This window comes from Micromonospora sp. CNZ297, assembly GCF_007827625.1.
In genome coordinates this window covers 1-57261 of the sequence record NZ_VISU01000009.1, presented here as the reverse complement: position 1 = coordinate 57261, position 57261 = coordinate 1, and the positions used below count along the sequence as shown (strand labels likewise).

The 57261-nt window shown below is 73.1% G+C and carries 50 protein-coding genes and 1 rRNA gene (1 of these 51 only partly in view); 12 read left to right on the top strand and 39 right to left on the bottom strand.

From position 1 onward, the window contains the following. Positions 1-306: the 3' end of a hypothetical protein gene (locus FB454_RS17615; RefSeq protein ID WP_030274634.1), read on the top strand. The gene continues 555 nt to the left of window position 1, outside the view; only the last 306 of its 861 coding nucleotides appear in the window; its start codon lies off the left edge, out of view; its stop codon occupies positions 304-306. Between the two features lie 13 nt (positions 307-319). Here FB454_RS17615 and FB454_RS17610 read toward each other — a convergent pair whose 3' ends face one another. The 7 genes from FB454_RS17610 to FB454_RS17580 all read right to left on the bottom strand — a co-directional run bounded on the left by FB454_RS17610 (position 320) and on the right by FB454_RS17580 (position 7236). Next, complete coding sequence (locus FB454_RS17610; protein ID WP_013287980.1) at positions 320-1153, bottom strand: carbohydrate ABC transporter permease; 834 nt, start codon at positions 1151-1153, stop codon at positions 320-322. Further along, positions 1150-2136 carry a carbohydrate ABC transporter permease gene (locus FB454_RS17605; RefSeq protein WP_013287981.1) on the bottom strand — a complete coding sequence of 329 codons (987 nt, stop codon included), beginning with the start codon at positions 2134-2136 and terminating at the stop codon, positions 1150-1152. Before FB454_RS17605 ends, FB454_RS17610 begins: the two co-directional genes overlap by 4 nt. Beyond that, positions 2133-3425 (bottom strand): sugar ABC transporter substrate-binding protein, encoded by a 1293-nt coding sequence (locus tag FB454_RS17600; protein WP_013287982.1) that lies wholly within the window; start codon positions 3423-3425, stop codon positions 2133-2135. The genes FB454_RS17605 and FB454_RS17600 overlap by 4 nt, the downstream gene beginning before the upstream one ends. 223 nt (positions 3426-3648) lie before the next feature. Continuing rightward, positions 3649-3933, bottom strand: coding sequence for a GlsB/YeaQ/YmgE family stress response membrane protein (locus tag FB454_RS17595; protein ID WP_013287983.1), 285 nt, complete (start codon positions 3931-3933; stop codon positions 3649-3651). A gap of 253 nt (positions 3934-4186) precedes the next feature. Next, a complete protein-coding gene (locus FB454_RS17590; protein ID WP_013287984.1) occupies positions 4187-4474 on the bottom strand; it encodes a GlsB/YeaQ/YmgE family stress response membrane protein in 288 nt (95 codons plus the stop codon). A 221-nt stretch (positions 4475-4695) separates the two neighbouring features. Continuing rightward, positions 4696-6573, bottom strand: coding sequence for a translation elongation factor 4 (gene lepA, locus FB454_RS17585; RefSeq protein ID WP_013287985.1), 1878 nt, complete (start codon positions 6571-6573; stop codon positions 4696-4698). Positions 6574-6699: 126 nt separating this feature from the next. Then, positions 6700-7236: a DUF4240 domain-containing protein gene (locus FB454_RS17580; protein WP_013287986.1), complete on the bottom strand. Its 537-nt coding sequence runs from the start codon at positions 7234-7236 to the stop codon at positions 6700-6702. Positions 7237-7319: 83 nt separating this feature from the next. On the opposite strand from FB454_RS17580, the gene FB454_RS17575 reads away from it, so the two are divergent. Beyond that, complete coding sequence (locus FB454_RS17575) at positions 7320-8324, top strand: phosphotransferase family protein (protein WP_083791346.1); 1005 nt, start codon at positions 7320-7322, stop codon at positions 8322-8324. A gap of 205 nt (positions 8325-8529) precedes the next feature. Then, positions 8530-8796 carry a 30S ribosomal protein S20 gene (gene rpsT, locus FB454_RS17570; protein WP_013287988.1) on the top strand — a complete coding sequence of 89 codons (267 nt, stop codon included), beginning with the start codon at positions 8530-8532 and terminating at the stop codon, positions 8794-8796. 401 nt (positions 8797-9197) lie between these two features. Here the strand turns inward: rpsT and FB454_RS17565 are convergent, their stop codons facing one another. From FB454_RS17565 to pepN, 10 genes are all read right to left on the bottom strand, one after another. Continuing rightward, the gene (locus FB454_RS17565) at positions 9198-9695 is read right to left on the bottom strand and encodes a hypothetical protein (RefSeq protein WP_013287989.1); all 498 of its coding nucleotides are present in this window, start codon (positions 9693-9695) and stop codon (positions 9198-9200) included. Then, positions 9692-10672 carry a DNA polymerase III subunit delta gene (holA, locus tag FB454_RS17560; protein ID WP_013287990.1) on the bottom strand — a complete coding sequence of 327 codons (981 nt, stop codon included), beginning with the start codon at positions 10670-10672 and terminating at the stop codon, positions 9692-9694. The genes FB454_RS17565 and holA overlap by 4 nt, the downstream gene beginning before the upstream one ends. Positions 10673-10795: 123 nt before the next feature. Further along, positions 10796-13147: a ComEC/Rec2 family competence protein gene (locus FB454_RS17555; RefSeq protein ID WP_013287991.1), complete on the bottom strand. Its 2352-nt coding sequence runs from the start codon at positions 13145-13147 to the stop codon at positions 10796-10798. Positions 13148-13335: 188 nt separating this feature from the next. Beyond that, the gene (locus tag FB454_RS17550; RefSeq protein WP_369830090.1) at positions 13336-14121 is read right to left on the bottom strand and encodes a ComEA family DNA-binding protein; all 786 of its coding nucleotides are present in this window, start codon (positions 14119-14121) and stop codon (positions 13336-13338) included. A 502-nt stretch (positions 14122-14623) separates the two neighbouring features. Then, the gene (locus FB454_RS17540; RefSeq protein ID WP_013287993.1) at positions 14624-15400 is read right to left on the bottom strand and encodes an SDR family NAD(P)-dependent oxidoreductase; all 777 of its coding nucleotides are present in this window, start codon (positions 15398-15400) and stop codon (positions 14624-14626) included. 9 nt (positions 15401-15409) lie between these two features. Beyond that, the gene (locus FB454_RS17535; RefSeq protein ID WP_091330979.1) at positions 15410-16264 is read right to left on the bottom strand and encodes a DegV family protein; all 855 of its coding nucleotides are present in this window, start codon (positions 16262-16264) and stop codon (positions 15410-15412) included. A gap of 48 nt (positions 16265-16312) precedes the next feature. Then, the gene (locus tag FB454_RS17530; protein ID WP_013287995.1) at positions 16313-16960 is read right to left on the bottom strand and encodes a histidine phosphatase family protein; all 648 of its coding nucleotides are present in this window, start codon (positions 16958-16960) and stop codon (positions 16313-16315) included. After that, positions 16957-17361: a ribosome silencing factor gene (gene rsfS, locus FB454_RS17525; protein ID WP_013287996.1), complete on the bottom strand. Its 405-nt coding sequence runs from the start codon at positions 17359-17361 to the stop codon at positions 16957-16959. The genes FB454_RS17530 and rsfS overlap by 4 nt, the downstream gene beginning before the upstream one ends. 110 nt (positions 17362-17471) lie before the next feature. Beyond that, the gene (nadD, locus tag FB454_RS17520) at positions 17472-18068 is read right to left on the bottom strand and encodes a nicotinate-nucleotide adenylyltransferase (protein WP_013475510.1); all 597 of its coding nucleotides are present in this window, start codon (positions 18066-18068) and stop codon (positions 17472-17474) included. 82 nt (positions 18069-18150) lie between these two features. After that, entirely contained in the window at positions 18151-20667 is a 2517-nt protein-coding gene (pepN, locus tag FB454_RS17515; protein ID WP_145823197.1) for an aminopeptidase N, read from the bottom strand. 66 nt (positions 20668-20733) lie between these two features. On the opposite strand from pepN, the gene FB454_RS17510 reads away from it, so the two are divergent. Next, a complete protein-coding gene (locus FB454_RS17510) occupies positions 20734-20952 on the top strand; it encodes a DUF397 domain-containing protein (protein ID WP_013287999.1) in 219 nt (72 codons plus the stop codon). Positions 20953-20959: 7 nt separating this feature from the next. Here the strand turns inward: FB454_RS17510 and FB454_RS17505 are convergent, their stop codons facing one another. After that, entirely contained in the window at positions 20960-21346 is a 387-nt protein-coding gene (locus FB454_RS17505; protein ID WP_145823196.1) for a hypothetical protein, read from the bottom strand. A 238-nt stretch (positions 21347-21584) separates the two neighbouring features. Between FB454_RS17505 and FB454_RS17500 the strand changes: the two genes are divergently transcribed. Both FB454_RS17500 and FB454_RS17495 read left to right on the top strand, forming a co-directional pair. Then, the gene (locus tag FB454_RS17500; RefSeq protein ID WP_145823195.1) at positions 21585-22862 is read left to right on the top strand and encodes a cytochrome P450; all 1278 of its coding nucleotides are present in this window, start codon (positions 21585-21587) and stop codon (positions 22860-22862) included. A gap of 129 nt (positions 22863-22991) precedes the next feature. After that, positions 22992-24077 carry a glycosyltransferase family protein gene (locus tag FB454_RS17495; RefSeq protein WP_145823194.1) on the top strand — a complete coding sequence of 362 codons (1086 nt, stop codon included), beginning with the start codon at positions 22992-22994 and terminating at the stop codon, positions 24075-24077. A 64-nt stretch (positions 24078-24141) separates the two neighbouring features. Here the strand turns inward: FB454_RS17495 and FB454_RS17490 are convergent, their stop codons facing one another. The 3 genes from FB454_RS17490 to FB454_RS17480 are packed head-to-tail and all read right to left on the bottom strand — an operon-like array spanning position 24142 to position 26046. Then, positions 24142-24780, bottom strand: a complete 639-nt coding sequence (locus tag FB454_RS17490; RefSeq protein ID WP_013288003.1) for a DUF3618 domain-containing protein — start codon at positions 24778-24780, stop codon at positions 24142-24144. Beyond that, positions 24777-25229, bottom strand: a complete 453-nt coding sequence (locus FB454_RS17485) for a phage holin family protein (protein WP_013288004.1) — start codon at positions 25227-25229, stop codon at positions 24777-24779. Before FB454_RS17485 ends, FB454_RS17490 begins: the two co-directional genes overlap by 4 nt. 31 nt (positions 25230-25260) lie before the next feature. Continuing rightward, positions 25261-26046, bottom strand: a complete 786-nt coding sequence (locus FB454_RS17480) for a hypothetical protein (RefSeq protein ID WP_013288005.1) — start codon at positions 26044-26046, stop codon at positions 25261-25263. 196 nt (positions 26047-26242) lie between these two features. Between FB454_RS17480 and FB454_RS17475 the strand changes: the two genes are divergently transcribed. Continuing rightward, entirely contained in the window at positions 26243-26719 is a 477-nt protein-coding gene (locus FB454_RS17475; protein ID WP_145754908.1) for a DUF4383 domain-containing protein, read from the top strand. Positions 26720-26804: 85 nt separating this feature from the next. Continuing rightward, positions 26805-27464 carry a DUF6766 family protein gene (locus tag FB454_RS17470; protein ID WP_145754909.1) on the top strand — a complete coding sequence of 220 codons (660 nt, stop codon included), beginning with the start codon at positions 26805-26807 and terminating at the stop codon, positions 27462-27464. A gap of 3 nt (positions 27465-27467) precedes the next feature. On the opposite strand, the gene FB454_RS17465 is transcribed toward FB454_RS17470, so the two are convergent. The 10 genes from FB454_RS17465 to FB454_RS17420 form a co-directional block, all read right to left on the bottom strand. Further along, a complete protein-coding gene (locus tag FB454_RS17465; protein WP_013288008.1) occupies positions 27468-27917 on the bottom strand; it encodes a GNAT family N-acetyltransferase in 450 nt (149 codons plus the stop codon). 59 nt (positions 27918-27976) lie between these two features. Then, positions 27977-29428 (bottom strand): GTPase ObgE, encoded by a 1452-nt coding sequence (obgE, locus tag FB454_RS17460; protein ID WP_013288009.1) that lies wholly within the window; start codon positions 29426-29428, stop codon positions 27977-27979. A 90-nt stretch (positions 29429-29518) separates the two neighbouring features. Beyond that, a complete protein-coding gene (gene rpmA, locus FB454_RS17455; protein ID WP_013288010.1) occupies positions 29519-29773 on the bottom strand; it encodes a 50S ribosomal protein L27 in 255 nt (84 codons plus the stop codon). An 11-nt stretch (positions 29774-29784) separates the two neighbouring features. Next, positions 29785-30099, bottom strand: coding sequence for a 50S ribosomal protein L21 (rplU, locus tag FB454_RS17450; RefSeq protein WP_013288011.1), 315 nt, complete (start codon positions 30097-30099; stop codon positions 29785-29787). A gap of 302 nt (positions 30100-30401) precedes the next feature. Next, positions 30402-33671: an Rne/Rng family ribonuclease gene (locus FB454_RS17445; protein WP_145823193.1), complete on the bottom strand. Its 3270-nt coding sequence runs from the start codon at positions 33669-33671 to the stop codon at positions 30402-30404. 130 nt (positions 33672-33801) lie between these two features. After that, positions 33802-34521 carry a TIGR03936 family radical SAM-associated protein gene (locus FB454_RS17440; RefSeq protein ID WP_145754912.1) on the bottom strand — a complete coding sequence of 240 codons (720 nt, stop codon included), beginning with the start codon at positions 34519-34521 and terminating at the stop codon, positions 33802-33804. Between the two features lie 332 nt (positions 34522-34853). Then, positions 34854-36296 (bottom strand): type VII secretion-associated serine protease mycosin, encoded by a 1443-nt coding sequence (mycP, locus tag FB454_RS17435; RefSeq protein WP_145823192.1) that lies wholly within the window; start codon positions 36294-36296, stop codon positions 34854-34856. A 10-nt stretch (positions 36297-36306) separates the two neighbouring features. Beyond that, positions 36307-37782 carry a hypothetical protein gene (locus tag FB454_RS17430; RefSeq protein ID WP_145823191.1) on the bottom strand — a complete coding sequence of 492 codons (1476 nt, stop codon included), beginning with the start codon at positions 37780-37782 and terminating at the stop codon, positions 36307-36309. 13 nt (positions 37783-37795) lie between these two features. Further along, on the bottom strand, positions 37796-38233 hold the full coding sequence (locus FB454_RS17425; protein WP_013288016.1) for a hypothetical protein: 438 nt from the start codon (positions 38231-38233) through the stop codon (positions 37796-37798). A 169-nt stretch (positions 38234-38402) separates the two neighbouring features. Further along, positions 38403-40388 (bottom strand): TIGR03960 family B12-binding radical SAM protein, encoded by a 1986-nt coding sequence (locus FB454_RS17420; protein ID WP_030275350.1) that lies wholly within the window; start codon positions 40386-40388, stop codon positions 38403-38405. Positions 40389-40594: 206 nt separating this feature from the next. On the opposite strand from FB454_RS17420, the gene FB454_RS17415 reads away from it, so the two are divergent. Next, entirely contained in the window at positions 40595-42463 is a 1869-nt protein-coding gene (locus FB454_RS17415) for a hypothetical protein (RefSeq protein WP_145823190.1), read from the top strand. A 4-nt stretch (positions 42464-42467) separates the two neighbouring features. On the opposite strand, the gene FB454_RS17410 is transcribed toward FB454_RS17415, so the two are convergent. From FB454_RS17410 to FB454_RS17400, 3 genes are all read right to left on the bottom strand, one after another. Then, positions 42468-43175 carry a lysophospholipid acyltransferase family protein gene (locus tag FB454_RS17410; RefSeq protein WP_013288019.1) on the bottom strand — a complete coding sequence of 236 codons (708 nt, stop codon included), beginning with the start codon at positions 43173-43175 and terminating at the stop codon, positions 42468-42470. Between the two features lie 157 nt (positions 43176-43332). Further along, on the bottom strand, positions 43333-46479 hold the full coding sequence (gene ileS, locus FB454_RS17405) for an isoleucine--tRNA ligase (RefSeq protein WP_145823189.1): 3147 nt from the start codon (positions 46477-46479) through the stop codon (positions 43333-43335). 397 nt (positions 46480-46876) lie between these two features. After that, on the bottom strand, positions 46877-48436 hold the full coding sequence (locus FB454_RS17400; RefSeq protein ID WP_145823188.1) for an alkaline phosphatase D family protein: 1560 nt from the start codon (positions 48434-48436) through the stop codon (positions 46877-46879). 195 nt (positions 48437-48631) lie between these two features. Between FB454_RS17400 and FB454_RS17395 the strand changes: the two genes are divergently transcribed. Beyond that, a complete protein-coding gene (locus FB454_RS17395; RefSeq protein ID WP_013288022.1) occupies positions 48632-49072 on the top strand; it encodes a carboxymuconolactone decarboxylase family protein in 441 nt (146 codons plus the stop codon). Positions 49073-49132: 60 nt separating this feature from the next. Here the strand turns inward: FB454_RS17395 and ndk are convergent, their stop codons facing one another. After that, the gene (ndk, locus tag FB454_RS17390; RefSeq protein WP_013288023.1) at positions 49133-49558 is read right to left on the bottom strand and encodes a nucleoside-diphosphate kinase; all 426 of its coding nucleotides are present in this window, start codon (positions 49556-49558) and stop codon (positions 49133-49135) included. A gap of 145 nt (positions 49559-49703) precedes the next feature. On the opposite strand from ndk, the gene FB454_RS17385 reads away from it, so the two are divergent. After that, a complete protein-coding gene (locus tag FB454_RS17385) occupies positions 49704-51083 on the top strand; it encodes a VOC family protein (RefSeq protein ID WP_145823187.1) in 1380 nt (459 codons plus the stop codon). A gap of 72 nt (positions 51084-51155) precedes the next feature. Here FB454_RS17385 and FB454_RS17380 read toward each other — a convergent pair whose 3' ends face one another. The 3 genes from FB454_RS17380 to FB454_RS17370 all read right to left on the bottom strand — a co-directional run bounded on the left by FB454_RS17380 (position 51156) and on the right by FB454_RS17370 (position 55760). Continuing rightward, positions 51156-51560: a DUF4233 domain-containing protein gene (locus FB454_RS17380; protein ID WP_083791366.1), complete on the bottom strand. Its 405-nt coding sequence runs from the start codon at positions 51558-51560 to the stop codon at positions 51156-51158. Positions 51561-51739: 179 nt separating this feature from the next. Then, complete coding sequence (locus FB454_RS17375) at positions 51740-53083, bottom strand: bifunctional folylpolyglutamate synthase/dihydrofolate synthase (RefSeq protein ID WP_145754917.1); 1344 nt, start codon at positions 53081-53083, stop codon at positions 51740-51742. A 58-nt stretch (positions 53084-53141) separates the two neighbouring features. Next, positions 53142-55760, bottom strand: coding sequence for a valine--tRNA ligase (locus tag FB454_RS17370; protein WP_091330964.1), 2619 nt, complete (start codon positions 55758-55760; stop codon positions 53142-53144). Between the two features lie 69 nt (positions 55761-55829). Here FB454_RS17370 and FB454_RS17365 point away from each other — a divergent pair, with 69 nt between their 5' ends. Continuing rightward, on the top strand, positions 55830-56507 hold the full coding sequence (locus FB454_RS17365; protein WP_013288028.1) for a hypothetical protein: 678 nt from the start codon (positions 55830-55832) through the stop codon (positions 56505-56507). 668 nt (positions 56508-57175) lie between these two features. Here FB454_RS17365 and rrf read toward each other — a convergent pair. Continuing rightward, positions 57176-57261, bottom strand: a 5S ribosomal RNA gene (rrf, locus tag FB454_RS17360); the annotation flags it as partial.

Genomic DNA, 57261 nt, shown 5'->3' with positions numbered 1-57261 from the left:
ACGGTCAGCTCGCCGCCGACGATGCGCGGGCCGGCTGCCGCCAGCGCCGTGCTGGAGAGCCTGTCGCTGGACTGGGGGCTGCCCCGGCTGGCCACTGCGACGGACCTGACCGCGCTCACCGTGCCGGCGGGCGACGACCGCAACGGCTGGCGGTACGCGCACTGGCTGGTCTCGCACGCCGACGATCACGGCGTGAAGAAGGTCCGCTTCGGCAACCTGGAGTGGACCGCCGCGCAGGGCTCCTGGGCCCGGGTGAAGGGCGACCCGGCCACCGAGGTGCGGGCCGAGGTGTTCGCCGCGGCCTGACCGGCCCGCCGGGTCAGCCCTTCACGGCTCCCGCGACGAGGCCGGAGACCATCCGGCGCTGCACCAGCAGGAAGAAGACGATCACCGGCAGGGTGAACAGCGTGGACGCCGCCATCACCGAGCCCCAGGCGGTGTCGTCCCGGCCGAAGAAGAACGTCATGGCCACCGGCAGCGTGTACTTCTGCTGGTCGTTGATGAAGGTCAGCGCGAAGATCAGCTCGTTCCACGCGGTGATGAACGAGAAGATGCTGGTGGCGACCAGGCCGGGCGCGACGAGCGGGAACAGCACCTTGCGGAACGTCTGGGCCCGGCTGGCGCCGTCGATGGCGGCGGCCTCCTCCAGTTCCTTCGGCACCGCGGCGACGAAGCCGCGCAGCATCCAGACCGCGAACGGCAGCGAGAAGCCGAGGTACGTGAGGATCAGGCTGGGCAGCGTGTTGTAGAGGCCGAGCCGCTGGATCATCAGGAACAGCGGGATGACCAGCGCCTCCAGCGGGATCATCTGCACCACCAGCAGCATGATCAGGAACGTGGTGCGCAGCTTGAACCGGAACCGGGCCACAGCGGTCGCGGCGAGCAGCGCGACCAGCCCGCTCAGCAGCACCGTCGCCAGCGCGACGAGGGCGCTGTTGAGGAAGAAGTCGGCGAACGTGACGCCCGGGATCAGGTTGCCGGTGAGGATCTCCCGGTAGTGCTCCAGCGTCGGCTCCGCCGGCACCGGCCGGGGGGTGGACGAGAAGATCTCCCGGTTGGGCTTCAGCGAGGTCGCCACCATCCAGTAGACCGGGAACGCGGCGAAGAGCGCGACCAGCAGGCCCGCGCCGTTGAGGGCGATCTTCTTCATCATTCGTCCTCCTGCCGCAGCACCATGCGGACGTACAGGGCGGTCACCACGAGCAGGATCACGGTGAGGATGACCGCGATGGCCGAGCCGAGGCCGTACTTGGGCGGTGGTGAGAACGCCTCCGCGTACGAGTAGATCGACAGCATGAACGTGGACCGGTCCTGGGTGCCGCCGGCCAGCACGAACTGCTGGGTGAAGACCTTGAAGTCCCAGATCGTGGAGAGCACCACGAGGATGCCGAAGACCGGCCGCAGGACCGGGAACGTCACCGACCAGAAGACCTTCCACGGCCCGGCGCCGTCGACCCGGGCCGCCTCCTGCAACTCCGTCGGCACGCTCTTGAGCCCGGCCAGGACGCTCACCGCGATGAACGGGAACGAGTGCCAGACCACCACGAGCGTCAGGATGGCGAAGAACAGCAGCGGGTCGTTGAACCAGCCGTACCCGGTCCAGTCGCTGCGCCCGAACAGCGCCGTCGAGAGCCCGTCCGGGAGCTTGTTGAACAGCCAGGTGACCAGGCCGCTCGTGTCGTCGAAGATCCACTTCCAGACGATGGTGCCGGTCAGCGCCGGGGTGGCCCAGGCGAGCATCACGCAGCTCGCCACGAACGTGGCCATCTTCTTGCCCAGGCGGTTGAGCAGCAGCCCGACCAGCGTGCCGAGGATCATCGTGAGCGCCACGTTGGCGAGCGCGAACAGCACCGTGTTGCGCAGCACCGTACGGAAGAACGGGTCGCCGAGGATCTGCGCGTAGTTGGCCAGGCCGACCCACGGCCACTCGCGGTCGCCGCGCAACTGCCGGACGCTGTCCAGCTTGTGGAAGGACATCCACACGACCTGGCCGAGCGGCCAGAGCAGCAACACGGCGATGATCGCCAGGCAGGGCAGGAGGAGCAGGTACGGAAGGTGGTCCACCCGGCGACGGCGCCGCCGCGCGGGGGTCTCCCGCGCGGCGGCCTCGCCGGTGGCCTCGGTCAGCGTGGTCACTTGGCGTTGAGGATGCTTTCCATCTCGGTGGCCGCGTCGGCGGTGGCCTTCTCGACCGTCTTCTGGCCCTTGATGACCGAGCTGTTCATCGCCTGGGTCACCGTCTTGGTCCGGCTGACCTCGACCCACTTCGGGGTGAGCGGGGTCAGCTTGGTGTTCTGGATGGCGGTGGCGAACGCGGCCATCACCTTGTCACTGGCGTAGTCGCCGCTGCTCACCAGATCCTGGTAGACCGGGAAGAAGCCGAGGCTGCTGGCGAACTCCTTGTCCTTCTGCTTGCTCAGCAGCACGGTCATGTAGTCCCAGGCCAGCGCCTGCCGCTCGCTGTCCTTCCAGATGGCGATGTCGGAGCCGCCGGCGAACGCCGGGGCGGGCTTGCCGTCCGGGCCGGGGATCGGGAACGTACCCCACACCTTCTCGATGTCGGGGTTGTCCTTCTTCATCGCGCCGCCCTGCCAGCTACCGGCGAACGCCATGGCGGCCTTGCCGGTGGCGAACTGGGTACGGGCGTCGACCTCGTTCCACCCGGCGGCGGCCGGCGGGGCGACCTTGTGCACTGTCACCAGGTCGGTCCAGAACTTGACCGCCTTCTGCGCCTCGGGGGTGTTGTAGCCGGACTTCCAGCTGTCACCCTCCTTGGTCGCGATCTCCCCGCCGGCACCCCAGAGGAAGGAGTAGAACGGCAGCTCGGAGTTGCCGGGCAGGGCGATGCCGTAGGTGCCCGGCTTCTTGGCCTGCACGGCCTTCGCGGCGGCGACCATCTCGTCCCAGTTCGTCGGCGTCTTCACGCCCGCCTCGGCGAACCAGTCGGTGCGGTAGTAGACGGCGCGCACGCCGGCGTACCACGGCACGCCGTACTGCTTGCCGTCGAGCTGGGCGTTCTTGACCAGGTCGGGCAGGATGTCCTTGCCCTCGGACCAGCCGTTGAACTTGTCCGAGACGTCGGCCAGGGCCTCCTGCGCGGCCCAGCCCTGGGTCTCGGTGTTGCCCAGCTCGGTGACGTCCGGGCCCTCCCCGCCGGCGAGCGCGGCCTGGAACTTCTTCGGCGCCTCGAGCCAGGGGATGTACTGCACCACGACGTCGGTCTCGGGGTGCTTCTTCTTGAACTCCGCCTCGACGCTGTCGAGGAACTTGGTCTGGGCGTCGCCGCCCTCACCCATCATCCACACAGTGAGCTTGCTGTTGTCGGCGGCCTTGTCGTCGTCGCCGGAGCCACCGCATGCGGTCAGCACCAACGCGGCCGACGCCACGATGGCGGTGACCGGAGCCAGCCGCTTCCACCTGTTCACGCCATATCTCCCTCAGGGCCGTTTGGCACTAACCTTCTCCGCCGCACCTTAGTAGGAAAATTTCCTTTACAACAGGGGGTGTTCGTGACGGAGGGCACAGGCGACCGTATCGCAGCCGGAGGCCCGGCCGACATCGATGCCGTCCGGGCAGTTCAGGGCTCACATACGCCGACGGGCGCCCGGCCGGTGAGGCCGGGCGCCCGTCGAGGCGCGTGGTGCGGGGTCAGTAGCGCGAGACGCCGCGGCGACGGCCGACGCCGGCCACCAGGGCCACGCCGATCGCGGCGAAGAGCACCTGCAGCATCAGCTCGCGCCAGTCGATACCGGCGGTCTCGGCGAAGCCGGAGGCCCGGGCCACGATCGTGCCCAGAAGCGCGGCGCCGACACCGATCAGCATGTGCAGCCAGATCGGCATGTTCTGACGGCCCGGCACGACCAGCCGGCCCAGCGCGCCGACGATCAGACCAACGACCAGCGCGGTGATGATGCCCCAAACGGTGAGCTCCATGGTCGCCCTCCTCCTTAAGATCCGGTCACACGTTTTTGTGTGTTCACTGTCGTGATCGCTAAGTTCCCGACCGCCCGGAAATCCAAACCGACTCCGATGACGAATTGTGCAGACGTACCCTGACCTGCTGCTTCTCCCCGAAACCCGGCGCGGCGGGCGGTCCCGGCACACCGACGGGGTTCAATGCCTCGAATACGCCGACGGGCGCCCGGCCGGTGAGGCCGGGCGCCCGTCGAGGCGCGTGGTGCGTCGATCAGTAACGCGAGACGCTGCGGCGACGGCCGACGCCGGCCACCAGGGCCACAGCGATGGCGGCGAGCACGACCTGCACGGCCAGCTCGGCCCAGTCGATGCCGGCGGTCTGCGTGGCGATGCCGAGCGCGCGGGCCAGGACGGTGCCCAGCAGCGCCGCGCCGACACCGATCACCATGTGCAGCCACATCGGCATGTTCTGCCGGCCCGGCACGACCAGCCGGCCCAGCGCGCCGACGATCAGACCCACGACGAGCGCGGTGATGATGCCCCAGACGGTGAACTCCACGGTCGGTCCTCCTAAAGCGATTTCGCACGTTCTGTGCGTTTGCTGTCGTGCCCGCTAAGTGCCCGACGCATCGAAAACCGAAACCGGCGGCATCGGCCGCCGCTCCCCCGGCCGGGACGAACCCGCAGGTGGGAGCGCTGCCAGCAGCTGAAAATTTCCTGGGTACGCGAACGGCCGGCGCCCCTGCGAGGGGACGCCGGCCGGTTCGTGGGCTCTGGCGGCTACTTCTTGCCGGCGGGCTTGCCGTCGCCGGAGTCGGACGAGAGCGCCGCGATGAACGCCTCCTGAGGGACCTCCACCCGGCCCACCATCTTCATCCGCTTCTTGCCCTCCTTCTGCTTCTCCAGCAGCTTGCGCTTCCGGCTGATGTCACCGCCGTAGCACTTGGCGAGCACGTCCTTGCGGATCGCGCGGATGGTCTCCCGGGCGATCACCCGGCTGCCGATGGCCGCCTGGATCGGCACCTCGAACTGCTGGCGCGGGATCAGCGTGCGCAGCTTCGCCGCGATCGTCGTGCCGTACGTGTACGCCTTGTCCTTGTGCACGATCGCGCTGAACGCGTCGACCGGCTCGCCGTGCAGCAGGATGTCGACCTTCACCAGGTCGGACGCCTGCTCGCCGGAGGGCTCGTAGTCGAGCGAGGCGTAACCCTTGGTGCGGCTCTTGAGCTGGTCGAAGAAGTCGAAGATGATCTCGGCCAGCGGCAGCGTGTAGCGCAGCTCCACCCGGTCGGCGGAGAGGTAGTCCATGCCGAGCAGGCTGCCCCGGCGACCCTGGCACAGCTCCATCACGGCGCCGACGTAGTCGTTCGGGGTCAGCACCGTGGCCCGCACCGTCGGCTCGTACACCTCGGCGATCTTGCCGGTCGGGTACTCGCTCGGGTTGGTGACCACGATCTCCTCGCCGTCCTCCTGGATGGCCCGGTAGACCACGTTCGGCGCGGTGGAGATCAGGTCGAGGTTGAACTCCCGCTCCAGCCGCTCCCGGATGATCTCCAGGTGCAGCAGGCCGAGGAAGCCGCAGCGGAAGCCGAAGCCCAGCGCGCCGGAGGTCTCCGGCTCGTAGACCAGCGCGGCGTCGTTGAGCTTGAGCTTGTCCAGCGCCTCACGCAGGTTCGGGTAGTCCGAGCCGTCGATCGGGTAGAGCCCCGAGTAGACCATCGGCTTCGGGTCCTTGTAACCGCCGAGGGCCTCCTTGGCCGGGTTGTTGTTGATGGTGACCGTGTCACCGACCCGGGACTGGCGCACGTCCTTCACGCCGGTGATCAGGTAGCCCACCTCGCCGACGCCGAGCGCGTCGGCCTTCACCATCTCCGGCGAGATGACGCCGATCTCCAGCAGCTCGTGGACGGCGCCGGTGGACATCATCTTGATCCGGTCCCGGGCCGAGATCCGGCCGTCGATCACCCGGACGTACGTGACCACGCCCCGGTAGACGTCGTACACCGAGTCGAAGATCATCGCGCGGGCCGGCGACTCGGCCTCGCCCACCGGCGGCACGAACTGCCTGACGATCTCGTCCAGGAGGTAGGGCACGCCCTCGCCGGTCTTGCCGGAGACCCTGATGCAGTCCGCCGGGTCGCCGCCGATCAGGTGGGCCAGCTCCTCGGCGTACTTCTCCGGCTGGGCGGCCGGCAGGTCGATCTTGTTGAGCACCGGGATGATGTGCAGGTCGTTCTCGAGCGCCAGGTAGAGGTTGGCGAGCGTCTGCGCCTCGATGCCCTGCGCGGCGTCGACGAGCAGGATCGCGCCCTCGCAGGCGGCGAGCGAACGGGACACCTCGTAGGTGAAGTCCACGTGGCCCGGGGTGTCGATCATGTTGAGCACGGCGGTCTCACCGGCCCGGTCGCCCTCGCGGATCGTCCACGGCATCCGCACGGCCTGGCTCTTGATGGTGATGCCGCGCTCGCGCTCGATGTCCATCCGGTCCAGGTACTGGGCGCGCATCTGCCGCGGGTCGACCACACCGGTGAGCTGCAACATCCGGTCGGCCAGGGTCGACTTCCCGTGGTCGATGTGGGCGATGATGCAGAAGTTCCGGATGCGCGCCGGGTCGGTGGCACCAGGAGCGTTCGCGCCGGGATCGAGCGTCGGTGGCACAGCGGTCCGTTCTGGTCGGCTGACGTGAGCGGGCCGGCGCGCCGCCGGCCCCCTCCATGGTCCCACGTCGCCCGGGGCGCGCCCGGGCTCCCCCTTCACTCCACCGCTATTCCAGGGGTGGCCCGACTATTCCGCGGGTGGCTCGACGAAGAGGGCGGCCAGCCTCGGCAGGCGGCGGCGGGCCTCCTCCTCGTCGTCGAAGTCCCAGAAGTCGTTCAGATCGGGCACCGGGACCGGGTCACGCTCGGCCGGCAGGTCGGACGCGGTGGCCTTCCGGTACGCGTCCCACGGCACCGCCAGCATCTGCTCGCACTCGAACTCCTCGCCGCTGAGCGCGGCGGCCCGGACCTGCGGCAGCTCGGCCAGCGCGTCCGGGTCGCCGACCGCCCGCGCGAACACCGCCCGCCCCTGGGTCATCAGCCAGCCCCGGAAGTACTCGAAGCCGTCGTCCGAGGCGCCCCCGTTGATCAGGTAGGCCGCGCCCCACAGGTCGACCTTGTAGGAGGCGGCGAGCACCCGCCGCTGGTGGTGGGCGTATCCGACGATCTCCTCCGGGTCGCACTCGGCCAGCAGTGCGACCGCCCGGGCGGCGACCGCGTCGGGCTCTCCCCCGGCGCCGGCGCGGGCCTCGTCGATCAACTGCCAGAACTCGTCGGTCCTCATGGTGGGCAGTCTGGCAGAGCCCACCGACGTGCCGGTGCGACGTGCGGCGGTGCGGCGGTGCGGCGGTGCGGCAGCATGGTGCGGTGCGCGCGATCTCCCTACCGCCCGTTCCGTACGGGTCGACGGCCGTACGGCCCGGCTGGGCCGACCTGCCGGCCGGACTGCGGGACGCGCTGGCCGCCCGGATCGGCGGCCCGCCGGCGGCGGTCCGGGTGGCAGGCGGCGGGTTCACCAGCGGCTTCGCCGCCGTGCTGACCGGCCCTGCCGGGGAGAGCGTGTTCGTCAAGGCGGCGGCACTCGACGGGCAGCGGCACCTGGTCGACTGGTACGCCCACGAGGCGGCGATCCTGGCCCGGCTCCCGGCCGGTCTGCCGGTGCCCCGGCCGCGCTGGGCGCTCACCGAGTCCGGCTGGTACGCACTCGCGCTCGACGCGATCGACGGTCACACCCCCCGGCTGCCCTGGGCGCCGGCCGAGCTGGACGCCGCCCTCGCCACGTACGCCCAGGTGGCCGCCGCGCTCGCCGAACCGCCCGCGGAGCTGGCCGCGCTCCGGCTCCCCCGCCTCGCGGACCTGGCCCGCGACGACATCCTCTGGTGGGGCGAGGTGGCCGCCCGGCGCGAGCCGTTGCCCGAGCAGGCCGCCGGCGCCCCGCTGGCCGAGCTGGTCGCGCTGGAGTCGCGCCTGCCCGGGTACGCCGACGCCGCCCCCGGACTGGCCCACGGCGACCTGCGGGTGGACAACCTCCTGATCGACTCCGACGGGCGGGCGTGGCTGTGCGACTGGCCCTGGCTCTGCCACGGGCCGGCCTGGTTCGACCTGGCCGGGCTGCTGCTCACCGCGTACGCCGGCGGCCTGGACGCGGACGCCGCGTTCGCCGGCCACCCGGCGGCGGCAGGTGCGCCCGCTGATGCGCTGGACGTGACGCTCGCCGCGCTGGCCGGGTACTTCCTGACCGGCGCCGCCGCCGGACCGTCCACCGCCTCCCCGCACCTGCGCGCCCACCAGCGCTGGAGCGGGGAGCAGGCGCTCGGCTGGCTGGCCGAGCGCCGGGGCTGGTCCTGGGCACGCCCCACCCCTACCCCTTGATCCACACCAGTTCGGCGAGGTGGCGGCATCCCACGGGCCCTGACCCCACCACCTCCCCGACGTGGCGCGCCGCTCGACCAGGCTGGGCGGAGGCGTTTTGGCTCGTCCGGGGCCGACCTGGTAGCCTGGCTTTTCGCGCGGCGATGACGCATGCTCGTCGTGCGCGTAAGCAGACCAACCCGAGCTATCAAGACGAGGCTGTCGCGTGGCGAACATCAAGTCCCAGATCAAGCGCAACCGGCAGAACGAGAAGCGCCGGCTGCGTAACAAGTCGGTCAAGTCGTCGCTGAAGACCGCCATCCGGAAGTTCCACGAGGCTGCCGAGGCGGGCGACACCGAGAAGGCCACCGTGCTCATGCGTGAGGCCACCCGCAAGCTGGACAAGGCTGCCAGCAAGGGTGTCATCCACTCGAACCAGGCGGCCAACCGGAAGTCGGCGATCGCCAAGCGCGTCGCCTCGTTCTCTGCCTGACCAGCGCTACAGATTTCACCGGAAGCCCCGGGGCCACGAGGCCACGGGGCTTCCGCCTGTCCGCACTCTCCCGCAGCGCGCGGAGATCTTGGGCGATTTCGGCCCCTCTGGGGGCCATTTCGTACCAAGATCTCGGGGTGATCCGGCCCCGGCGGTGTCTTCGGCGGTCGGTCGCTCCGGCGGGACAGCACGGGGCGTCCGGAGGGCGCGGTGCGCGGTGTCGGGCGACGAGGTGCGAAAGCTGCACCCTGCGGGGCAAGGCGCGACGCGAGGCATCCGGGAGAGCGCGGGGCGCGGTGTCGGGAGGCGCGGTGTCGGGAGGCGCGGTGTCGGGAGGCGCAGCGCCGGGCGTCCTCCGGAGGGCGCAACGCGGGGCGTCGGGAGCGCGCAGCGCGGGGCCGCTACTGCTCGTTCGGGTGGTCGAATGTCGCGCGTTGCGGGTGGTGGTAGCGGACGCCCCGGGAGTCTGTGGTCGCGCCGCCCGGCCACGCGCGGGCGCTCGGCGGCACCGCGCCGCGCGGCAGCGACCCGACGCTCGCCGCGCCGCCCGGGAGTGCGCGGGCGCTCGTGGGCACCCGGGCTCGCCCGATCACCGGCTCCATCTGGCGGCGGAAGCGGTCTCGTTCCTGCTCGGGCACCTGCGCGGCGGTGCGGACGACCATCTCGGCCACCACGTCGTTGAGCTTGACCATCGCCGCCACCGCGATCGGCAGCACCAGCACCGCCCACCAGCTCACCAGTTCGGCGAGCGCGAGCAGCACGGCCAGCGCCACCGCGCCCTCGAAGAAGAGGAAGCAGAGCACCCCACCCGGGTTGACGAAGCGCAGTCCCAGCACCCGGGCGTAGAGCGGACGGTACCGCTCCTCGTCCGTGGCCACCGTCGACCACGCTCGGGTCACCGGGCGCCGCCCTGCCGGGCCGCGGCCACCGAGAACACGGCCCGCTCCAGCGCGTACGCCCGGTCGTCGGCGCCACCCTTGACCGCCGCGTTGCACTCGGCTGCCACCCGCATCGCCTCGACCAGGCCCTCCGGCGTCCAGCCCCGGGCGCGTACCTGGGCCTTCTCGATCTTCCAGGCCGGCATGCCGAGCGTCTTGGCCAGCTGGAACGCGCTGCCCCGGCCGGCGGCGGCGACCCGGGCGACGGTCCGTACGCCGTCGGCCAGCGCATCGGCGATCGGCACCGGGTCCACGCCGACGTGCAGCGCCCACCGCAGCGCCTCCAGCGCGCCCGGCACGTCACCGACCATCGTCGCGTCGGCGACGGTGAAGCCTGTCACCTCGGCCCGTCCCCGGTAGTAGCGGGCGACAGTGTCAGCGCCGATCCGCCCGTCGGTGTCGGCGACCAGCTGCGAGCAGGCGGCGGCCAGCTCACGCATGTCGTTCCCGACGGCCGCGACCAGGGCGTCGGCCGCGTCGGGCGTGCACTTGCCGCCGATGCGGCGGATCTCGTCCCGCACGAAGGCGGCCCGCTCGCGGTCACCCTTGAGCTTCACCGCCGGCACCACAGTGGCGCCCGCCGCCCGCAGACCGTCGGCGAACGCCTTGCCCTTGGCCCCGCCCAGGTGCAGCACCACGAGCTGGACGTCCGGGTCGGGATTCTTCGCGTACGCCAGCAGCGCGGTGGACAGGTCCTTGCGGGCGTCCTGGCCGGAGCGGAGCACGAGCACCCGGCGACCGCCGAACAGCGACGGGCTGAGCATCTCGGCGATCTCGCCGACGGTGAGCGTCCCGGCCTGGTATTCCCGCACGTCCACGTCGGGGTCGACCTCGCGGGCCCGGGCGACGGCTTCGGTGACCGCTCGCGTGGCGAGCAGCTCCTCGTCGCCGAGGACGAGCACAATAGGAGGCAGGTCGGCGGGGGTCACGTCGCCCATACTCGCACGCCCTCCAACCCGGCCGGGCCTGCTCATCGGGGACTGTGACGGCGCAGCCCGCACACAGCGCAAATCCAGACATTTGACTTGATTCCCCATCTACCGCAACAAGATCCCCCCGGTTCAGCGTGGCGCTCCCGACTCGGCGCCGCGCCTCACCACCGCGAGACCGCCACCCGCCTGGACCGCCGCGACGTCCCCGTCGGTGTCGGTACGCAGCACCCGCGCACCGCCCCGGGTCAGCCGGTCCAGCAGCCCGGCGTTAGGGTGCCCGTAGTCGTTGTCGACGCCCACGCACACGAGAGCCACCGCCGGGCGTACCGCGGCCAGGAACTCCGGCGCCTGGTACGCCGACCCGTGGTGGGCGACCTTCAGCACGTCGGCCCGGATCGCGGCGGCCGGTGTGGTCTCCAGCATCGCCCGCTGCTCCTCCGTCTCGGCGTCACCGGTGAGCAGGATCCGTACCCCGCCCACGGTGGCGGCCAGAACCAGCGAGTTGTTGTTCGGATCCGACCGGCTGCCCCGCAGCGGGTACGGCGGCCCGACCGCGACCAGGTCCACCGCGCCCGCCCGCCACCGCCAGCCCGCCTGCACCGCAGCGAGCGACGCACCGGCCCGGCGGGCCGCCTCGCGTACCTGGGCAGCGCCGTAGGGTGGCTCGGACCAGGACGGACCCACCACCGCGCCCACCCGCCGGCCCCGGAACACCCCGGCCACGCCGCCGACGTGGTCGACGTGGAAGTGGCTGACCACCAGCAACGGCACCTCGCGTACGCGCAGGCGGCGCAGGCAGGCGTCCACGCCGGACGGCTCCGGGCCGGCGTCCACCACCACGGCCCGGCCGGCGGCGACCGGCAGCACCACCGCGTCCCCCTGCCCCACCGCGCACGCCACCACCACCCAGCCGCGCGGCGGCCAGCCGGAGGCGAGCAGCCGCACCGGTACCGCGCCAAGCACCACCGCCACCACGACGACAGCGATCAGCCGCCGCGCCCGGCGTCGCCGGAAGGCGAGCAGCAGCGCCACGCTCACCGCCGCCAGCAGCAGGGCCCCTGCCACCCCACCCGCCCACGGTAGGTTCCCGGCCGGCAGGTCCGCGCCGTACGCGGCCACCGCCACCAGCCAGCGCGCCGGCCAGCTCGCCAGCCAGGCGAGGAACTCCGCGCCGCCCGGCCACAGCGGCGACAGCACCGCCGCCAGCACGCCGAGTACGGTGGCCGGCGCGACGGCCGGCACCGCGAGCAGGTTCGCCGGTACCGCCACCAGGCTCACCGTCGCGGACAGTCCAGCGATCACCGGGCCGCAGGCCAGTTGCGCGGCGGCAGGCACCGCGAGCGCCTCGGCGAGCCCGGCCGGTACGCCCCGGCGCCGCAACGCGTCCCGCCATCCCGGCGCGAACAGCAGCAGTCCCCCGGTGGCGCAGACCGACAACGCGAAACCCGGGTCGCCCGCGAGGTCGGGGTCGTACAGGACCAGCCCGGTGACAGCGGTGGCGAGCGCAGGCAGCGTCGACCGGGACCGCCCGGCGGCGAGCGCGGCGAGCCCGATCGCGCCCATCGCGGCGGCACGTACCACGCTCGGTGAGGGCCGCACCAGGATGACGAACCCGACGAGCGCGAGGACGCAGAGCACGGCGGCGGTACGCGGGCCGGCGCGCGCCCAGCGGGCCAGCAGCAGCACCGCTCCGACGACGATCGCCACGTTGGAGCCGGACACCGCGTTGAGATGCGTCATCCCGGTGGCCCGGAAGTCCTCCTCCACCTCCGGCAGCAGCCGGCTGGTGTCCCCTACCACCAGACCCGGCAGCAGCCCGCCCGGCGCGTCGGGCAGCGGCTCGCAGGCCCGTTGCAGCCCGGCCCGCAGCACCCCTGCCGCTCGTTGCGGCCACGATGCGTCGCCGCGCAGCGTGGGCGGGTCGGCGGTGGAGAGCACGGCGGCGGTCAGGTCGCCGCCGCGCGGGGCGGCCAGCCTCCCCCGGCTGGTGACCCGCTGCCCGGGGAGCAGTGGACGCCAGGCCGGGTCGGTGGCGAGCACCAGCGCGCGTACGGGGCCGGTGACCCGGACGCCGTCGGGTCCGGTGAGCCGGATCAGATCCACGCGGACCAGCAGCATCGGCGGGCGGCCGGGCGCGCCGCGTACCGGGCGGGGATCGTCGCGCAGCACCAGCTCGGCGGTGACCGGGGCACGGTCGGTGACGAGCGCGCGGATCGGGGCGGCGTCGCGGACCGCGACCCGCGCGCCGGTGGCTGCCGCGCCGCAGAGCACACCGAGCAGTACGGCGACCGCGATCCAGCCGTAGCGGCGGGCAGTCGCGCTCGGCCGCCCCAGCACGCCGCCCAGGTGCAGGCCCGTGAGCAGAGCCAGCGCGGTGGCGACAGCGGCCACCCACACGGTCGACCGGACACTCAGGTGCAGCCCGGCCAACGCGGCGAGCCACGCAGCCACCGCCAGTCCGGCCAGCCGCAGGTCGGGCACGTCGCGGTCCGGCGCCTTACCGTCGGTGGTGCCGGAGGCTGCGGAAGCGCCCGGGCCACGCTCACCACCCGCCGCAGCGCCGGGCAACACCCGCTCCGCGCCGATCGCCGCAGCACCCACTCGATTCGGGACGCTCTCACCGGCGAGGCCGGGGCGATCCGGTGCCCGGCGCGGTCCGCGACGGGCGGTCACACCGTCACCAGTTCCTTGAGCTGCTCGTACCGGGCGTCGCCGATGCCGTCGACCTGCCGCAGGTCGGACACGGACCGGAACCCGCCGTTGCGGTCCCGGTGGTCGAGGATCCGCTGGGCGAGCACCGGGCCGACGCCCGGTAGCGCGTCGAGCTGGGCCAGCGTCGCGGTGTTGAGGTTGACCGGGCCGGCGGGTGCCGCCGAGCCGCCCGGCGCACCGCCGCCCGCCGCCGGGCCGGGTGCGGCCTGCCCGGGTGGGGCGGTGACGCCGACCAGGATCAGCTCCCCGTCCGTGACCTTGCGGGCGGGATTGAGCAGCGCCACGTCGACGCCGGGCAGCGCGCCGCCCGCCGCCTCGATCGCGTCGGCCACCCGCGCGCCGGCCGGGAGGCGGACGAGGCCGGGACGCCGGACCTTGCCGGCGAGCGCGACGACCACCTGACCGGGTGAGCCCGCCGACATCGGCGCTCCGGGCACCGCGCCGGTCGTGGCACTCACCGGCGCCTCGGAGGACGCCGCGACCGGCTGGACGGGCTCGGCGCTGGGACGCGCGCGCCACGCCCAGACGGCAGCCACCACGACCACCACTGCGGCCACCGCCGCGAGCGCGCGTACGCCCCGGCGGCCGGGATCGAACGCCCCGGGGCCGGGCAGCCGCGACGCGAGCCCACGCTCGGTCGCCGGAGCGTCGCCTATGCCGTCGGCGTCCGGATCGGCGGAGGCTGGCTCCGACCCGAACGAATGCTCCCGCCCGCTGTCGTGCTCTGGAAAGCCGGGGCGCAGGCCGGGAACCGGCTCGATCTCGTCCGTAGCAGGCCCGGGCCGAGCTCGGAGATCGGGCCAGGGGACGCCGAGGGCGGGCCCGGCACCGGCACCGGCCCCGAAGACCGGCCCGGCTTCCCCGAGACCGGACACGCGACCGGGCCCGGAGACGCGGCCGAGACCGGACACGCTGCCGGACCCGGACACGGTGCCGGGCCCGGACAGGGACGGCCCCGGCCGCCGCGAGGACCGCTCCGCCCTGCCCGACTCGCCCAAGCGGTCAGCGGGGATCGGCGGAACAGCAGCGGCATCCGTGAACCCGAACAGCCGGGCGAGCCGCCGCCGTACCGTCGTCTCCTCGTCGTCTGGCACGGCTCGGGACGCTACGGCGACGGCTCGCCCCGCATCGGCCGGTGAGTCCTCGCCTGTGGACAGCACGGGCACTGTGGACAGGCACCCGATCAAGCCCCGGCTCTGCTAGGTGTGCCCGGGTGACGGATCGCCGGCGGCGGGCGTGGTCATGTCAACGTGCCTCCGGGTCCAGCCCGAGCACCGCCCGTCCTCCGTCGACCGGCACCGTCGCGCCGTTGACGAACGAGGCGCGGTCGGAGAGCAGGAACGCGACCACCTCGGCCACCTCGTCGGTACGCCCGATCCGGCCGGCCGGGTGCAGCCGGGCCACCTCCGCGTCGACGTGCGCCGCCTCCTCCGGGTCGAGTCCGGCGAGGTAGGCGGCGTGCCGTTCGGTGTGGATGGAGCCGAGCGCGACCGCGTTGGCGCGGATTCCGCGGGGAGCGTAGTCGACGGCGAGCGCCCGGGTCAGCCCCTCCAGCGCGGCCTTCGCGGTGGCGTACGGCAGGGCGCCCGGCACCGCCCGGCGGGCCTGGTGGGAGGAGACGTTGACGATCGCGCCGCCGGTCCCAGCCGCAAGGAACCGGCGTACGGCGGTGGCGGCCCCGGCCACGGCGGGGCGCAGGTTGAGCGCGATCAGGTCGACGACCTCGCCCGCGGGCGCACGGTGCAGGTCGGCGTTGCGGAAGACGGCGGCGTTGTTGACCCAGCCGGCCAGCGGCGCGTACGCCTCGGCGCGGTCGGCGGCCCGGCCGGTGACCGTCTCGTCGCCGGCGTCCCCGGTGACGGCGTGCAGCCGGTCGGCGAGCGGATGCCGGGCCAGCCAGTCCAGCGCGCCGGTGTCCCGCTCGACCACGACCACTGTGCCACCGTCGGCGGCCAGCCGTTCGACGACGGCCCGCCCGACGCCGCGCCCGCCGCCGGTGACGACGTACGACAGCAGGCTCATCCGGCCACCCTAGGGCGTGCGGCGGTGAACCACCACGCAGGCCAGCCCAGGTCCGGCGTGGGCGGCGACGACGGCTCCGGCCTCGGTGACGTACGTGTCGTGCAGGCGGTCGCCCAGCCGCTCGGTCAGCGCCGCCAGCAACTGCTCGGCCCGCTGCGGCGCGGCGAGGTGGTGCACCGCGATGTCCACAGGGGCGTCGCCTGCCGCCTCGACTGCGAGGTCGACCAGGCGTGCCACGCCCCGGCTGGCGGTACGGACCTTGTCCTTGACCACGATCGCGCCGTCCGGCATGTGCATGATCGGCTTGACCGAGAGGGCGGTGCCGAGCAGTGCCTCGGCCGCGTTGATCCGGCCGCCCCGGCGCAGGAACTCCAGCGTGTCGACGTAGAAGTAGATGGTGGTCCGGGCGACCGCGTCCAGCGCCGCGTCGCGTACCCCGGTCAGGTCGGCGCCCCGCGCGGCGGCCGCGGCGGCGGCGAGCGCCGGGAAGCCGAGGCCCATGCCTGTGGATCGGCTGTCCACGACTGTGACGCGGTCGTCGCCGACCTCGGCGGCGGCCAGCCGGGCGGCTTCGACGGTGCCGGACAGTTCGGCGGACAGGTGCACCGACACCACGCCGTCGGCGCCCTCGGCGAGCAGCGCGCGGTAGACCTGCGCGAACTGTTCGGGCGCGGGCCGGGACGTGCTCACCGAGACCCGCCGGCCGCTCAGCGCGCGGGTGGCGTCGGCCGGGGAGGTCTCGACGCCCTCCAGCCCTTCCGCGCCGTTGAGGACGACTGTGAGCGGGACGACTGTGAGCCCGCGTGCGCGGACCAGGTCGGGGGGCAGGTAGGCGGTGGAGTCGGTGACGACCGCGACGGGCATGACCGGCACGCTAGCCGATGGTGCTGTGACGTGCCGGGGCCGGAGGTGTCAGACCGCGTCGGTGAGCGCCGGCTGGGTGATCAGGCCGACGTTGTGTGCGCGCAGGTGCCAGCCCGGGCGGGTGCGCCGCTCCACGCCGTCGTTGTGGCGCAGCTCGGTCCAGTGGCAGTTCGCCAGCGAGCCGAGGCTGCGCAGCACCGTGTGGTCCCAGCCGAGCAGGTGCCCGACGCCCTGCCGGGCGCCGCCGCCGTGGGTGGTCACCACGACGGTGCCGCCGGTGGCGAGGTCGGCCGCGTCCTGGAACCCGGCGCCGAGTCGGGCGCCCAGGTCGCCCAGGGGCTCGATGCCGGCGCCGGGGTCGGGGTCGCCGGCCCGCCAGCGGGCGTACTCGTCGGGGAACCGCTCGGCCACCTCGGTCAGGGTGAGGCCCTGCCACTGGCCGAAGTGCCGTTCGCGCAGCCGGGCGTCGGAGCGGACCGGCAGCCCGGTCAGCGCCGCGAGCGCGGCGGCGGTGTCGGCGGCCCGGCGCAGGTCGCTGGCGACGATCGCGTCCGGGCGCAGCGCGGCCAGCACCGGCGCCGCGGCGCGGGCCTGCTCCCGGCCGAGGTCGTTGAGCGGCACGTCGGTCTGACCCTGGACCCGGCTCGCGGCGTTCCAGTCGGTGTTGCCGTGCCGCCAGATGATCAGGCGGGTCATTCCGCGGTAGCGGTGCCGGCGGCCGAGTCGGCCAGGTCGCGATCGGTGAACGGGATCTGCGGGCAGTCCTTCCAGAGCCGGTCGAGCGCGTAGAACTCGCGCTCCTCGGTGTGCTGGACGTGGACCACGATGTCGACGTAGTCGAGCAGCACCCAGCGGCCACCCCGCTCGCCCTCGCGGCGCACCGGCTTGGCCTTCTCCGGCAGCTCCAGCAGGCGCTCCTCGATGGCGTCGACGATGGCGAGCACCTGACGCTCGTTCGGAGCGGCGGCCAGCAGGAACGCGTCGGTGATCGCGAGCTGGTCGCCCACGTCGATGATGACGATGTCCTGTGCCTTCTTGTCGGCCGCGGCCTGGGCGGCGGCCATCGCCAGCTCGTGCGCGCGTTCGGAAACTGTCACCGTTCTCCTTCGATCAACCGTGCGACCCTCCAAGCCTCTCACACCCGGCGGTGCGGCGACTCGTCAGTTCTGGTCGATTTCAGGCATGAACCGGGATGTAAGGGGGCGAATCATCGCTGGTAGAGACGCCGTTTCGCGATGTACTGCACCACACCGTCGGGCACCAGGTACCACACCGGCTCCCCCCGGGCGACCCGCGCGCGGCAGTCGGTCGAGGAGATGGCCATCGCGGGCACCTGCACCAGGCTCACCGAGTCGGCCGGGAGGTGCTTGTCGGTGAGTTCGAAGCCGGGCCGGGTCACGCCGATGAAGTGGGCCAGTTCGAGCGCCTCGTCCAGGTCCTTCCAGGAGAGGATGCGCTCCAGGGCGTCCGCGCCGGTGATGAAGAACAGCTGCGCCTTCGGGCCGTACTCGGCGTGCAGGTCGCGCAGCGTGTCGACGGTGTAGGTGGGACCGCCCCGGTCGATGTCGACCCGGCTCACCTGGAAACGCGGGTTGGAGGCGGTGGCGATCACCGTCATGAGGTAGCGGTCCTCGGCCGGGGTGACCGCTTCCTCCGCCTTCTGCCACGGTTGCCCGGTCGGCACGAAGACGACCTCGTCCAGGCCGAACCGGTCGGCCACCTCGCTCGCCGCCACCAGGTGCCCGTGGTGGATCGGGTCGAACGTGCCGCCCATGATGCCGACCCGCCGGATGTCTTCCTCCACCCAGCGATCGTAGGCCGCGCGCCGGACGGGCCCGGGCGGGGTCGGCCACGCCGGGCGGATCAGCCCGCCCGGCGTGCCCCGGTCAGGCCGACGCGGCGGCCACAGCCGTCCGGGCCACGAGCGCCCGGCGCATGTCGTCGTCCAGGTCGGTCACCCATCGCCGCAGGCCGGGCGTGAGGTCGTCGCGGGCCAGCAGCGCCGCGGCCATCTCCCGGGTGGGTTGCGACACGGCGTAGCGGGGGTACGCGGCCACCGTGACCGCGTCGGCCACCCACGCGGTACGCAGACGCGCCGCCCCCGGCATGTCGGTGAAGTAGCGCTCCACGTACCCGGCGGTCAGCTCGGCCTGCTCGGGCTGCCAGAAGCCCTCGGCGGTCGCCTCGACGAGCCGGTTGGACAGCTCGGTGCTGCGGGTGACGATCTCCCAGGCGGCACGTTTCGCGTCGGCGTCGGGCAGCGCGGCCCGGCACGCGGCGGCCTGCTCGGCGCCGGTGGCGCTGCGGTCGCCGTCCGCCTCGGCGTCGATCTCCGGCGCACCGGCGGCGCCGAGCACCACGAGCCGGCGCAGCACCGCCCAGCGCAGGTCGGCGTCGACCGCGAGCCCCGGCGGCACGTCCTTGCCGGCGAGCCAGCCGGTCAGCATGGCCGTGTCGGTGGTGGCGCCGATCAGACCCCGCACCGCCGCCAGTTGCAGGGAGCCGCCAGCGGGCGCCGAGTCGAGCAGCGCCCCGCAGGCGGTCGCCACCCGCAGCAGCGCCGCGTCCCGGGCGAGCGGGCCGAGGTAGCGGTCGATCAGCCGGCGGCTGAGCAGCAGCACGTCCTCGACGATCGTCACCTCGGTCTCGGCGGGCAGCGCCGCCGCGATCAGCCCGGCGAGCGCGCCGGCCGGCCGTTCCCCGTCGGTGACCGCGTCCAGCGTCTCGGCCCAGAGCAGCGCCCGGGCCAGCGGGTCGTCGAGCCCCGGCAGCAGCAGCGGCACCGCGTCCGCCGAGGCCGGGTCGAGGCGGATCTTGGCGAACGTCAGGTCACCGGCGTTCGGCAGCACGAGCCCGGTGGCGGGCCGCCCGACCAGCTCCGGCAGCGGCGTGCGACCGCCGTCGGCGTCGGGGTCGAGGTCGACCTCGAACCGGTACGCCGGGCCGTCGGCGGTGTGGTGGGCCACCCCGATGCGGTGCGGCCGCTGCACCGGGTGGCTCGCCGGGGCGGTCTGCACGATCGCCACCTCGGTCCACCGCCCGTCGGCGTCCACAGCGGTGTCGACCCGCAGCGTGTTCACCTGCGCGCGGCGCAGCCAGCGTTCCGCCCAGCCGTCCAGGTCACGGCCGCTCGCCGTACCCAGGGCGGCCAGCAGGTCGGCGAGCGTGGCGTTGCCGAACCGGTGCGCCGCGAAGTGGGCGTTCAGCCCGGCCAGGAACGCCTCGTCACCGAGCCAGGCGACGAGCTGGCGCAGCACGCTGGCGCCCTTGGCGTACGAGATGCCGTCGAAGTTGAGCAGCGCCTGCGCGGCGTCGGCCACCTCCTCCGGTGCCACCGGGTGGGTGGAGGGACGCTGGTCGGCGGTGTAGCCCCACGCCTTGCGGCGGCTCGCGAACGTGGTCCACGCCCGGTCGAACCGGGTCGCCTCGGCGGTGACCCGGGTGCCCAGGTATTCGGCGAAGGACTCGTTGAGCCAGAGGTCGTCCCACCAGCTCATGGTGACCAGGTCGCCGAACCACATGTGCGCCATCTCGTGGGCGATGGTGGTGGCGCGCAGCTCCCGCTGGGTGTCCGTGACGGCGGAGCGGAAGACGTAGTCGTCCCGGATCGTGACCAGGCCCGGGTTCTCCATCGCGCCGGCGTTGAACTCGGGCACGAACGCCTGGTCGTACTTGCCGAACGGGTAGCGCTCGGCGAACAGCTCGTGGAAGCGGTCGAAGCACTGCCGGGTGACGGTGAAGACCTCCTCGGCGTCGGCGTCCAGGTGGGCCGCGAGCGAACGCCGGCAGTAGAGGCCGAGCGGAATGCCGTCGTGCTCGGCGCGCAGCACGTGCCAGGGCCCGGCGATCAGCGAGACGAAGTAGGTGGCCAGCGGCTCGGTGGTGGCGAACTCCCAGCGCCCGGGCGCGGGGCGGTCGGCGAGCGGCCCGTTGGCGGCGACAGTCCACTCCGGCGGCGCGGTGACCGTCAGCGTCACCGGCGCCTTCAGGTCGGGCTGGTCGAACGCGGCGAAGATGCGCGGCCCGTCGTCCAGGAAGGACATCGCGTAGAGGTAGGTCTCGCCGTCGGCCGGGTCGACGAAACGGTGCAGCCCTTCGCCCGTGTTGGAGTAGGCCATCTCGGCCTCGACTGTGAGCGTGTTCGTCGCGGCCAGGCCGGTCAGCGGCAGCCGGTCGCCGGCCAGCAGGGCCGGGTCGAGGGCGCGGCCGTTGAGGCGGGCGGCGAGGAGTCGGCGCGGCTTGACGTCGACGAAGGTCTCGGCTCCGGGGGTGGCCCGGAACCGGATGGTGACGGCGGAGCGGAACCGCTCGGCGTCGCCGGTCAGATCGAGGTCCACATCGTAGGACTCGACGGTGATCGACGCGCGGCGCGCGGTCGCCTCTGCACGGGTGAGGCTCGGCATCCGCTTATCCTGCCCGATGAGGTCCGCTCGGGCCGTCTCGTTACGCATGGCGATGGAGGAACAGCGATGGGTCAGCACCCCAAGGGCGATTTCGACCTCTCCCGGGCGGTTTGGCAGCGGGCTGAGGGCGACACCTCCGAGGGAGCGGTCGAAGTGGCATTCGTCGACGACCTGATCGGTATGCGCAACTCCGCCGAGCCGGACGGGCCGGTGCTGGTCTTCACGCAGGCCGAGTGGGACGCGTTCGTCGCGGGCGCCCAGGACGGCGAGTTCGACCTGGACTGAGCGCACCTCAGTCACCGTCGCCCCAGCCGAGCCCGCCCGGGCCGGGCGCGTGGTGGAAGCCGGGGTGACCGGCCACGTCGGCGCAGCGCTCGCCGTCGGGCCCGGCGGCGTCGCAGAACAGCCGCTCGGCGCGGTGCCAGGCGTCCGCCGGGGACAGCGCCGCCGCGCCGAGCGCCAGCTCCGGGCGGAGCAGGCCGAGTGCTTCGGCGTACGCCACGGCGTGCTCCCGCGCGACGGCGGGATCGGTGGCGGCGAAGCCCAGGTGCACGGTGAAGTAACGCGGCGGGCGGCCGGCGGCGCGCCGGGGCGTGCCGATCAGCGGCCCGTCGCGGCCGTCGCCGCGCAGCCGGGCCGGTGCCGCGCGGTGCCGTCGTGCCGCCCTGTCGTCACGCATCGGTGCCCTCCCCCGTGGTCGGTGACGCCCGCCGGACGTCGCGGCGGCGGGCGGCGGGCCGGTCGCCGCCGGTCCGCGAACCCGAGCCAACCAGCTTTTCCGTGCCCGGGGAGGGGCCAGCACCGGCTCGCGTGGCCGGCCCCTCCCCCACGGGGCCGGAGCTGCTGGAATGGAGGATTCGGCCGCGCCGACCCGGGTAGGTAGGCAGCGCCGCCGAACCGCGTCAGGAGCAGCCGAGATGAGCACCATGCCGAGCGACCGGAGCCCGGACAGCACGCTGGCGTTCCTCCGGGAGGGCTACCGCTTCGTCGGCGACCGCTGCGACCGCCTCGGCACCGACGTCTTCCAGACCCGGCTGCTGCTGGAGCCGACGATCTGCCTGCGCGGCCGGGAGGCCGCCGAGCTGTTCTACGACGAGGAGCGGTTCGTCCGGCGCGGCGCCATGCCGATGCGCGGGCAGCGCACGCTCACCGGCGTCGGCGGCGTGCAGGGCCTCGACGGGCAGGCCCACCTGGTCCGCAAGGCGATGTTCATGTCGATCATGACGCCGGCCGCGATCCGCCGCCTCGGGGAGATCTTCGACGAGCAGTGGCGGGCCCGGATCCCGGTCTGGGCCGAAGGCGGCCCGGTGGTGCTCTACGACGAGGTGGGAAAGATCCTGACCCGTACGGTCTGGGCCTGGGCCGGGGTGCCGCTGGCCGAGGCCGACGTGCCGCGCCGCACCGCCGAGATGCACGCGATGATCGAGGCGCCGGCCGCGCTGGGCCCCCGGCACTGGCGCGGACGGCTCGGCCGCCGGCACGCGCAACGCTGGGCCGGCGAGCTGATCGAGCGGGTACGCGCGGGCGCGGTGCCCGCACCGGAGGGCAGCGCGCTGGCGGTCGTGGCCGGGCACCGGGACGAACGTGGCCTGCCGCTGCCCCGCCGGATCGCCGCCGTGGAGCTGCTGAACGTGCTGCGCCCCACCGTCGCGGTCGACCGGTACGTGGTCTTCGCCGCGCTGGCGCTGCACGACCACCCGCACTGGCGGGACCGGCTACCCGGCGACGACGCCGCGACCGAGCAGTTCGTGCAGGAGGTACGCCGCTACTACCCGTTCTTCCCGGTCGCCGCGGCCCGGGTCCGCCGCTCGTTCCAGTGGCGGGGGTACGCGTTCCCGCAGGGCCGGCGGGTGCTGCTCGACCTGTACGGCACCAACCACCACCCCGGCGTGTGGCCCGAGCCGGAACGGTTCCGCCCGGAGCGTTTCGCCGGCTGGCGCGACGACCCGTTCGGCCTGGTCCCGCAGGGCGGCGGCGACCACTACACCGGCCACCGCTGCGCCGGTGAGTGGATCACGATCGAGCTGATGAAGCGGGCGGTGACGAACCTGACCGGCGCGATGAGCTACCGCGTACCGCCGCAGGACCTGGCGCTCGACCTCGGCTCCATGCCGGCGTTGCCGCCCGCCGGGCTGGTGCTCGACGGGGTACGCCCCGGCGCACGCCCGGCCGGTGGGGTACGCCCGCCGCGCTGAACCGGGCCGAGCCGGGGTCGATCTCGCCGGCCGCGATATCCGGCTGCGCGACCCGACACAGCCCGCCCGAAACGGTTTCAGCAGCCGCATTCCGGGCAAGTCGCGTCACCCGGCACGAGGGGAGACGACATGACCCGACCGACCGCCGCGCCGCCACGCGACGAGGGCGCCGCGTCCGCGCCGGTCCGGCTGCCGATGGCGTACGTCCTACCGCTGCGCGCCCACGACGACGGCGGCCTGGACGAGCTGACCGGGTACCTGCGCGAGCTGAGCCGGTGGGTCGACGTGGTGGTGGTCGACGGATCGGCGCCGGAGCTGTTCGCCCGGCACGCCGAAGCCTGGCGCGGGCTGGTCCGGCACGTGCCGCCGGACCCGGCGCTGCGCGGGCGCAACGGCAAGGTGCTCGGCGTGCTCACCGGCGTCGCGCTGGCCCGGCACGAGCACGTGGTGATCGCCGACGACGACGTCCGGTACGACCGGGCGGCCCTGTGCGCGGTGCACCAGCTGCTGGACGGGGTGGACCTGGTCCGGCCGCAGAACCACTTCGACCCGCTGCCCTGGCACGCCTGGTGGGACACCGGCCGGACGCTGCTGGCCCGCGTGTTCGGCGGGGACTGGCCGGGCACGCTCGGGGTGCGGCGGAGCACGTTCCTGGCGATGGGCGGCTACGACCCCGACGTGCTCTTCGAGAACCTGGAGCTGGTCCGCACCGTGCGCGCGTACGGCGGCAGCACCGCCACCCCGGCGTGGCTGTACGTGCGGCGGCTACCGCCCGCCGCCGCGCACTTCCTCGGGCAGCGCGTCCGCCAGGCGTACGACGAGACGGCCCGGCCGGTGTGGCTGCTCGCCGCGCTGGCGGTGCTGCCGGCGACGGCTGTCGCGCTCGCCACCCGCCGGCCCGGGCTGCTGCTGCGCGCCGGGCTGGCGACCGTCGCCGTGGCGGAGCTGGGCCGGCGACGGGCCGGCGGCGCCCGGGTCTTCCCGGCGCACACCAGCCTGGCGGCTCCCGCCTGGGTGCTGGAACGCGGCCTGTGCGCGTGGCTGGCGGTGGGCCGGCGGCTGCGCGGCGGCGTGCCCTACGCGGGCGCCCGGATGCGGACGGCGGCCCACCCCACAGGTGTCCTGCGCCGGCGGATGACGCGGCGCCGCCCCGACGATCTGGTGCTCTGGGTGGAGACCGGGGCGCTGCCCCCACCGTTGCGCGCCGAGGTGTAAGGAAGGGCCCCTTCTTATCGCCTGGCGATAAGAAGGGGCCCTTCCCAACCGAGAGCGCGGACCTTCAGGACCGCACCTGCTCGGCGCTGTGCCGGACGTCGTGGGCGGCGGCGCGGCCGTCGTCCTTGACGGTGTGCGCGGCGTCCTGCGCGGTGGCCTTCACCGACTCGGCGGCGTGCTGCGCCGGCTCGCGCAGCTCCTCCTTCAGCTCACCGGCGACCTCGCCCAGCTTCTCCTTCACCACCCCGCCGTGCTCGGCGGCCTTCTCCTTGACCTGCGCGGCGACCTGCTGCTCACGGCGGGTGGCCGGGATCAGCGAGGAGACCAGCATGCCGACGCCGAAGGCGATCACGCCGGCGGCGATCGGGTTGCCCTCGGACTTGCGCCGCACCACCTGCGGCGCCCGGTGGGCGGCGTCGCTCACCGTGGCGGCGGCGGACTGCGCCTTGTCGCCCACGGAGGAGGCCATCGAGGAGGCGTGGTCGCCCACCGAGTGGGCGGCGTGGCCGGTGCTGTGGCCGAGGTCCGAAGCGGTTCCCATCACCTTGTCCTTCACGTTTGTCAGCGCGCTGCGCACACGCTGCTTGCGGTCGTCGACGATGCGGCTCGGGCTGACCTTGTACGCCAGGGCGTCCACGTCCGAGCTGAGGTTGTTGCGGGTGGCTTCGATCTCGCGGCGGATCTGCTCGGGATCGGTGCTCATCGGATGACTCCCTCCGGGTGCGGCTTGAGCGCGTCGGGGATGCGCTGCACGCTGTCGTTGGTCTGCTTCAGGCCGCGGATCCGCTCGGCGTTCTTCTTGCCCATCGAGTACAGGACCGCCGCGACAGCGGCCCAGATGACGGCCACGATCAGCGCGGCCAGCCCGGAGTCCATGACGTTGTCGAGGAACTGCCAGATCGCGATCGAGACGAAGAGCGCCACCATGTAGCCGCCGAAGCCGGCGCCGCCGAACAGTCCGGCGGCCTTGCCCGCCTTCTTGCCCTCCTGGCGGATCTCCGCCTTGGCCAGCTCGACCTCCTGGCGCATCAGCGTGGACAGGTCGGTGGTGACCTGGCGCATCAGGTCGCCGAGCGAGCTGCCGCGCACCTCGTCGGCGTGGGGCGGGGCACCAGCCGCCTGATAGCCGGGGTCCTGCGTGGGTACGGTCATGCCGTCGCCTCCCTTCTGCCGGTGCGGCCGGTCACGGGCGGGGAGCGCCGGTCGACGGGACACCCGGCAGCGGGTCGGTGCGCTCCGGCGGCGGCAGCGGCTGACCGGTGCCACCCGCCGGGTCGGCCCAGGTGTTCGGGGCGCCGCCGGCCGGGTAGGTCGCGCCCGGCGCGGAGTAGCCCGGGTCCGGCTCGGCGTAGCTGCCCGGCGTCGGGTCGAGGTAGCCGCCCGGCGGGACCTGGTCCGGCACCTCACGGGCGGTCGGGATGACGGCGGTGCGGTCCGGGTCGTACGCCGGCCGCGCCGTGCTGTCGTCGCCGATCGCGGCGATGTTGCGGGTGAGCCGCCCGGCGACCACGCCGAGCAGCGCCGCCCCGACGAGGAACGTGCCGGGGTTGCGGCGGGCGTAGGTCTTCACCTCGTTGAGCAGGTCGCCCGGCTCGCGCTGCTCCAGCCAGCCGGCCACGCCGTGCACGCGCTCGGCCGCCTGGTGGGCCAGCTCGGTGACCGGTCCGGAGCCGCCACCCTGCTGCGCCATGGTGCGCATCTCGTCGGCGAGCGACCGCAGTCCGCTGGCGGCGCGCTGCTGCTGCTGACCGGCCTGCGCGGTGACCTGGCTGCGGGTCTCGCCGTAGAGGTCGCGGGCCTGCCGCTTGGCCTCGCCCACCACCTCCCGGCCCTGCTCCTTGGCGGTCTGTGCGACGGCGCCGCCCGCGTTCGCGGCGTCGGAGCCGACCTGGCGGGCCTGGTCACGCACACCGCCACCACCGTTCGTCGACTGGTACGTGGCCGAACTGGGGGAAAGATCCTGAGTCATGGTGTCCCTTCCGCTCGTACTTCCCAGCGGGTGTCTTCGGGGGGTACGCGGATTTGTTTCCGCGTGACAAGTGCCCTACCCCAGGTCGGCGGCTCCATGCCTGATTCGTGAATTCTCTGCGGGAGCGCCCCACCCCGGTCAGACAATGGGGTGCCCGCCCGCCCGGGCGGCGGCGAGTTCCACGGGGGTGACAGGGATGGCACGTGACCTGCACGAACACGCGTCCGCCCGGCCTGCGGTGCAGAAGGTCGCCCTCGCGGCGGCGGCTCTCTTCGCGCTGATCGGCGTGCTCGGCTTCGTGCCCGGCATCACCACGCACTACGGCGAGATGACGTTCGCCGGGCACCACTCCGAGGCGAAGCTGCTCGGGGTGTTCCAGGTCTCGGTGCTGCACAACCTGGTGCACCTGCTGTTCGGCCTGGTCGGTCTGGTGATGGCCCGGCGGCTGGCCGGGGCACGGGTGTTCCTGGCCGGTGGCGGCGCGCTCTACCTGGTGCTGTGGCTGTACGGCTTCGCCATCGACCGGGACACGTCGGTCAACTTCGTACCGGTGAACGATGCCGACAACTGGCTGCACCTGGTCCTCGGTTTCGGCATGCTCGCCGCCGGCCTGCTGCTGAACAACAACCTCGGCACCGGCACCCGGGTGGAGGCCCCCTTCGACCGCCCCTGACCAGGCGCGACACGCCGGTGCGGCGTTTGCCCCGGCCCGACGCCGGGCAGGAGGGCAACCGCGAGCGGGTCGAGGAGGTCCGGCGATGCCACGGTGGTTGCGCGACAACATGCTCTCGGTCGCCATGCTCGGCGCGTTCCTGGTCTTCCTGCTGCTCCAGAGCGTGTTCGGCTGGCAGGTGCACAACGAGGAGCTGAGCCGGTACGGCGCCGAGCCGCTGAGCTGGTGGGCCTATCTCGGCACCGGGCACTTCGCCGAGGCGGTGTTCGAGAACTGGGAGTCGGAGTTCCTCCAGATGGGCGGCTACGTGCTGCTCACCGCGTACCTGGTGCAGAAGGGCTCGGCCGAGTCGAAGCCGGAGGACCAGACGGACCGCCCGGAGGACGACCGCGACCACGCCCGCCCCGATTCACCGTGGCCGGTACGTGTCGGCGGGCTGCCGCTCGTAGTCTACCGGAACAGCCTCGCCATCGCACTGCTGATGATCTTCGGGGGCGCGTTCCTGGGGCACCTGTTCGGCGGCGTGGCCGCCTACAACCATGAGCAGGCGCTGGAGAGCGGCGCCGCCCCGATCAGCGCGTGGCAGTTCCTCGGCACCAGCGACTTCTGGTTCCAGTCGATGCAGAACTGGCAGAGCGAGTTCCTCGCCGTGGGCGTGCTGATCCTGCTCAGCATCGTGCTGCGCCAGCACGCCAGCCCCGAGTCGAAGCCGGTCACCGCGCCGCACGCGCAGACGAGCGCCTGAGCGTCAGGCCGCCACCGGCAGCCGCTTCGCGAAGCAGACGCTGTACGGGTTGTCCACGTACTCGCCGTAGACCGGGATCGGCTCGTAACCGCTGGACCGGTAGAGCCCGATCGCGGCCGGCAGGTAGGTGCCCGTCTCCAGGCACACAGTGCGGTGCCCCTGCTGGAACGCCAGCTCCTCCAGCGCCACGAGCAACTGCCGGGCGATGCCCCGCCCCCGGTACGCCGGCCGTACGTACATCCGCTTCAGCTCGCCGGTGTCGGCGTCGAGCGCCTGGAGGCCGCCGCAGCCGACCGCCCGGCCGCCCACCACGGCGGCCAGGTAGTGGATGTCGGTGTGCACGACTGTGACCTGCCCGTCCAGCCCGCCGTCCGCGTCGCGCAGCTCACGCTGCTGGGCGACGACGAGCGCGGCGATCTCCGGATCGGTGGAGGGACGGGACTCGATCAACATGCCCGTACGCTAGATCGGCCGGATTTCGCGCAGGTTTCCCGCCACCGACCCGCAAACGGCTACTCGGCGTCCGCTTCCGCCGCGGGCGCGGCCTCGACCTCGTCCTCCGGCCGGACCCGGCGGGCCTTGCGGGCCGCCAGCCGGTCGGACGCCGACGGACGGTTCGACTTCTCCTCCAGCCGTACGTCGGTGCCCCGGTTACCGGGCACGAAGTCGACACCGGCGTAGAGCGTCGGCTGCCAGTCGAACTCCCGGTCGCCGATGCGCACCAGGTCACCGGCCTGCGCGCCGGCCTTCGCGAGCTTCTCCTCGACGCCGAGGCGGGCCAGCCGGTCGGCCAGGTAACCCACTGCCTCGTCGTTGTCGAAGTTGGTCTGCTTCACCCAGCGCTCCGGCCGGCTGCCGCGCACCGTGTACGAGCCGTCCGGCTCGGCCTCGATGGTGAAGCCGGCGTCGTCGACCGCCTTCGGGCGGATCACGATCCGGGTCGGCTCGGCCGGTGGGGCGGCCCGGCGGCCCTGGTCGACCAGCTCCGCCATCGCGTACGTCAGCTCCCGCAGGCCCTCCCGGGTGGCGGCCGAGACGTCGAACACGCGCAGGCCGCGCGCCTCCAGGTCGGGGCGGACGATGTCGGCGAGGTCCTTGCCGTCCGGCACGTCGACCTTGTTGAGCGCGACCAGCCGGGGCCGGTCGGCCAGGCCGCCGTACTGGGACAGCTCCGACTCGATGGCGTCGATGTCGGCGAGCGGGTCGCGGCCGGGCTCCAGCGTCGCGGTGTCGATCACGTGCACCAGCACGGCGCAGCGCTCGACGTGGCGGAGGAACTCCAGGCCCAGGCCCTTGCCGCTGGCCGCGCCCGGGATCAGGCCCGGCACGTCGGCGACGGTGAAGGTGTGGTTGTCCACCCGCACCACGCCCAGGTTGGGCACCAGCGTGGTGAAGGGGTAGTCGGCGATCTTCGGCTTGGCCGCGGAGATCACCGAGATCAGCGACGACTTGCCCGCCGACGGGAAGCCGACCAGGCCCACGTCGGCGACGCTCTTGAGCTCCAGCACGACGTCCAGCCGGTCGCCGGGCTCACCCAGCTCGGCGAAGCCCGGCGCCTTGCGGCGGGCGTTCGCCAGCGAGGCGTTGCCGCGCCCGCCCCGGCCGCCCCGGGCCGCCTCGAACGTGGTGCCGACGCCGACCAGGTCGGCCAGCACCTCGCCGTCGAGGCTCTGCACGACGGTGCCGTTCGGCACCTTGATGACCAGGTCACGGCCGTTGGCGCCGTCCCGGTTCGAGCCGGCGCCGCCCTTGCCGTTCTCGGCCTTCAGGTGCGGCCGGAAGTGGAAGTCGAGCAGCGTGGTGACCTGCGGGTCGACCACCAGCGACACGCTGCCGCCGTGGCCGCCGTTGCCGCCGTCCGGCCCGCCGAACGGCTTGAACTTCTCCCGGTGGATCGAGACACAGCCGTGCCCGCCGTCGCCGGCCTGCATGTGCAGGACGACCCGGTCAACGAACGTCGTCACGACGCCAATCCTTCCAGCGGGGTCCGCCCCGCACGGGGAAAAGCGAAGCGGGCCGGGACTCGAGGTCCGCGGCCCGCAACGCTTACAGAACTACTGCTGAGGCACGATGCTGACGGTCTTGCGACCGCGCTTGGTGCCGAACTGCACCGAGCCGGCGGCCAGCGCGAACAGCGTGTCGTCGCCGCCACGGCCGACCAGGTCACCGGGGTGGAACTTGGTGCCACGCTGACGGATGAGGATCTCACCCGCGCTGACGACCTGACCACCGAAGCGCTTCACGCCGAGCCGCTGGGCCGCGGAGTCACGGCCGTTACGCGAGCTGGACGCACCCTTTTTGTGAGCCATTGGAGGACGACCTACTTCCCGCTGGAGATGCCGGTCACCTTGACCTGGGTCAGCGGCTGGCGGTGACCCTGGCGCTTGTGGTAGCCGGTCTTGTTCTTGAACTTGTGGATCCGGATCTTCGGGCCCTTGGTGTGCGCGGCGATCTCGCCGGACACCGCGACCTTGGCGAGCTTCGCCGCTTCGGTCACCAGGTCGTCACCGTCGACGAGGAGCACCGCGGTGAGCTTCACCGCGTCGCCGGGGGCACCGGCGAGCTTCTCGACCTCGATCACGTCGCCCTCGGCGACCTTGTACTGCTTGCCGCCGGTCTTGACGATCGCGTACATCGGAGGCGGACTCCCTGTCGTTGAGGCTGCTGGCGTCTATTGCACCGTTGCCGGCTGTCACACCGTCGACGGTCGTTCCCACGGCGTCTCGCCGGGAGCCGTGACACCGGCGGCGCGGGCACGCGGGAACTCGGCACACCAAAGTGCGCCGCAGGCAAGCGTACGCCATACCCGGCCCGCCCCCCAAACCGGGCTGCCGGTCGGTGCCTCTCCGCCCTGCTCGACGGACACGACAGGGCCCCCGCCCCGCCTCTTCCCGGCGGATCGGGGGCCCTGTTCGCGCAGGTCAGCGCGCTAAAGCCTCACGGCCGCGTACGCCGCCGGGCACCACCACGGCGCGCCCGCCGGCGCGGGGCGCCGCTGTCGTCGTCGTTGTCTCCGTCACCGATCGCGTCCGGGTCGTCGGCGGCGGCCAGCCGGGCCGAGTCGCCCTCCTGGCTGTCCGCGATCGCCGGGGCGGCGGGCGTGTCCGTCTCGAACCGGGACAGGTCGTAGCCCTGGGTGTCGTAGTAGTCGTCGTCGGTCTCGACCACCTCGGCGACGGTCCGCTCCGGGGCGGCCGGCGCCTCGGTGACTGCCTGCGGCTGCGCGGAGGGCTGCTCCGGCGCGGCCTCCACCGCGGGCTTCTCCGCGGCGGCCTTGCGGCCCCGGCGGCGGCCCTTCTCCTCGGCCGGCGCGGCGACCGCCGAGGCGACCGCCTTGACCTTCTCCCCCGCCCCGCCGCGCGGCTTCTCCGGCACCGGCTCGGTGTGGATGATCACGCCCCGGCCCTTGCAGCACTCGCAGGTCTCGCTGAACGCCTCCAGCAGGCCCGCGCCGATGCGCTTACGGGTCATCTGCACCAGGCCGAGCGAGGTGATCTCGGTGACCTGGTGCTTCGTACGGTCCCGGCCGAGGCACTCGGTGAGCCGGCGCAGCACCAGCTCCCGGTTCGACTCCAGCACCATGTCGATGAAGTCGATCACCACGATGCCGCCGAGGTCGCGCAGCCGCAGCTGGCGCACGATCTCCTCGGCCGCCTCCAGGTTGTTGCGGGTGACCGTCTCCTCCAGGTTGCCACCGGAGCCGGTGTACTTGCCGGTGTTGACGTCGACGACAGTCATCGCCTCGGTGCGGTCGATCACCAGCGAGCCGCCCGAGGGGAGGAAGACCTTCCGGTCCAGCCCCTTGAGGATCTGCTCGTCGATCCGGTACTCGGCGAACACGTCCGCCACCCCGGCATGCCGGCGCAGCCGCGCCACCAGGTCCGGCGACACGTGCGACAGGTACGACTCGACCAGGTCGTACGCGGGCTCGCCCTCGATGACCAGCTCGCGGAAGTCCTCGTTGAAGAGGTCCCGGACCACGCGGATGACCAGGTCCGGCTCCTCGTAGAGCAGCACCGGAGCGCCGCCCTCGGTCGCCTTGGCCTGGATGTCCTCCCACTGCGCCTGGAGCCGCTTGACGTCGCGCGCCAGCTCGTCCTCGCTGGCACCCTCGGCCGCGGTCCGGACGATCACCCCGGCGCCGTCCGGCACCAGCTTCTTCAGCACGTCCCGCAGCCGCTTGCGCTCGGTGTCGGGCAGCTTGCGGCTGATCCCGGAGGCGTTGCCGTTGGGCACGTAGACCAGGTGCCGGCCGGAGAGCGCGATGTGGCTGGTCAGCCGCGCGCCCTTGTGCCCGATCGGGTCCTTGGTCACCTGCACCAGGACCGAGTCGCCGGAGCGCAGCGCCTGCTCGATCGAGCGGGCCCGGCCCTCCAGGCCGGTGGCGTCCCAGTTGACCTCACCGGCGTACAGGACCGCGTTGCGCCCGCGCCCGATGTCGACGAAGGCCGCCTCCATGCTCGGCAGAACGTTCTGGACCTTGCCCAGGTAGACGTTTCCGGCCATCGTGCCGGACGAGTTCCGCGTGACGTAGTGCTCCACGAGCACGCCGTCCTCGAGCACCGCGATCTGGGTGCGGTCGCCGCGCTGGCGGACCACCATCACCCGGTCCACCGCCTCGCGGCGGGCCAGGAACTCCGACTCGCTCAGGATCGGCGGCCGCGTACGCCGCTGCTCGCGGCCGTCCCGCCGGCGTTGCCGCTTGGCCTCCAGCCGGGTCGAGCCGGAGACACCCTGCACCTCGTCGACCGGCTTGCGCGGCTCACGGATCTTGACGACGGTCGGCACGCCGTCCTCGGCGGCGGTGTCCGCCTCGCCGGCGCCCCGGCGGCGACGACGGCGACGGCGACGGGTCATCCCCTCGCCCTCGGCCTCCTCGTCCTCCGCCGGCTCCTCGGCCTCACCCTCGGCCTCGGCCGCGGCGGGCTCCTCGACGTCCTCGTCGTCGGCCTCGTCCGCGCCGCCCTTGCCCCGGCCACGACCCCGGCGGCCCCGGCGGCGGCGACGCCGGCCCGCGGCCGTCTCGTCGTCCTCGTCCCCCTCGGCGGTCTCCTCGGCCTCGGCGGCGAGCTCCTCCTCGGCGACCTCCGGCTCGACCTCGGCCTCGACCGGCTCGACCTCACGGCGGCCGCGACGGCGGCGCCGGCCGGTCTCGACCGCTTCCTCGATCGGCTCCTCGGCGGCCGGGTACGTCACCTGGACGGCCGGCGCCTCGTCGGGCTGCGGCGCCATGAACAGGACGGTCGGCGCGGAGAGCGCGGCACGACGCCGGCGGCTGGTGGCCGGCGGCGTCTCGGCCGGCTCCTCGGCCGCGCGCGGCACGGCGGCACCCGTCGACACGACGCCCGTCGCGTCGGCCGGGCCGCCGCTGCGGGCCAGGTTCACCTCTTCGGTACGCGCAGCCGCGGCGCTCGCGTCTGCCACGGCCTCGGCCTCGGCGTCCTCGACGTCCTCGCCGGTGGTCTCACCGATGCCGCCGGTGCTCGCCTTGCCGGCGCCGGCGGCCTTGGTCCTGCTGGTGGTGGCCCTGCGCCGGCCGGTGGGGGCCTGCGGTGCAGTCTCGGCGGCGGTACCCGCGGTGACGGCCTCGCCCGGTGCGGCGGTCTCGCCGCCGTCGATGTCGGCGCGTCCCTCGGCGATCAGGTCGCCACCGGGCGCGGAGACCGGTCCGTCGATCACGCCGTCCGCGGGCGCCTGCCCCGCGGCGGTGGTCTCGTCCGGCGCGACGGTCTCGGCAGCCGGCGTGGCCTTGCGACGGCGGGTCCGGGTCACCTTGACCGGCGGCACGACCTCCTCCGAGGCGGCCTCCACACCGGCCGCGGCCACCGGCTCCTCGACCGCCTTCGCCGGCGTCGCCTTACGACGCCGCCGGGTGGTCTTCGGCGCGGTGTCCAACTCACCGGCCACCGGCGCGAGCACCTCGGCCTGCGGCGACTCGCCGCTGCCGGTCACCGTTGTGGACGCCTCGACCGGCGCGTCGGTCTGCTCCGGCTGGTTCAGCGGAGCGGCCTTGCGGCGGCTGGCCCGCTTACGGGCGGGCGGCTTGGTCTCCGCGACGCCCTCCACGGTGCCTTCCGTGGTGGCTCCCCCGGCGCCGGCAGAGGTCGCGCTCGCGGCGCTGCCGGAGGCGGTGGTGGCGCTGTCGGCGGTCGTCCCGGCCGGCTCTGCGCCGGTCCGTTCGCCGCCCTCGGGCTCGTTCTCGAGCATGGACGTTCTCCAGTTCTGGCCGCCCCGGGCGCGGGTGAGCGCTGCCACGCAGGGTTGCCGCAAAGGTGTTTCCGCCGGGCGCGCAAACGCGCGACCGCCGAAGTCTGCCTGCCAGAGCGTTGACCGACGGTCAGCGCTCTCCGATGGTTGCCCCGTCGCGATCCGCTTCCAACGGATCGACGATCTCGCCCTGCGCGGTCAGCGTGCCCTGCGCCAGCCGGATCACCTTCGGGGTGACCGGCGGCTCCAGGGCGGCCACCGCACGGAGGCCGGACAGGACGTCATCGGGCCGAACGGACGGGGTGACCTGCCGCACGACCAGTTCGAGTATCGCACACGGTACGGCCGCCGCCCCGGAAGGCGTCTCAGCCGGAGCCATGGCATCGATCGACACCACTGCCGCACGGGCGTCGAAGGTACGCCGCCCCTGCTTGGTCATCCGCTCGACCTGGATCTCCTCGGCGGCCGTGAAGGCCGCCACGGCCTCCGCGAGCACCTTCGGGTCGACCTCGGGCAGTTCGATCCGCCAGTACGACGCCTCGATCCGGTCCGCCAGGCTGCCGCCGGCGGCCTCCACCGCGTCGAGCACGTCGAGCCCGGGCGAGAGAGCGGCGTCGAGCGCCTCACGGAGCCGTGCCGGGTCGACCGGCTCACGGAGCCCGATCTCCAGGTACTCGGCCTCGCTCGCCACTCCCGTCGGGGCGGCCGAGGCGTACGAGATCTTCGGGTGCGGGGTGAACCCCTGAGAGAAGGCGATCGGCACGCCGGCCCGGCGCAGCGCGCGCTCGAAGGCCCGGGCGAAGTCCCGGTGCGAGGTGAACCGCAGCGGCCCACGCTTGGCGTACCGGATACGGACCCGCTGGACGACGGGGGCCTGGCCGCCCTCGGGTTGAGGCTTTCTGGCGATCGTGAGCTCCTCGGCTGTGCCTGCGTATCGGTCTCATCCTGACGCAGCGCCCACCGCGCCCCACACCCGGGGCCACCCCACCCACCCCAAACCCCCACAAACCCCGACCCCCGCCCCCACCCCACCCCATCTCCGCCCGGTCGATCATGAGGTTAACGGCGAAATCAGAGATCAACTTCGGCGTCAACTTCATGATCGTCGGGTTGGGCGGTGCGGGGGTGGGGGTGGGGGTGGGCCGGGGGGGGGCTTGTGGGGCGGGTCGGGTGCGGGGTCGGTCAGGGGCGGGGGTCGCCGGGTGGGGCGTACGGGCTCTGGCCGGGTGAGGTGTGGGCCTGGCCCTGGGGCGGGTAGGCGCCCGCGCCGGGCTGGGGGTACCCACCCGGCTGCGGGTATCCGCCCTGCTGGGGGTATCCGCTCGGCTGGGAGTGCGCGCCGGGTGGCGGGTAGCCGCCGGGTGGGCCGTAGCCGGGCGGCGGGGCGGCGTGACCGGCGGGCACCGGCGGGCCCTGCCCACCGGCGTCCATCCGGTCCAGCGCCTCGTCCGGGATCGAGCCGACCTTCGCCAGCTCACGCCGGTGACGGCGGCGGTTCCAGATCAGGAACACCACGAGCGCCAGCAGCACCACGAGCGCCACGGCGATGCCGATGCCGATCACCATCACCTGCTGGTCGGTGGGGCCGCCCCGGTCGCCGTACTTCGTCACGTCGAAGTTGTCGTCCTCGGCGGCGGCCGGTGGCGCGGACGCGCTCGGCGCGGCGGCCCCGAGCAGCGGGTTCGCCGACACCGACGGCACGTCTGCGGTGAGCGCCGCCACCGGGTCGATCCGGCCGAAGCCGAACCGCGGGTCGCGGCCGGGCGGCCCGGCGTCCCGGGCGGTACGGATCATCCGGTTGATCACGTCGGGCGCGGAGAGCTTCGGGTGCTTCGACCGGATCAGCGCCGCGACACCGGAGACGACGGCGGCGGCGTCGGATGTGCCGTCCCCCCAGCCGTAGCCCCGGTCCGGGCCGATGTTGTAGACCTCGTCGCCGGGCGCGGCGATCACCGCTTCCGGGCCCTGGGCCGATCCGGACCAGAAACCCCCGCCCCGGACCGTGCCGGTCACCGCGATCACGCCGGGGATCTTGGCGGGTGAGACGACGTCCGGGCCGGCCTGCCGGACGTTGCCGGCGGCGGCCACCACGACCACGTCGCGCTCCAGCGCGTACCGGATCGCGGCCTCCTCGACCTCCTCCACGGGCCCGGCGCCGCCGTACGACAGGTTGAGCACCTTCGCACCGCCGTCGACGGCCATCCGGATGCCGGTCGCGGAGTCGTCCTTGGTGGCCGCCGCGCCGACGGGCTTCCGGATGGGCAGGATCCGGGCGTCGGGCGCGATGCCGACCACCCCGGTCCCGTTGGCCGCGATGATCCCGGCCATGTGGGTGCCGTGGCCGTCCGGGTCGCGCCGGCCGTCGCCGGAGTCACGGGTGCTGCCCCCGGCCAGGACCCGGCCCCGCATGTCGGGGTGCCCGGCGTCCACACCGGTGTCCAGCACGCCGACGACGACGCCCCGCCCGGTGGAGATCTGATGCGCCCGGTCGATCCGCAGCTCGTCCAGATACCACTGCTCGGCGCGGCGCGGCGCGGCGACCGCCGGCTGGGCGGCACCCAGCAGCATCAGTCCGGCAAGCAGACCGGCCGTCACCGGCCGGAGCGCGCCGACGTGCACCTTCATCCGTCCGTCCTCATCGCAGGATGCCCGGGGACGCACCGTCACCGGCACCCCACGGATCGTCGTCCTCAGTCAACCATGACGAGTGCCCCGCCGCGTCGCCGCCGTGACCGGCGCCGCCGTGACCGCCCATCATTCCGCCGCCCATCATCCCGGCGCCGGCCATCCCGCCACGCGCGCCGCCCGCGCCGCCCGGTCCCACCGCGGCCGCGGCCTTCAACGCGCTGGCCGCGCTGGTCAGTGGCGGAACCTTGCCGTTGCCACCGCCGACCATGCCGGGCAGGCCGCCCATGGCCATGCCGCCGGCCGCGCCGATCCCACCGCCGCCGATCCCGCCGGCCGAGCCCAGGCCGGCGCCACCACCGCCGAGGCCGCCGCCGCCGGCGCTCAGTCCACCCGCGCCACCGCCGCCCAGACCGAGCGTGCCCGGCCCGCCTGCGGTGATCGTGCCGGGCCCGCCCGCGCCGGCCAGACCACTGCCGTACTCCGGGGTGCCCGAGCCGGGCGCGCCACCGAGCTCGGGGATCCCCCCGGCGGTCGGCGGGGTGTAGGTGCCGCCGCCGGGGATGCCGCTGCCGGGCCCACCGGGGGGCGGCGTGAACGAACCGCCGCCGGGCGCGCCACCACCGATGCCGGTGCTGCCGATGGACGGCATGGGGCCGCCACCGCCGGGCATGCCGCCGCCGGGCGCGCCGCCACCCGGCAGGCCGCCGCCGGGCACACCCGTCGGGGGAACCCGCGGGTCGCCGCGGTAGCCGTCGCCCAGTTCGCTGTCCGTGGGGCGGGGTACGGCCAGCTTGGGGCGCTCGGCCTCGACCGCTGCCGGCAGCGGCGACATCGCCTTGTTGGCCGCCTGCTGGTTGTCGCGGTACCAGTTGTCGAGGTGCGACTTGGTGTCCCACCAGCCGCCCCGCTTCTGGTCGCTGGCGTTGCCGTCGATCTTCATGGTGGCTTCGAGGTCGTCGGCCTTGTCGCGGAACGCGCCGTCGGCGTACAACGCCTGGTTGCCCTGGTAGTCGCTGCGCAGCGCAGCCAGGAAGCCGGACTGGCTCTCACCGTCGCGCGCGTCGTCCAGCTCGGTGCCGCCGGGCAGGCTCCACTCGTTCCAGCCGAAGTTGTCCATCAGCGGGATCGGGATGCTCGCCACCGCCGTACGGATGTCGCCCTCGATCCGCGACAGCGCGCCGCTGACGTTGCTGGCGTGCGTGATGAGTTCCTCGATGTCCTTGCCGATCTCGGACAGGTGCTCGCGGTACGCGTCGCCGCCGCTGCCCTTCCAGCCGGCGAGCATCCCGGGCAGGCCGCCGGTGTGCGGGCGCTCCTGGCCGGCCGCGATCGGGCCGACGAACGAACGGCCCACCAGCGAGTCGCGTAGGTGGCCGAGCGCCGTGGAGAGGTTCTTCCAGCCCGCGCCGACCGATCCGACGGTTTCCGGGTCCGCCGAGAGCGTCACCTCACGGACGCAACGCTCCCAGGTGCCTCCTGCCATGACCGTCTCCCCCTCAGGCCGTGTACGGGTAGGTGGGCTGCTGACCGGCGTCCGGCGGCGGGGCCGCGGACTCCAGCAGACGCTCGATGTCCTTGCCGTTGGCCGCGTTGCGGGCCTCGGCGTCGCGGAACGCCTTGGCGATGTCCTGTGTGCCCTGCTTCAGGCCGGCCAGCTTCATGGAGATGGCCTTGAGGTGGGCCTCCATGCTGGCGGTGGACGTGGTCAGCGCCTGCCACTGCATCCGGGCGTCCTCGTACGCGCCGAACGGGGTGCCGTTGGGCACCGTCTGCGCGTTGCCGCTGTCGCCCTTCATCCGCTCCTTGATGCGCTCCATCTCCCAGGAGATGGTGTCCTCGACGTACTGCTTGAGGCGCTCGATGTACTCGGCCGCCGCATCCAGGTCCTCGACGCTGACGTGCAGATCGCCGGTGTCCGGCGGATTGATGCCCATGCTGCCTGTCCTCCCCGCTGCCGGCCCCGGCCGGTCCATTACGGACGCAGCGTATCGAGGAAGGACCAGTCGGGGCACCCCCACCCCGCGTACCGCGACGGTCACCGGGAAGGACGACGGAGCGCGGGAACCCGGTCGGGTTCCCGCGCTCCGGTGAGTGCGGGCGGCGTCAGCCCTGGGCGGCTGCAGGCAGCTTCAGCCCGTTGACCGGGGTGAGCGGCAGCAGCTTGCGGCCGGTCGGGCCGATCTGGATCTCGGTGTCCATGGACGGGCAGACGCCGCAGTCGAAGCAGGGCGTCCAGCGGCAGTCGTCCTGCTCGTACTCCGACAGCGAGTCCTGCCAGTCCTGCCAGAGCCAGTCCTTGTCCAGGCCGGAGTCGAGGTGGTCCCAGGGCAGGACCTCCAGCTCCTCGCGCTGCCGGGTGGTGTACCAGTCGAGGTCCACGCCGTACGCCGGCAGCACCTCGGTGGCGGCGTCCACCCACCGCTGGTAGGAGAAGTGCTCGCTCCAGCCGTCGAACCGGCCGCCGTTCTCCCAGACCTTGCGGATCACCGTGCCGACCCGGCGGTCGCCCCGGGAGAGCAGGCCCTCGATCAGCGACGGCTCGCCGTCGTGGTAGCGGAAGCCGATCGCCCGGCCCAGCGACCGGTCGCTGTTGATCGCCTGCTTGAGCAGCTTGAGCCGGCCGTCGATGACCTCCGGCCGCTCCATCGAGGCCCACTGGAACGGGGTGTGCGGCTTCGGCACGAACCCGCCGATGGAGACCGTGCAGCGGATGTCCTTCGACCCGGTGGCCGCGCGGCCGGCCCGGATCACCTCGTGCGCCATGTCGGCGATCTCAAGGACGTCCTCGTCGGTCTCGGTGGGCAGGCCGCACATGAAGTAGAGCTTCACCTGCCGCCAGCCGTTGGAGTACGCGGTGACCACCGTACGGATGAGGTCTTCCTTCGACACCATCTTGTTGATCACCTTGCGGATCCGCTCCGACCCGCCCTCGGGCGCGAAGGTCAGACCGGTCCGCCGCCCGTTGCGGGACAGCTCCTGGGCCAGGTCGATGTTGAACGCGTCCACCCGGGTCGACGGCAGCGACAGCGAGACGTTCGTGCCCGCGTACTGCTCGGCCAGGCCGGAGCACATGTCGCCGATCTCGGAGTGGTCGGCCGACGACAGCGACAGCAGGCCCACCTCGTGGAAGCCGGAGAACTCCAGCCCTTCCTTGACCATCTGGCCGACGGTGGTGATCGACCGCTCCCGCACCGGGCGGGTGATCATGCCGGCCTGGCAGAAGCGGCAGCCGCGGGTGCAGCCCCGGAAGATCTCCACCGCGTACCGCTCGTGGACCGTCTCGGCGAGCGGCACCAGGGGCTTCTTCGGGTACGGCCAGGCGTCCAGGTCCATAGTGGTGCGCTTGTGCACCCGGAACGGCACGTCCGGCCGGTTCGGCACGACCCGCTGGATCCGGCCGTCGGGCAGGTAGTCGACGTCGTAGAAGCGCGGCACGTACACGCTCTCGGTCCGGGCCAGCCGCAGCAGCAGCTCGTCGCGGCCGCCCGGGGAGCCCTCCGTCTTCCACTCCCGGACGATGGCGGTGATCTCCAGCACCGCCTCCTCGCCGTCGCCGAGCACCGCGGCGTCGACGAAGTCGGCGATCGGCTCCGGGTTGAACGCGGCGTGCCCGCCGGCCACGATCACCGGGTCGGCGTCGGTGCGGTCGGCGGCGAGCAGCGGGATGCCGGCCAGGTCGATCGCGGTGAGCAGGTTGGTGTAGCCCAGCTCGGTGGAGAACGAGACGCCGAACACGTCGAAGTCACGCACCGGGCGGTGGGCGTCGACGGTGAACTGCGGCACGCCGTGGGCGCGCATCAGCTTCTCCAGGTCGGGCCAGACCGCGTACGTCCGCTCGGCCAGCACGTCGGGCAGCTCGTTGAGCACCTCGTACAGGATCTGCACGCCCTGGTTGGGCAGGCCCACCTCGTACGCGTCCGGGTACATCAGCGCCCACCGGACGGTCGCGGCGTCCCAGTCCTTGACCACCGCTCCCAGCTCTCCACCCACGTACTGGATGGGCTTGGTCACCTGCGGCAGCAACGGCTCCAGCCGGGGCCAGACCGAGTTGGCGGCGGCGGGACGCGGGGTCGTGGACGGGGCACTCATGATGCCCAAGCGTACGCGGTGCCCCCGCCTTCTCCCGCGCCCGCGCCCGTGTCCGCCGCGTTGATCAAGGAGTTTGTGTGCTGTCCGGCGCTTCCACGGGCACGAACTCCTTGATCACCGGAGTGGGGCCGGGGACCGGGGGCGGAATTCGTCCCGGGTGGCGGGGCGGTACTAACCTCGCAACGGGCCGAGAGGAGATTGCCGCGATGCCGCAGCCGCAGCCGGGGGCGGACCGGCCGGCCGACGGGGCCGAGATGCCGTCCGTCACCGAGCCGGCGACCGCCGCCGACACCGAGGACGCCACGGGCGCCTCGGCTCCGGCGTCCCCGTCCGGCACACCGGAGGCCGCCGACGACCGGACCCCCGGCGCGACGGCGGCCGACCAGCCGTCCGGCGCCGCCGACAGCGAGCCCAGCGAGCAGTCGGAGCAGGCCGGAACCGCGCGGCTGGACGAGCCGGCCGAGCCGGCGCTGCGGGACGACCACCCGGAAACGTCCGAGCAGGCTGAACCGGCACGGCGGGACCAAGCAGCCGAACCGGCGGACCCGGCCAGCACCGCCCCGCTCGACAGCGCGAGCCCGCACCCACCGGCCGACGACGCCGCCGCCCCCACCGGCAGGGCCGGCCCCCAGGCGAGCGCGACGATCGCCGACGCCCTCTCCGGCAACGCCGGAATGCCGGCCGACGCGCCTACCGGCGACGAGGCTCCGACTGCCGACGCCGGAGCGCCGGGCGGCACTCCGCCCGTACCGGTCACCCGGGCTCGGGGATCCGCAGCGGTTCCGGGCCGCACCACACCCGTACCCACTCCCCGGACCGGGCGGCAGCCGGATCCGACCCGGATCGACGTCGCGCCGCAGCCGCCCCGGGCCGCGGCCACGCCTGACCCCACCAAGGTCGAGAACGCCCAAGACCGCTTGCCGTCGGCGAACACGCCGGACCCGACCCGCGTGGAGAACACCCCCGATCCGACCCGGGTCGACGCGCCCGCGCCCCGCTGGAGCGGTTCCGCCGCCGTCCCGCCACCGCCGCCGCGACGGCCCGCCTGGGGCGAGTCCGCCGAGCCCACGCCGGTGCCGCCGCTGGCATCGCCGGAGCACGCCACGCCGGTCGACCCGTGGGCCGGGGTGGACACCACCGGCTGGGAGCTGCACGCCCCCGAACTGCCGCCGCCGACGCCGACTCTGCCCTACACCGCGCCCTGGGCCGCGCCGGACAACCCCCACCCGGCCCATCCGGCGCCACCGGCGGCCCACCCCGCCCCGCAACCGGCGCCACCGGCCCGTCCCGCGCCGCCCGCAGCCCGGCCGGTCTCACCACCGCCGCACAGCCCGCCGTACCCCGGACCGGCCCGGCCGGTCTCGCCGCCGCACCACCCCGGTCCGCCCGCCGCCCGGCCGCTGCCGCCCGCGGCGCCCGTCGCTCCGCCGGCGAAGCCCGGACGGCCGCCGAAGCAGCGCCGGGGCAAGGCCGGGCCGCCTGTCGCACCGCCGCCGGGCTGGCAGCAGCCGCCCAAGCGGACCCGCCGCCGGCGTCGCTGGCCCTGGGTGCTGCTGCTCTCCGTCGCCTGCTGCTGCGGCCTCCCGCTCTGGTGGTTCCAGCCGATCTCCAGCCAGTACCCGGCCAGCGCCACCCTCCCGGACCAGATCGACTCGATGCGGCTGCGCCAGGACGAGAGCAGCCGGACCGCCGCCGAGGAGCTGAAATCCCAGGTACGCGAGGCGAACCTGCTCGCCGAGGACACGTTCGCCGGCATCTACAGCACGAGCGACGGCAAGCGGGTGACGTTGTTCGGCAGCACCGGGCTGCGGTTCAGCCCGGAGTCGGACGCCAAGGCGGAACTCGACCGCCTCGCCGGGGACTACGCCCTGAAGGAGTCGGTGGCCGTGGACACCGGCGTACGGGGGCGCCACGAGCGCTGCGCCGTGGGCCGGGCGGACGGCGACTCGGTGGTGGTCTGTGTCTCGGCCGACCACGGCAGCCTCACCACGGGCGTGTTCACCCGGCTGTCTGTGGACGACAGCGGGCGGCTGCTGAACGACCTGCGCCAGCGCGTGGTGGTGCCGAAGTCCTGACCGCTCAGGCGGTCTGCTCGCCGCCGGCCTGGTCGCCTGCGGTCTGGTCGGCGCGCTTCGGGGCGTAGCGCGGGACGTACTCCTGGCCGCTGAGCTTCTGGATCTCGGCCATCATCTCGTCGGTCATCGCGCGCAGCGAGGTGCGGTCGTCGGGGCGGCCGGTGAAGTCCAGCGGCTTGCCGAACTTGATGGTGATCTTGGCGCGGCCCGGTCGCGGGATCCGCGTACCGATCGGCTGGGCCTTGTCGGTGCCGGTCACGCCGACCGGGATGATCGGCACGCCGGCGGCGATCGCCAGCCGGACGGTGCCGGTGCGCCCGCGGTAGAGACGCCCGTCCGGGGAGCGGGTGCCCTCCGGGTAGACGGCGACCAGGTCACCGGCCTTGAGCACCGGGATCGCCGCGTCGAACGCGGTCAGCGCGGCCCGGCCGCCGGCCCGCTCGACCGGGATCGCGCCCAGCCCGGTGAGCACGAACTTGGAGAAGCCGCCCTTGAGCCCGGTGCCCTTGAAGTACTCCGACTTGGCCCAGAACGCCAGGTGGCGGGGCACCACGGTGCCGAGGAGCAGTTCGTCGGCGACGGAGAGGTGGTTGCTGGCGAAGATCGCGCCGCCGGTCGCCGGGATGTGCTCCAAACCCTCCACGTGCGGACGGAAGGCCAACCGGAGCGCGGGCGCCACGGTGAGCTTGCCGATGGTGTAGAGCAGGGGCACGGGTCCTCCGGCGGTCGTACGTGAAACAGGCGCTGTCACGGTAGCCGACGCGGCCGTCCGCCACCGAGCGGGTGGTCCGCAGTCCACTCGCTGGGTGCGGGTGTTAAGCAGGGGCCCCTCCTCTACCTGAGGCGTTAAGAAGGGCCCCCGCCTTACATCACACCTTGCGGACCGTCACTGTCACGCGCTCGCCCTCGCCGGCCTCGCCGTCGAAGCCGTCGAGGCCCTCGGCGAAGTCGATGCTGTCGGCGAGCACCTCCCGGGCCACGAACCCGGTGTACGCGGCGACGGCCGCGCGCACCTCCTCCGAGGCGGAGACGGCCACCGTGATCCGGTCGGACACGTCGAGGTCGGCCTCCCGGCGGGCCTGCTGCACGACCCGGACCACGTCCCGGGCCAGCCCTTCGGCTGCGAGTTCCGGCGTGACCTCGGTGTCCAGCACGACCACTCCCTCACCGCCGGGCAGCGGCGCGGAGTGCTCGGCGTCGGCGGCGACCAGGCGCAGCTCGTACTCGCCCTCGGCGAGCGTGACCCCGGCGGCGACCGGGGTACCGTCGCGCAGCTCCCACTCCCCCGCCTTGACCGCCTTGATGACCTGCTGGACGGCCTTGCCGACGCGCGGGCCGAGCGCCCGCGGCACCACGGTGAGCACCTGCTGGCAGTACGCGGACACCTCGTCGGTGAGCACGACCTCCTTGACGTTCACCTCGTCGGCGACCAGATCGGCGAAGGGCCGCAGCTGGGCGGCGACGGGCGACGCCACTGTGAGCTTCGCCAGCGGCAGCCGTACCCGCAGGCCCTTGGCCTTGCGCAGCGACAGCGCCGCCGAGGCGACCGCCCGGACGTTGTCCATCGCGGAGACCAGCTCGTGGTCGGCCGGGAACTCCTCCGCCTGCGGCCAGTCGGTCAGGTGCACCGACCGCTCGCCGGTCAGCCCGCGCCAGATCTCCTCGGCGGTCAGCGGCGCCAGCGGCGCCACCACCCGGCAGAGCGTCTCCAGCACGGTCCAGAGCGTGTCGAACGCGTCCGCGTCGCCGGCCCAGAACCGGTCCCGGGACCGGCGCACGTACCAGTTCGTCAGCGCGTCCAGGTAGGACCGCACGGTGGCGCAGGCGCCGGAGATGTCGTACGCGTCCATCTGCGCGCCGACGGTCGCCACCAGCTCGTTCGTCTTCGCCAGCACGTACCGGTCGAGCACGTTCGTGGAGTCGGTACGACGACGCGCGGTGTGGCCGTCGGCGTTGGCGTACAGCGAGAAGAAGTACCAGACGTTCCACAGCGGCAGCAGCACCTGGCGTACCGCGTCCCGGATGCCCGACTCGGTGACCGCCATGTCGCCGCCGCGCAGCACCGGCGAGGACATCAGCATCCACCGCATCGCGTCCGACCCGTGCGAGTCGAACACGTGGTAGACGTCCGGGTAGTTGCGCAGGCTCTTGGACATCTTGCGCCCGTCCGAGCCGAGCAGGATGCCGTGGCTCAGGCAGTTGCGGAACGCCGGCCTGTCGAACAGCGCGGTGGCCAGCACGTGCATGGTGTAGAACCAGCCGCGGGTCTGCCCGATGTACTCGACGATGAAGTCACCCGGGTAGTGGTGCTCGAACCACTCGCGGTTCTCGAACGGGTAGTGCACCTGGGCGAACGGCATCGAGCCGGACTCGAACCAGCAGTCCAGCACCTCCGGCACCCGGCGCATCATCGACTTGCCCGTCGGGTCGTCCGGGTTGGGACGGACCAGGTCGTCCACCGCCGGCCGGTGCAGGTCGGTCAGGCGTACGCCGAAGTCCCGCTCGATCTGCTCCAGCGAGCCGTACACGTCCACCCGCGGGTGGTTCGGGTCGTCGGACTTCCACACCGGGATCGGCGAGCCCCAGAACCGGTTCCGGCTGATCGACCAGTCCCGGGCGTTCGCCAGCCACTTGCCGAACGAGCCGTCCTTGATGTGCCCGGGGGTCCAGTTGATCTGCTGGTTCAGCTCGACCATCCGGTCCTTGAACGTCGACACGGCGACGAACCACGACGACACCGCCTTGTAGACCAGCGGGGTGTCGCAGCGCCAGCAGTGCGGGTAGGAGTGGGTGTAGGTGTCCTGCCGCAGCACCACCCCCCGCTCCTTCAGCTCCCGGATCACCGGCTTGTTCACGTCGAAGACCTGCTCGCCCTGGTACGGCGGGACCAGCGCGGTGAACCGGGTGTGGTCGTCCACCGTCACGACGGTGGGGATGCCGGCGGCGTTGCAGGTGTTCTGGTCGTCCTCACCGAAGGCGGGCGCCAGGTGGACGATCCCGGTGCCGTCCTCGGTGGTCACGAAGTCCGCGCCGAGCACCTGGTACGCGTTCGGGCCGGCCGGCTCGACGAGGAAGTCGTACAGCGGCGTGTAGCGGCGTCCGACCAGGTCGCGGCCGTACACGGTGCCGACCTGCTCGTACCCTTCCAGATCCTTGGCGTACGCGCCGAGCCGCGCGGCGCCGACGACGTAGCGCTCACCGTCGCGTTCCAGCAGCGCGTACTCGATGTCGGGGCCGACGGCGAGCGCCAGGTTCGACGGCAGCGTCCACGGCGTGGTCGTCCAGACGCCCAGCTTGACCGGCCCGCGCAGCGGCTCCGGCGCGTTCTCGTCGGCGGTCAGTTCGAACCAGACGGTGAGCGTCGGGTCGTGCCGGTCCCGGTAGACGTCGTCCATCCGGGTCTCGGTGTTCGACAGCGGCGTCTCGCACCGCCAGCAGTACGCGAGCACCCGGAAGCCCTCGTAGACCAGGCCCTTGTCGTGCAGGGTCTTGAAGGCCCACATGACGCTTTCCATGTAGTCCAGGTCGAGCGTCTTGTAGTCGTTGGCGAAGTCGACCCAGCGGGCCTGCCGGGTGACGTACCGCTCCCAGTCGTGGGTGAACTCCAGCACCGACGTGCGGCAGGCGTCGTTGAACCGGGCCACGCCGAGGTCGAGGATCTCCGCCTTGGTGGTGATGCCGAGCTGCTTCTCGGCCACCACCTCGGCGGGCAGGCCGTGGCAGTCCCAGCCGAACCGGCGCTCGACGTGCCTGCCACGCATGGTCTGGTAGCGCGGCACCACGTCCTTGACGTAGCCGGTGAACAGGTGGCCGTAGTGCGGCAGGCCGTTGGCGAACGGCGGGCCGTCGTAGAAGACGTACTCGTTCTCGCCGTCCCGGCCGGCGTCGCGGGCCTCGACTGACGCCTCGAAGGTCTTGTCGGCCGTCCAGTGCTCCAGCACCCGGCGCTCGACCGCGGGCAGGTCCGGGCTCGCCGGTACACCGGCGCCGGTCGGGTCGTGCAACGGATAGGCCATCGCCTGTCGCTCTCCCTCAGCAGCTCACTCGTCCGTGGTCTGCGAGGACGAGCCGAATCCGGTACGCCGTGACCGGCGCCCGGGTGTGGCCCGCGGTACCACCCCGCTTGGCGGCCGAGGTGCGACCGCCCGCTCGTTGGCCGGCTGTGACGGGCCGGTCCCGTCCGGTTCTACTGAGCCGGTGACCCGGCCGTTCTTCCGGAGGCTCGCCGGTGATGGCCGGGTCGTCGCCTGTGCCCGTCAAGCGTACTCGACCCCCCACCCACCGCGCCGCCGAGTATCACCCGCCCCGCCTCTCCCCGCCCCGCCTCTGCCCCGCCGATCATGAAATTTGACGGCCAGATCCGAGATCCACATCGCCGCCAACTTCATGATCAACGCATTAAGGGCCGAGGGGTCAGCGGGAGGTGGGGGCGGGGAGGGTGGTGGTCCAGAGGGAGGCGCCGGTGCGGTCTCGGAGGTGGACCGTGAGGGCCGCCGACGGGCCGTCGACGGTCACCTCGCCGAAGTGCTGGAAGCCCTCGGCCGGGGAGGTGTTCGCGCGCGGCGGGGCGTGCACGAACACCGCCTTCGGGCCGAACGTGCCGTCCAGCGCGTTCGGCCCGAACGCGCCGGCGTGCGCCGGGCCGGAGACGAACTCCCAGAACGGGCTGAAGTCCCGCACCGCGGCGCGCGCCGGGTCGTAGTGGTGGGCGGCGGTGTAGTGCACGTCGGCGGTGAGGAACACCAGCCCGGTCACCCCGGCCCGGTGCGAGGCGCGCAGCACCTCGGCGAACTCCAGCTCCCGGCCGGCCGGCGCGCCGTGGTCGCCCTGCGCGACGCCCTCCTGCGCGGTGGAACCGTCCGGCACCACCAGGCCGATCGGCAGGTCGTTGGCGATCACCTTCCAGGTGGCCCGGGACGCGCGCAGTTCCCGGATCAGCCACTCCCGCTGCGCCTTGCCGAGCAGGCCCCGGTTGCGGTCGGCGTACGTGTTGCCGTCGTTGGGGTCCTTGTAGGTGCGCATGTCCAGCACGAACACGTCCAGCAGCGGCCCGTACGGCAGCTTGCGGTACATCGGCCCGCCCGACGGCACCGGCAGCCACTCGTGGAACGCCTGCCGGGCCCGGGCGGCGAGCACGTCCACGCGCTTCTCGCCGTACCGCTCGTCGGTCAGGATCTCCCCCGGGTACCAGTTGTTCACCACCTCGTGGTCGTCCCACTGGTTGATCTGCGGCACCTGGGCGGCGAACGCCCGCAGGTGCTCGTCGAGCAGGTTGTACGCGAACTGCCCCCGGTACTCGGCGAGCGTCTCGGCCACCTTGCTCTTCTCCGGCGTCACCAGGTTGCGCCAGGTGCGGCCGTCGGGCAGGACCACGCTCTCGGCCAGCGGCCCGTCGGCGTACACGGTGTCGCCGCTGCACAGGAAGAAGTCCGGGCGGCGCTCCCGCATGGCCCGGAAGATCGCCAGGCCGTCGAAGTCGGGGCTGATCCCCCAGCCCTGCCCGACGATGTCGCCGGTCCACACGAACCGCACGTCACGCCGCTGGTGCCGCCCGGGGGCGGTGGCGAACGAACCGGTCAGCGGCTCGCTGCACAGGCCGTGCCGGTCCAGGCTCTCCACCCGTACCCGGTAGTGCAGTCGCTCCCCCGCGGGCAGGCCGCGCAGGCGGACCTTGCCGGTGAGGTCGCCGGTGGGGTCGACCACCGGGCCGCGCACCAGGCGGGCGCCGCGCAGGTCCGGCCGGCGGCTGACCTCGACCAGCATCCGGCCGGGCCGGTCCGCGCGGGTCCAGACCAGCGCCGAGTCGGCGGTCACGTCGCCGCTCTGCACGCCGTGGGTGAGCAGCGGCCGGCCGCTGCGCCGCAGGCCGGGTGCGGCGGGCGCGCCGGGCGCGCCGAGCAGCGCGCCGCCGGCGACTCCGGCACCGGCGACCAGGCCGGCGCGGAGCAGGGTACGTCGATCGAAGTGCGTCATGGGTTCTCCCGGTCTCGGCAGTGTCGCCAGCCGGTCTACCGGCCGCAGGTGGCCGGGAACTCCGGTCGAGGTGACCGGCACGTCAACGACTGCTGTCCAGCGCCCCGGCATGACCACCGTCACACCGCCGGGCCGTCACACCGCGCCCGCCGTGCCCCGTCCTGTGCGCGTACCCGAACCCTCAAGGAGGCGGCGATGAGCCGGATGGACATGGCGGCGGTGGCGCCCGAGGCGTACCAGGCCGTGCTGGGCCTGGAGAAGTACGTCCGGGCGAACGTGGACCACACCGTGCTGGAGCTGGTGAAGCTGCGGGCGTCGATGCGCAACGGCTGCGCGTTCTGCGTCGACATGCACAGCCGCGAGGCGCTGGCGGCCGGTGAGGACAGCCGCCGGCTGTTCGCCGTCGCGGCGTGGCGCGAGGCGCCGTTCTTCGACGAGCGGGAGCGGGCCGCACTGGCCCTCACCGACGCGGTGACCCGGCTCGGCGAGCACGGCGTGCCGGACGACGTCTGGGACGCCGCGGCGAAGGTGTGGTCGGAGAAGGAGCTGGCGGATCTGGTGATGGCGATCGCCACCATCAACGTGTGGAACCGGGTCGCGGTGACCTGCCGGACGCAGCCGCCGGCGCAGGTCTGATCGCTGACACACGACGGCCCCGGTCCCGCGAAGATGCGGGCCGGGGCCGTCGGGCGTGGGTCAGGCCAGCTCGGGGAACCAGAGCGCGATCTCGCGCTTGGCGCTGTCCGCCGAGTCGGAGGCGTGCACCAGGTTCTCCCGGTTCGACAGCGACAGGTCACCGCGGATGGTGCCGGCGGCGGCCTTGCGGCCGTCGGTGCTGCCGATCATCGCGCGTACCACCTCGACCACCTGGTCGCCGGAGAGCACCAGCGCCACCAGCGGGCCGCTGGTCATGAACGTCTTCAGCGGCGGGTAGAACGGCTTGTCGACGTGCTCGGCGTAGTGCTGGTCGGCGAAGTCGCCGTCCATTGTCCGGCTCACCATCGCGTCGATCCGCAGGCCCTTGCGCTCGAAACGGGACAGGATCTCGCCCACCAGACCGCGGCGCACCGCGTCGGGCTTGATCAGTACGAGCGACCGCTCGTCCGGGCTGCTGCTGGACACGCTGGGTTCCTCCTGCGCACTCAAACGGGGTTCGGCTGGGTACGGTCAGCGTAGCGACCCGGTCCCGGCGCCGGCGCGGCGGCTGCGTCTTCCCTGGCCCGCCGCGGCGGCCTAGCCTGGCCCTGGAACCCCTGGGAGGTCCACTGTGGCGAATGGCGGGAACCGCACGATCGCGCCGGTACGCAAACTGATCGGCGCGGTGCTGGGCACCGTCGCCACCTTCGTGACCGTGTTCGGGCTCGGCATGACCAGCTGGGCCATCGTGGCCCTCGGCGTCGCGCTGCTGGTGCTGGCGATCGCCCTGGCCACGGTACGCGGCGGCGGCCGCACCTGGGTGATCGGCCTCGGGCACGTGCACAGCGCCTCCGAGCCGCCCACCCAGTACGCGTTCGGCCGGTGCGAGCTGCAACTGGTCATCGACGCGCCGGGGCTGCCGCCCCGCTCCAAGAAGATCATCGAGCCTCGGGTGCCGGTCGCCAAGTGGCCCTCGCTGGGCCAGGCGCTGCCGGTCCGGGTGGCGCTGGACGACCAGCGGCACGTACGCGTGCTCTGGGACGAGGTGCCCACGCACGCGGAGAGCGCCGCCGCGGTGGCCGACCTGCCGCCCGAGTACGCCGCCGAGCCGGACCCGCTGGACGAGCCGCTGATCGCGCAGGAGGCGCCGCCGTGGGCCGGGCGCGCGCCGGAGGACGACTTCCGCGACGACTACCCGCCCGCGCCGGACCCGTACCTGGACGACGTCCCGCCCCGGGCCGAGGAACGCGAGCCGGTGGTGCTGCACCAGAGCCCCGGCGGCCCGGTGGTGCTGGAGGGGCAGCTCGTCGAGCGGGCCGAGCGCGCGGCCGGCTCCGGCCCGCTCCCCCGCCGCGCCCCGGCCCCCCGCTCGCCGGCCGAGGAGCCGGTCGACACCGTGCCGGTCGAGACCGTGTTCGTCGACTCCGGACCGGCCGACCCCGGACGGTCCGACACCGGACGGTCCGACACCGGACCGGCCGGATCCGGACCGGCCGACACCGTGCCCGACCCGATCGACGTGCCGCTGGACGACCCCTCGGACGCGCCGCGGCGCTCCGACGCGCCGCCGACCGCCGAGGAACTGGACGAGGCGATCTTCGGCCCGTCCGGCGCGGCCGAGCCGGACGAGCTGGCCAGCCCGATCAGCGGCGTCGGCATCACGCTGCTCGTCACCGACCTGGACCGGTCCCTCGACTTCTACCGGGAACTCGGCTTCGACGAGCTGGACCGGGGCGAGGGCAACGCCGTGCTCTCCTCCGGGCCGACCCGGCTGGTGCTGCGCCGGGTGACCGGCGCCGCCCCGATCAGCCGTCGCCTGGTGCATGTGAACCTGGAGGTGGACGACATCCAGGGGGCGTACGAGCGGTTGCGCGACTCCGGCGTCCGGTTCACGTACGCCCCGCGCGTCGTCAACCGGGGCACCAAGCTGGAGGTGTGGGCGGCGGCCTTCCGCGACCCCGACGGCCACGGCGTCGCGCTGACGCAGTGGCGCACGCTCGCCCAGGTGTAAGGAAGGGCCCCTTCTTAACGCCTCAGGTAGAGGAAGGGGCCCCTCTTAACACGCGCAACCGCGCGACGGCGCTCAGCCGAGGATGACCCGCCGCACGTGCAGCGCGTACGCCCACACCAGCGCGAACATCACACCCAGCGCGAACAGCGACCAGTGCAGCAGCCCGGAGAGCAGCAGCAGTCCCTGGATCACGGTGCCGGCGTACCACGCCCACGGGCGGCGCATCATGCCGGCGAGCACCACACAGGCGACCGCCAGCGCCACGATCGCGCCGATCGCCGCGCCGCTCAGGTCACCGCCGACCACCCGGATCGGCTGGATGGCCAGCAGCAGCACCAGCGCCTCCAGCGACATCGTGCCGGCGCCGAGTCCGCGCACTGCCTTGTCCGGGTTCCGCAGCCCGGACCGTCGCACGCCGCCCACCGGCTCCGAGCCGCCTGCCTGCTCCGAACCGGCCGCCTGTTCCGGACCGACCAGCCGCTCAACGCCGCCCGCCTGCTCCGGCCCCGTCGGCTGCTCAGCGCCGGTCGGCTGCTCAGTGCCGGTCGGCTGCTCCGGGCCGGTCGGCTGCTCAGCGCCGGTCGGCCGCTCAGCGCCGGTCGGCCGCTCAGCGCCGGTCGGCGGCTCAGCGCCGGTCGGGCGCTGCTGCGGGCCGGTCATCGCTTGAGCAGCCGGCGGGCGTCGGCCACTGTCACCACCGATCCGGTGATCAGCACGCCCACCCCGGACAGTTCGCCCGGCACGTCCGACTCGGTCTCCGCCACTGCCGCCTCGATGGCGTCCGGCATGTCCCGGGCCACCTGCACCCGCTCCGGCCCGAAGATCTCCCGCGCCAGCGCGGCCAGCTCGTCCACCGGCAGCGCCCGGGCCGAGCTGTTCTCCGCCACCACGATCGAGTCGAGCACCGGTTCGAGCAGTTCCAGCAGGCTCGCCGCGTCCTTGTCGCCGAGCACCGCCAGCACGCCGACGAGCTTGCTGAACGCGAACTCCTCCTGCACGGCGGCGACCGTGGCGGCCATCCCGTGCGGGTTGTGCGCGCCGTCGAGCAGCACCGTCGGGGCGCTACGCACCCGCTCCAGCCGGCCCGGCGAACTGGTCGCGGCGAAGCCCTCACGGACCGCCTCGATGTCGAGCTGCCGCCGGGCGCCGGCACCGAGGAACGCCTCCACCGCCGCAAGCGCCACCGCCGCGTTCTGCGCCTGGTGCGCGCCGTGCAGCGGGATGAAGATCTCCTCGTACACCCCGCCCAGGCCCTGGATGGTCAGCACCTGGCCGCCGACCGCGACCGCGCGGCGCAGCACGCCGAACTCGGCGCCCTCGCGCGCGACGGTGGCGTTGACCTCGGCGCAGCGTTCCAGGATCGGTCGGGCCGCCTCCTCCTCCTGCGCCGCCGCGATCACGGTGGCGCCGGGGTGGATGATGCCCGCCTTGTGCAGCGCGATGTCCTCGATCGTGTCGCCGAGCCACTCGGTGTGGTCCAGCCCGATCGGGGTGATCACGGCGACGCCGGCCTGGATCACGTTCGTCGCGTCCTCCGCGCCGCCGAGCCCGACCTCCACCACCGCCACGTCGACCGGGGCGTCGGCGAACGTGGCGAACGCCAGCGCCGTGGTCATGTCGAAGTACGTCAGCGGCTCGGCGAACCGCTGGTCGACCAGCTCGGCCAGCGGCGCGATCTCACGGTACGTGGACACGAACCGGTCCTCGCCCACCGGCTCGCCGTCCAGGCTGATCCGCTCCCGGACGGTCTCCAGGTGCGGGCTGGTGTAGCGGCCGGTGTGCAGCCCGAACGCCCGCAGCAGCGAGTCGATCATCCGGGCCGTCGAGGTCTTGCCGTTGGTGCCGGTCAGGTGGATCGACGGGTACGCCCGCTGCGGGCTGCCCAGCAGGTCGAGCAGAGTCTCGATCTTCTCCAGCTCGAAGTGCATCCGGGTGAAGCCGCGCGCGTTGAGCGCGGCTTCCACCTCGGCGAACGCGGTGCGGTCTGTGCGGTCACTCATGCGGAGCCATCTTTCGTTCGCGACTGCGGGGCTCGCAGCCCCGGCTCACTCCTCGCGCTCACGAGGGCAACGCCTCCAGGGCGGCGTCGATCCGGACCAGGTCCGCCTCGGCCACCGCCAGCCGTTCGCGGATCTTCGCCACCACCGGCTCGGGCGCCTTGCCGACGAACGCCGGGTTGTCCAGCTTCGCCCGCGCCTGGGTGGCCTCCTTCTCGGCCGCCGCCCGGTCCTTGGTGAGCCGGGCGCGCTCGGCGGCCACGTCGATCGAGCCGCGGGTGTCGAGCGCGACGCTCACCGCGCCGGGCATGGCCAGCGTGGCGCCGGCCTGGAAGTCGTCGCCCGGCGCGTCGAGCCGGGCCAGCGAGCGCACCAGCGGCTCGTGCGCCGCGATGCCCGCGCCGGCCAGGCCGTCGAGGCGCGCGGCGACCCGCTGGGTCGGCCGCAGCCCCTGGTCCGACCGGAACCGCCGGACCTCGGTCACCACCCGCTGAAGGGTGCCGACTTCGCCCTCCGCGGCGTCGTCGATCAGGGTACGGTCGGCGACCGGCCAGGACGCCGTCAGTACGGTCTCGCCGCCGCTCAGCGCGGCCCACAGCTCGTCGGTGACGAACGGGATGACCGGGTGCAGCAGCCGCAGGAGCTGGTCCAGCACGTGGCCCAGCACCCGGCGGGTGGCGTCGGCGGCGGGGCCACCCTCGGCCAGCACCGGCTTGCTCAGCTCCACGTACCAGTCGCAGACGTCGTCCCACGCGAAGTGGTAGAGCAGGTCGCAGACCTTTGCGAACTCGTACGCCTCGAACTGCTCGTCGACCTCGGCGGTGACGTGCGCCAGCCGGGACAGGATCCACCTGTCGACGGTGGAGAGGTCAGCGGCGGCCGGCAGCGGGCCGTCGGTGTGCGCGCCGTTGAGCAGCGCGAACCGGGTGGCGTTCCAGAGCTTGTTGCAGAAGTTGCGGGAGCCCTGGCACCACTCCTCGCTGACCGGCACGTCCTGGCCGGGGTTGGCGCCCCGGGCCAGCGTGAACCGGGTGGCGTCGGCGCCGAACCGGTCGATCCAGTCCAGCGGGTCGACCACGTTGCCGAACGACTTCGACATCTTCTTGCCGTGCTCGTCGCGGACCATGCCGTGCAGCGCCACCACGTCGAACGGCTGCACGCCGTCCATCGCGTACAGGCCGAACATCATCATCCGGGCGACCCAGAAGAACAGGATGTCGTAGCCAGTGACCAGCACGCTGGTCGGGTAGAACTTCGCCAGGTCCGGGGTGCGCTCGGGCCAGCCGAGCGTGGAGAACGGCCACAGGCCGCTGGAGAACCAGGTGTCCAGCACGTCCTCGTCCTGCCGCCAGCCCTCGCCGGACGGCGGCTCCTCGTCCGGGCCGACGCAGACGATCTCGCCGTCCGGGCCGTACCAGACGGGGATGCGGTGGCCCCACCACAGCTGGCGGGAGATGCACCAGTCGTGCATGTTGTCGACCCAGGCGAAGTAACGCTTGGCCAGCTCGGCCGGCTCGATCTTCACCCGGCCGTCGCGCACCGCGTCACCGGCGGCCTTCGCGAGCGGGGCGGTGTTGACGAACCACTGCAACGACAGCCGCGGCTCGACAGTCGTCTTGCACCGCGAGCAGTGCCCCACCGCGTGCAGGTACGGCCGCTTCTCGGCCACGATCCGGCCCTGCTCGCGCAGCGCCGCGACGATCGCCGGGCGGGCCTCGTACCGGTCCAGGCCCTGGAACGGGCCGGGCGCGGTGATGACGCCGCGCTCGTCCATGATCGTCAGCGACGGCAGGTCGTGCCGCTGGCCGATCTCGAAGTCGTTCGGGTCGTGCGCCGGGGTCACCTTGACCATGCCGGTGCCGAAGCTCGGGTCGACGTGCTCGTCGGCGACGATCGGGATCCGCCGGTCGGTGAGCGGCAGCTCCACCTCGGTGCCGATCAGGTGCCGGTAGCGCTCGTCGTCCGGGTGCACCGCCACCGCGGTGTCGCCGAGCATGGTCTCCGCCCGGGTGGTCGCCACCACGACCTCGTCGCCGTAGCGGATCGAGACCAGCTCGCCCTCGTCGTCGGTGTGCTCCACCTCGATGTCGGACAGCGCGGTGAGGCAGCGCGGGCACCAGTTGATGATCCGGTTGGCCCGGTAGATCAGCCCGTCGTCGAAGAGCTTCTTGAACATGGTCTGCACGGCCCGGGACAGGCCCTCGTCCATGGTGAACCGCTCGCGGTCCCAGTCGACCGCGTCGCCCAGCCGGCGCATCTGGCCGAGGATCGCGCCGCCGGACTCGGCCTTCCACTGCCAGACCCGCTCGACGAACTTCTCCCGCCCGAGGTCGTGCCGGGACAGCCCCTCACCGGCGAGCTGCCGCTCGACCAGGTTCTGGGTGGCGATGCCGGCGTGGTCCATGCCCGGGAGCCAGAGCGCCTCGTAGCCCTGCATCTTCTTGCGCCGGGTGAGCGCGTCCATGAGCGTGTGCTCGAACGCGTGACCCATGTGCAGCGAGCCGGTGACGTTCGGCGGCGGGATGACGATGGTGAACGGCGGCTTCTCGCTGTCCGCCGACGCCCGGAAGTGCCCGCCGGCTACCCACTGCTCGTACCGTCGCTGCTCTACCTCGCCGGGCTGGTACTGGCCGGCGAGGGTCGGGGCGTCGGGGCGTCGGGCATCCAGTCTCTCGGTCACCCTGAAAGTCTACGGAGCGCTTTCGGGGACCCGGCGTGCACCACCTGTGATTCGCGTACGGTGGCGGTCATGTCCGACGCGCATCTCACCGAGCGCCCGGTCGACGGGGGTTCCGATCCGTTCGAGCTGACCGAAGAGCCGATCGAGCTGAGCCGCCGCGATCCCGCGCAGGAGCCCGAACGCCGTCCCGTCTCCCGACGCCGGAAGATCGTCATGGCCGCTCTCCTCGCGGCCGGGCTCGCCGGCGCGGGCGCGCTCGGGCTGGGCGGCTGGCGGGTGCTCCAGCAGAAGGACACGACTCTCGGCCAGCCGGCCGAGGTGGCCGGGCTGGTACGCGACGACAGCGAGCGGGCTCGCAGCACCGCCGACTACCTGCGCGACGGACTGGCCGCCGACATCGAGCTGGACCGCGGCTACGGCGCCGTCTACTCCGACGGCGGGGACGCCAAGCGTTCGGTGCTGCTGTTCGGCGGCACCACGCTGCTCTGGCAGCCCGAGCGTGACCTGGACACCCTGTTCGGCCTGATGGCCGACGAGACAGGCCGGGTGGCAGGGCTGCGCGAGGTGGACGCGGGCCGCCTGGGCGGCGTGATGAAGTGCGGTACGACGAGCGGCGACGGTGGCGACTTCGCGGTGTGCGGGTGGGCCGACCACGGCAGCGTCGTGATGGGCATGTTCCCGGGCCGCCGGGTCGACGACGCCGCGGCCCTGTTCCGCGACATCCGCGAGTCCGTCCAGAGCCGCTGACCCGCGACCTCGGCGCTCACTCGTCCACGCCGGTACGGCGAGGTGCCCACACACGCCTTGCCCCGTCCCCGCCACGTCGCGGTGTCGGCGACCCCCGTCCCTCCCATGCCACCAGTTCCGGGGTAATGGCCCCCAGCCCTCCCTGTCCCCGGGGATGACCTGATGCCGGGCAGTCCGTTGTCGCCACTTCGGGGAAGTGGTGGGCCGGTTCGCCAGTTCGGGGTAGTGGCTGGATCCGGGCGTTCCGTTGCCGCCACTTCGGCGTAGTGCTGACCGGCACACCAGTTCGGCGAAGTGGCTAGGTCCGGGGTACTCCGTTGACGCCACCTGGGGGAACCTGCTGCTGGTTCGCCATCTCGACGAGGTAGCCGGATGCCGGGCCGTTCGTTGCCGCCACTTCGGGGAAGTGGTGGGCCGGTTCGCCAGCTCGGGGAAGTGGCTGGATCCGGGGCACCTCGCCACCGCTACTTCGGGGAAGTGGCGGCCTGGTTCGGCGTTTCCGGAAAGTAGCGGGCGGTACGGCTAGCCGGTGCAGTGCCGGCAATGGGGTGGGCAGTCCATCGCTCACGCGCGTCCGGGGCCGGCTTTGCGGCCGGTCCGGTGGTGTTTTCCGGGGGGCAACGCAATTCAGGGCCACCCCGCATGGGGTGGCCCTGAATTGGAAGATTGTCCGGCGGTGTCCTACTCTCCCACACCCTCCCGAGTGCAGTACCATCGGCGCTGGAGGGCTTAGCTTCCGGGTTCGGAATGTGAC

What these genes read in the sequence shown, in the direction of transcription:
- FB454_RS17480 (WP_013288005.1), bottom strand. Translation starts at nt 26,046, where the DNA reads ATGACTCAGGATCTTTCCCCCAGTTCGGCCACGTACCAGTCGACGAAC.
- pepN (WP_145823197.1), bottom strand. Translation starts at nt 20,667, where the DNA reads ATGCCGAGCCTCACCCGTGCAGAGGCGACCGCGCGCCGCGCGTCGATC.
- mycP (WP_145823192.1), bottom strand. Translation starts at nt 36,296, where the DNA reads ATGAAGGTGCACGTCGGCGCGCTCCGGCCGGTGACGGCCGGTCTGCTT.
- FB454_RS17495 (WP_145823194.1), top strand. Translation starts at nt 22,992, where the DNA reads ATGACCCGACCGACCGCCGCGCCGCCACGCGACGAGGGCGCCGCGTCC.
- FB454_RS17475 (WP_145754908.1), top strand. Translation starts at nt 26,243, where the DNA reads ATGGCACGTGACCTGCACGAACACGCGTCCGCCCGGCCTGCGGTGCAG.
- holA (WP_013287990.1), bottom strand. Translation starts at nt 10,672, where the DNA reads ATGGGCGACGTGACCCCCGCCGACCTGCCTCCTATTGTGCTCGTCCTC.
- FB454_RS17580 (WP_013287986.1), bottom strand. Translation starts at nt 7,236, where the DNA reads ATGAGGACCGACGAGTTCTGGCAGTTGATCGACGAGGCCCGCGCCGGC.
- rplU (WP_013288011.1), bottom strand. Translation starts at nt 30,099, where the DNA reads ATGTACGCGATCGTCAAGACCGGCGGCAAGCAGTACAAGGTCGCCGAG.
- FB454_RS17530 (WP_013287995.1), bottom strand. Translation starts at nt 16,960, where the DNA reads ATGACCCGCCTGATCATCTGGCGGCACGGCAACACCGACTGGAACGCC.
- FB454_RS17365 (WP_013288028.1), top strand. Translation starts at nt 55,830, where the DNA reads ATGTCCGACGCGCATCTCACCGAGCGCCCGGTCGACGGGGGTTCCGAT.
- FB454_RS17430 (WP_145823191.1), bottom strand. Translation starts at nt 37,782, where the DNA reads ATGGCAGGAGGCACCTGGGAGCGTTGCGTCCGTGAGGTGACGCTCTCG.
- FB454_RS17395 (WP_013288022.1), top strand. Translation starts at nt 48,632, where the DNA reads ATGAGCCGGATGGACATGGCGGCGGTGGCGCCCGAGGCGTACCAGGCC.
- FB454_RS17445 (WP_145823193.1), bottom strand. Translation starts at nt 33,671, where the DNA reads ATGCTCGAGAACGAGCCCGAGGGCGGCGAACGGACCGGCGCAGAGCCG.
- FB454_RS17505 (WP_145823196.1), bottom strand. Translation starts at nt 21,346, where the DNA reads ATGCGTGACGACAGGGCGGCACGACGGCACCGCGCGGCACCGGCCCGG.
- FB454_RS17490 (WP_013288003.1), bottom strand. Translation starts at nt 24,780, where the DNA reads ATGAGCACCGATCCCGAGCAGATCCGCCGCGAGATCGAAGCCACCCGC.
- ileS (WP_145823189.1), bottom strand. Translation starts at nt 46,479, where the DNA reads ATGGCCTATCCGTTGCACGACCCGACCGGCGCCGGTGTACCGGCGAGC.
- FB454_RS17400 (WP_145823188.1), bottom strand. Translation starts at nt 48,436, where the DNA reads ATGACGCACTTCGATCGACGTACCCTGCTCCGCGCCGGCCTGGTCGCC.
- FB454_RS17485 (WP_013288004.1), bottom strand. Translation starts at nt 25,229, where the DNA reads ATGACCGTACCCACGCAGGACCCCGGCTATCAGGCGGCTGGTGCCCCG.
- FB454_RS17425 (WP_013288016.1), bottom strand. Translation starts at nt 38,233, where the DNA reads ATGGGCATCAATCCGCCGGACACCGGCGATCTGCACGTCAGCGTCGAG.
- rpmA (WP_013288010.1), bottom strand. Translation starts at nt 29,773, where the DNA reads ATGGCTCACAAAAAGGGTGCGTCCAGCTCGCGTAACGGCCGTGACTCC.
- FB454_RS17610 (WP_013287980.1), bottom strand. Translation starts at nt 1,153, where the DNA reads ATGATGAAGAAGATCGCCCTCAACGGCGCGGGCCTGCTGGTCGCGCTC.
- FB454_RS17535 (WP_091330979.1), bottom strand. Translation starts at nt 16,264, where the DNA reads ATGCCCGTCGCGGTCGTCACCGACTCCACCGCCTACCTGCCCCCCGAC.
- FB454_RS17500 (WP_145823195.1), top strand. Translation starts at nt 21,585, where the DNA reads ATGAGCACCATGCCGAGCGACCGGAGCCCGGACAGCACGCTGGCGTTC.
- FB454_RS17375 (WP_145754917.1), bottom strand. Translation starts at nt 53,083, where the DNA reads ATGAGTGACCGCACAGACCGCACCGCGTTCGCCGAGGTGGAAGCCGCG.
- FB454_RS17470 (WP_145754909.1), top strand. Translation starts at nt 26,805, where the DNA reads ATGCCACGGTGGTTGCGCGACAACATGCTCTCGGTCGCCATGCTCGGC.
- FB454_RS17465 (WP_013288008.1), bottom strand. Translation starts at nt 27,917, where the DNA reads ATGTTGATCGAGTCCCGTCCCTCCACCGATCCGGAGATCGCCGCGCTC.
- FB454_RS17540 (WP_013287993.1), bottom strand. Translation starts at nt 15,400, where the DNA reads ATGAGCCTGCTGTCGTACGTCGTCACCGGCGGCGGGCGCGGCGTCGGG.
- FB454_RS17595 (WP_013287983.1), bottom strand. Translation starts at nt 3,933, where the DNA reads ATGGAGCTCACCGTTTGGGGCATCATCACCGCGCTGGTCGTTGGTCTG.
- FB454_RS17415 (WP_145823190.1), top strand. Translation starts at nt 40,595, where the DNA reads ATGCCGCAGCCGCAGCCGGGGGCGGACCGGCCGGCCGACGGGGCCGAG.
- FB454_RS17510 (WP_013287999.1), top strand. Translation starts at nt 20,734, where the DNA reads ATGGGTCAGCACCCCAAGGGCGATTTCGACCTCTCCCGGGCGGTTTGG.
- FB454_RS17420 (WP_030275350.1), bottom strand. Translation starts at nt 40,388, where the DNA reads ATGAGTGCCCCGTCCACGACCCCGCGTCCCGCCGCCGCCAACTCGGTC.